The 55,521-nt window shown below is 69.1% G+C and carries 54 protein-coding genes (2 of these 54 running past the window's edge); 31 read left to right on the top strand and 23 right to left on the bottom strand.

Going from position 1 to position 55,521, the window contains the following annotated elements; all coding sequences use genetic code 11:
* The 4 genes from ASD65_RS08535 to ASD65_RS08520 form a co-directional block, all read right to left on the bottom strand.
* Positions 1 to 304, bottom strand: the 5' portion of a protein-coding gene (locus ASD65_RS08535; RefSeq protein ID WP_200948641.1) for a Dyp-type peroxidase. The gene continues 1,055 nt to the left of window position 1, outside the view; the window shows 304 of its 1,359 coding nt (coding positions 1–304); the start codon lies at positions 302 to 304; its stop codon lies off the left edge, out of view.
* 2 nt (positions 305 to 306) lie between these two features.
* Positions 307 to 1,443 carry a DUF4331 family protein gene (locus ASD65_RS08530; protein WP_056221148.1) on the bottom strand — a complete coding sequence of 379 codons (1,137 nt, stop codon included), beginning with the start codon at positions 1,441 to 1,443 and terminating at the stop codon, positions 307 to 309.
* A gap of 21 nt (positions 1,444 to 1,464) precedes the next feature.
* Positions 1,465 to 2,007, bottom strand: coding sequence for a hypothetical protein (locus ASD65_RS08525; protein ID WP_056221144.1), 543 nt, complete (start codon positions 2,005 to 2,007; stop codon positions 1,465 to 1,467).
* Between the two features lie 254 nt (positions 2,008 to 2,261).
* Positions 2,262 to 2,522, bottom strand: a complete 261-nt coding sequence (locus tag ASD65_RS08520; protein ID WP_056221141.1) for a hypothetical protein — start codon at positions 2,520 to 2,522, stop codon at positions 2,262 to 2,264.
* Between the two features lie 211 nt (positions 2,523 to 2,733).
* Here ASD65_RS08520 and ASD65_RS08515 point away from each other — a divergent pair, with 211 nt between their 5' ends.
* Entirely contained in the window at positions 2,734 to 4,983 is a 2,250-nt protein-coding gene (locus tag ASD65_RS08515) for a LuxR C-terminal-related transcriptional regulator (RefSeq protein WP_056221137.1), read from the top strand.
* On the opposite strand, the gene ASD65_RS08510 is transcribed toward ASD65_RS08515, so the two are convergent.
* The 6 genes from ASD65_RS08510 to ASD65_RS08485 all read right to left on the bottom strand — a co-directional run bounded on the left by ASD65_RS08510 (position 4,969) and on the right by ASD65_RS08485 (position 10,012).
* Complete coding sequence (locus ASD65_RS08510) at positions 4,969 to 5,580, bottom strand: potassium channel family protein (protein ID WP_200948640.1); 612 nt, start codon at positions 5,578 to 5,580, stop codon at positions 4,969 to 4,971. The two genes, ASD65_RS08515 and ASD65_RS08510, sit on opposite strands and share 15 nt — an antisense overlap.
* A complete protein-coding gene (locus ASD65_RS18985; protein ID WP_156378814.1) occupies positions 5,580 to 5,726 on the bottom strand; it encodes a hypothetical protein in 147 nt (48 codons plus the stop codon). The genes ASD65_RS08510 and ASD65_RS18985 overlap by 1 nt, the downstream gene beginning before the upstream one ends.
* 76 nt (positions 5,727 to 5,802) lie before the next feature.
* On the bottom strand, positions 5,803 to 7,152 hold the full coding sequence (locus tag ASD65_RS08500) for a M20/M25/M40 family metallo-hydrolase (protein WP_056221131.1): 1,350 nt from the start codon (positions 7,150 to 7,152) through the stop codon (positions 5,803 to 5,805).
* Positions 7,153 to 7,195: 43 nt separating this feature from the next.
* Positions 7,196 to 8,662, bottom strand: a complete 1,467-nt coding sequence (locus ASD65_RS08495) for an anaerobic C4-dicarboxylate transporter family protein (RefSeq protein WP_056221128.1) — start codon at positions 8,660 to 8,662, stop codon at positions 7,196 to 7,198.
* A gap of 62 nt (positions 8,663 to 8,724) precedes the next feature.
* The gene (locus tag ASD65_RS08490) at positions 8,725 to 9,129 is read right to left on the bottom strand and encodes a DUF7144 family membrane protein (RefSeq protein WP_056221125.1); all 405 of its coding nucleotides are present in this window, start codon (positions 9,127 to 9,129) and stop codon (positions 8,725 to 8,727) included.
* A 175-nt stretch (positions 9,130 to 9,304) separates the two neighbouring features.
* Positions 9,305 to 10,012 (bottom strand): spermidine synthase, encoded by a 708-nt coding sequence (locus tag ASD65_RS08485; RefSeq protein ID WP_235566632.1) that lies wholly within the window; start codon positions 10,010 to 10,012, stop codon positions 9,305 to 9,307.
* Between the two features lie 127 nt (positions 10,013 to 10,139).
* On the opposite strand from ASD65_RS08485, the gene ASD65_RS08480 reads away from it, so the two are divergent.
* From ASD65_RS08480 to ASD65_RS08460, 5 genes are all read left to right on the top strand, one after another.
* Positions 10,140 to 10,481: a PadR family transcriptional regulator gene (locus tag ASD65_RS08480; protein WP_056221122.1), complete on the top strand. Its 342-nt coding sequence runs from the start codon at positions 10,140 to 10,142 to the stop codon at positions 10,479 to 10,481.
* Between the two features lies 1 nt (position 10,482).
* On the top strand, positions 10,483 to 10,851 hold the full coding sequence (locus ASD65_RS08475) for a DUF1048 domain-containing protein (RefSeq protein WP_056221120.1): 369 nt from the start codon (positions 10,483 to 10,485) through the stop codon (positions 10,849 to 10,851).
* Positions 10,848 to 11,654: an ABC transporter ATP-binding protein gene (locus tag ASD65_RS08470; RefSeq protein ID WP_056221117.1), complete on the top strand. Its 807-nt coding sequence runs from the start codon at positions 10,848 to 10,850 to the stop codon at positions 11,652 to 11,654. The genes ASD65_RS08475 and ASD65_RS08470 overlap by 4 nt, the downstream gene beginning before the upstream one ends.
* Positions 11,651 to 12,415 carry an ABC transporter permease gene (locus tag ASD65_RS08465; protein ID WP_056221113.1) on the top strand — a complete coding sequence of 255 codons (765 nt, stop codon included), beginning with the start codon at positions 11,651 to 11,653 and terminating at the stop codon, positions 12,413 to 12,415. Before ASD65_RS08470 ends, ASD65_RS08465 begins: the two co-directional genes overlap by 4 nt.
* A gap of 118 nt (positions 12,416 to 12,533) precedes the next feature.
* Positions 12,534 to 12,899, top strand: a complete 366-nt coding sequence (locus ASD65_RS08460) for a VOC family protein (protein WP_056221108.1) — start codon at positions 12,534 to 12,536, stop codon at positions 12,897 to 12,899.
* Here the strand turns inward: ASD65_RS08460 and ASD65_RS08455 are convergent.
* A complete protein-coding gene (locus tag ASD65_RS08455) occupies positions 12,887 to 14,569 on the bottom strand; it encodes an FAD-dependent oxidoreductase (RefSeq protein WP_235566631.1) in 1,683 nt (560 codons plus the stop codon). The genes ASD65_RS08460 and ASD65_RS08455 overlap by 13 nt on opposite strands.
* An 88-nt stretch (positions 14,570 to 14,657) precedes the next feature.
* Between ASD65_RS08455 and ASD65_RS08450 the strand changes: the two genes are divergently transcribed.
* The 7 genes from ASD65_RS08450 to ASD65_RS08420 all read left to right on the top strand — a co-directional run bounded on the left by ASD65_RS08450 (position 14,658) and on the right by ASD65_RS08420 (position 22,952).
* The gene (locus ASD65_RS08450; RefSeq protein ID WP_056221103.1) at positions 14,658 to 16,175 is read left to right on the top strand and encodes an L-serine ammonia-lyase, iron-sulfur-dependent, subunit alpha; all 1,518 of its coding nucleotides are present in this window, start codon (positions 14,658 to 14,660) and stop codon (positions 16,173 to 16,175) included.
* Positions 16,176 to 16,331: 156 nt separating this feature from the next.
* The gene (locus ASD65_RS08445; RefSeq protein WP_056221098.1) at positions 16,332 to 17,666 is read left to right on the top strand and encodes an MFS transporter; all 1,335 of its coding nucleotides are present in this window, start codon (positions 16,332 to 16,334) and stop codon (positions 17,664 to 17,666) included.
* A complete protein-coding gene (locus tag ASD65_RS08440; protein ID WP_056221096.1) occupies positions 17,663 to 19,486 on the top strand; it encodes a glycoside hydrolase family 2 protein in 1,824 nt (607 codons plus the stop codon). Before ASD65_RS08445 ends, ASD65_RS08440 begins: the two co-directional genes overlap by 4 nt.
* Complete coding sequence (locus ASD65_RS08435; RefSeq protein ID WP_056221093.1) at positions 19,483 to 20,481, top strand: DUF2804 domain-containing protein; 999 nt, start codon at positions 19,483 to 19,485, stop codon at positions 20,479 to 20,481. Before ASD65_RS08440 ends, ASD65_RS08435 begins: the two co-directional genes overlap by 4 nt.
* 128 nt (positions 20,482 to 20,609) lie before the next feature.
* Positions 20,610 to 21,218 carry a TetR/AcrR family transcriptional regulator gene (locus tag ASD65_RS08430; RefSeq protein ID WP_056221090.1) on the top strand — a complete coding sequence of 203 codons (609 nt, stop codon included), beginning with the start codon at positions 20,610 to 20,612 and terminating at the stop codon, positions 21,216 to 21,218.
* 52 nt (positions 21,219 to 21,270) lie between these two features.
* Entirely contained in the window at positions 21,271 to 22,221 is a 951-nt protein-coding gene (locus ASD65_RS08425) for an ABC transporter ATP-binding protein (RefSeq protein WP_156378813.1), read from the top strand.
* On the top strand, positions 22,218 to 22,952 hold the full coding sequence (locus ASD65_RS08420) for an ABC transporter permease (protein ID WP_056221087.1): 735 nt from the start codon (positions 22,218 to 22,220) through the stop codon (positions 22,950 to 22,952). The genes ASD65_RS08425 and ASD65_RS08420 overlap by 4 nt, the downstream gene beginning before the upstream one ends.
* A gap of 27 nt (positions 22,953 to 22,979) precedes the next feature.
* Here ASD65_RS08420 and ASD65_RS08415 read toward each other — a convergent pair whose 3' ends face one another.
* On the bottom strand, positions 22,980 to 23,417 hold the full coding sequence (locus tag ASD65_RS08415; protein WP_056221084.1) for a MarR family winged helix-turn-helix transcriptional regulator: 438 nt from the start codon (positions 23,415 to 23,417) through the stop codon (positions 22,980 to 22,982).
* 44 nt (positions 23,418 to 23,461) lie between these two features.
* On the opposite strand from ASD65_RS08415, the gene ASD65_RS08410 reads away from it, so the two are divergent.
* Positions 23,462 to 25,303 carry a DUF2207 domain-containing protein gene (locus ASD65_RS08410; protein ID WP_056221080.1) on the top strand — a complete coding sequence of 614 codons (1,842 nt, stop codon included), beginning with the start codon at positions 23,462 to 23,464 and terminating at the stop codon, positions 25,301 to 25,303.
* Positions 25,304 to 25,472: 169 nt separating this feature from the next.
* Here the strand turns inward: ASD65_RS08410 and ASD65_RS08405 are convergent, their stop codons facing one another.
* Both ASD65_RS08405 and ASD65_RS08400 read right to left on the bottom strand, forming a co-directional pair.
* Positions 25,473 to 26,936 (bottom strand): HNH endonuclease signature motif containing protein, encoded by a 1,464-nt coding sequence (locus tag ASD65_RS08405; protein ID WP_056221078.1) that lies wholly within the window; start codon positions 26,934 to 26,936, stop codon positions 25,473 to 25,475.
* Positions 26,937 to 27,256: 320 nt separating this feature from the next.
* Positions 27,257 to 28,243 (bottom strand): quinone oxidoreductase family protein, encoded by a 987-nt coding sequence (locus tag ASD65_RS08400; RefSeq protein ID WP_056221075.1) that lies wholly within the window; start codon positions 28,241 to 28,243, stop codon positions 27,257 to 27,259.
* Between the two features lie 56 nt (positions 28,244 to 28,299).
* Here ASD65_RS08400 and ASD65_RS08395 point away from each other — a divergent pair, with 56 nt between their 5' ends.
* Positions 28,300 to 28,953, top strand: coding sequence for a TetR/AcrR family transcriptional regulator (locus ASD65_RS08395; RefSeq protein WP_056221072.1), 654 nt, complete (start codon positions 28,300 to 28,302; stop codon positions 28,951 to 28,953).
* A 140-nt stretch (positions 28,954 to 29,093) separates the two neighbouring features.
* Here the strand turns inward: ASD65_RS08395 and ASD65_RS08390 are convergent, their stop codons facing one another.
* A complete protein-coding gene (locus tag ASD65_RS08390; RefSeq protein WP_056224641.1) occupies positions 29,094 to 29,945 on the bottom strand; it encodes a TrmH family RNA methyltransferase in 852 nt (283 codons plus the stop codon).
* A gap of 145 nt (positions 29,946 to 30,090) precedes the next feature.
* Here ASD65_RS08390 and ASD65_RS08385 point away from each other — a divergent pair, with 145 nt between their 5' ends.
* Positions 30,091 to 31,245 (top strand): epoxide hydrolase family protein, encoded by a 1,155-nt coding sequence (locus ASD65_RS08385; protein ID WP_056221069.1) that lies wholly within the window; start codon positions 30,091 to 30,093, stop codon positions 31,243 to 31,245.
* Between the two features lie 94 nt (positions 31,246 to 31,339).
* Here ASD65_RS08385 and ASD65_RS08380 read toward each other — a convergent pair whose 3' ends face one another.
* The gene (locus ASD65_RS08380) at positions 31,340 to 31,888 is read right to left on the bottom strand and encodes a hypothetical protein (protein WP_056221066.1); all 549 of its coding nucleotides are present in this window, start codon (positions 31,886 to 31,888) and stop codon (positions 31,340 to 31,342) included.
* 158 nt (positions 31,889 to 32,046) lie between these two features.
* Here ASD65_RS08380 and ASD65_RS08375 point away from each other — a divergent pair, with 158 nt between their 5' ends.
* The 4 genes from ASD65_RS08375 to ASD65_RS08360 all read left to right on the top strand — a co-directional run bounded on the left by ASD65_RS08375 (position 32,047) and on the right by ASD65_RS08360 (position 34,873).
* Positions 32,047 to 33,264, top strand: a complete 1,218-nt coding sequence (locus tag ASD65_RS08375) for a sensor histidine kinase (protein ID WP_056221063.1) — start codon at positions 32,047 to 32,049, stop codon at positions 33,262 to 33,264.
* Entirely contained in the window at positions 33,261 to 33,863 is a 603-nt protein-coding gene (locus ASD65_RS08370) for a response regulator transcription factor (protein ID WP_056221060.1), read from the top strand. Before ASD65_RS08375 ends, ASD65_RS08370 begins: the two co-directional genes overlap by 4 nt.
* Before the next feature lie 41 nt (positions 33,864 to 33,904).
* Positions 33,905 to 34,264 (top strand): nuclear transport factor 2 family protein, encoded by a 360-nt coding sequence (locus tag ASD65_RS08365; protein ID WP_056221057.1) that lies wholly within the window; start codon positions 33,905 to 33,907, stop codon positions 34,262 to 34,264.
* A 93-nt stretch (positions 34,265 to 34,357) separates the two neighbouring features.
* On the top strand, positions 34,358 to 34,873 hold the full coding sequence (locus ASD65_RS08360; protein ID WP_056221054.1) for a hypothetical protein: 516 nt from the start codon (positions 34,358 to 34,360) through the stop codon (positions 34,871 to 34,873).
* A 17-nt stretch (positions 34,874 to 34,890) separates the two neighbouring features.
* On the opposite strand, the gene ASD65_RS08355 is transcribed toward ASD65_RS08360, so the two are convergent.
* Positions 34,891 to 35,574, bottom strand: coding sequence for a M23 family metallopeptidase (locus tag ASD65_RS08355; RefSeq protein WP_056221049.1), 684 nt, complete (start codon positions 35,572 to 35,574; stop codon positions 34,891 to 34,893).
* Positions 35,575 to 35,901: 327 nt separating this feature from the next.
* Here ASD65_RS08355 and ASD65_RS08350 point away from each other — a divergent pair, with 327 nt between their 5' ends.
* A complete protein-coding gene (locus ASD65_RS08350; RefSeq protein ID WP_056224639.1) occupies positions 35,902 to 37,140 on the top strand; it encodes a serine hydrolase domain-containing protein in 1,239 nt (412 codons plus the stop codon).
* 21 nt (positions 37,141 to 37,161) lie between these two features.
* Here ASD65_RS08350 and ASD65_RS08345 read toward each other — a convergent pair whose 3' ends face one another.
* On the bottom strand, positions 37,162 to 37,827 hold the full coding sequence (locus ASD65_RS08345) for a response regulator (protein WP_056221045.1): 666 nt from the start codon (positions 37,825 to 37,827) through the stop codon (positions 37,162 to 37,164).
* The gene (locus ASD65_RS08340) at positions 37,815 to 39,563 is read right to left on the bottom strand and encodes a sensor histidine kinase (RefSeq protein ID WP_056221041.1); all 1,749 of its coding nucleotides are present in this window, start codon (positions 39,561 to 39,563) and stop codon (positions 37,815 to 37,817) included. The genes ASD65_RS08345 and ASD65_RS08340 overlap by 13 nt, the downstream gene beginning before the upstream one ends.
* A gap of 187 nt (positions 39,564 to 39,750) precedes the next feature.
* Here ASD65_RS08340 and ASD65_RS08335 point away from each other — a divergent pair, with 187 nt between their 5' ends.
* From ASD65_RS08335 to ASD65_RS08305, 7 genes are all read left to right on the top strand, one after another.
* Positions 39,751 to 41,877, top strand: a complete 2,127-nt coding sequence (locus ASD65_RS08335) for an MMPL family transporter (protein WP_056221040.1) — start codon at positions 39,751 to 39,753, stop codon at positions 41,875 to 41,877.
* Positions 41,840 to 43,156: a sensor histidine kinase gene (locus tag ASD65_RS08330; protein WP_056221037.1), complete on the top strand. Its 1,317-nt coding sequence runs from the start codon at positions 41,840 to 41,842 to the stop codon at positions 43,154 to 43,156. Before ASD65_RS08335 ends, ASD65_RS08330 begins: the two co-directional genes overlap by 38 nt.
* A 1-nt stretch (position 43,157) precedes the next feature.
* Positions 43,158 to 43,778, top strand: coding sequence for a response regulator (locus ASD65_RS08325; RefSeq protein ID WP_056221033.1), 621 nt, complete (start codon positions 43,158 to 43,160; stop codon positions 43,776 to 43,778).
* 84 nt (positions 43,779 to 43,862) lie between these two features.
* Complete coding sequence (locus ASD65_RS08320) at positions 43,863 to 44,309, top strand: DUF2871 domain-containing protein (protein WP_056221031.1); 447 nt, start codon at positions 43,863 to 43,865, stop codon at positions 44,307 to 44,309.
* Positions 44,306 to 45,973, top strand: a complete 1,668-nt coding sequence (locus ASD65_RS08315) for a DHA2 family efflux MFS transporter permease subunit (RefSeq protein ID WP_056221027.1) — start codon at positions 44,306 to 44,308, stop codon at positions 45,971 to 45,973. Before ASD65_RS08320 ends, ASD65_RS08315 begins: the two co-directional genes overlap by 4 nt.
* 9 nt (positions 45,974 to 45,982) lie before the next feature.
* Entirely contained in the window at positions 45,983 to 48,076 is a 2,094-nt protein-coding gene (locus tag ASD65_RS08310; protein ID WP_056221025.1) for a S9 family peptidase, read from the top strand.
* A gap of 40 nt (positions 48,077 to 48,116) precedes the next feature.
* On the top strand, positions 48,117 to 51,401 hold the full coding sequence (locus ASD65_RS08305; RefSeq protein WP_082561627.1) for a DEAD/DEAH box helicase: 3,285 nt from the start codon (positions 48,117 to 48,119) through the stop codon (positions 51,399 to 51,401).
* Between the two features lie 6 nt (positions 51,402 to 51,407).
* Here ASD65_RS08305 and ASD65_RS08300 read toward each other — a convergent pair whose 3' ends face one another.
* Positions 51,408 to 51,830: a winged helix-turn-helix transcriptional regulator gene (locus tag ASD65_RS08300; RefSeq protein WP_056221021.1), complete on the bottom strand. Its 423-nt coding sequence runs from the start codon at positions 51,828 to 51,830 to the stop codon at positions 51,408 to 51,410.
* Positions 51,831 to 51,969: 139 nt separating this feature from the next.
* On the opposite strand from ASD65_RS08300, the gene ASD65_RS08295 reads away from it, so the two are divergent.
* The 3 genes from ASD65_RS08295 to ASD65_RS08285 all read left to right on the top strand — a co-directional run bounded on the left by ASD65_RS08295 (position 51,970) and on the right by ASD65_RS08285 (position 53,250).
* On the top strand, positions 51,970 to 52,335 hold the full coding sequence (locus ASD65_RS08295) for a DoxX family protein (RefSeq protein WP_056221018.1): 366 nt from the start codon (positions 51,970 to 51,972) through the stop codon (positions 52,333 to 52,335).
* Between the two features lie 127 nt (positions 52,336 to 52,462).
* Positions 52,463 to 52,807, top strand: a complete 345-nt coding sequence (locus ASD65_RS08290; RefSeq protein ID WP_056221016.1) for an ArsR/SmtB family transcription factor — start codon at positions 52,463 to 52,465, stop codon at positions 52,805 to 52,807.
* Positions 52,804 to 53,250: an SRPBCC family protein gene (locus ASD65_RS08285; protein WP_056221013.1), complete on the top strand. Its 447-nt coding sequence runs from the start codon at positions 52,804 to 52,806 to the stop codon at positions 53,248 to 53,250. Before ASD65_RS08290 ends, ASD65_RS08285 begins: the two co-directional genes overlap by 4 nt.
* A gap of 3 nt (positions 53,251 to 53,253) precedes the next feature.
* Here the strand turns inward: ASD65_RS08285 and ASD65_RS08280 are convergent, their stop codons facing one another.
* The 3 genes in view from ASD65_RS08280 to ASD65_RS08270 are tightly spaced (at most 4 nt apart) and all read right to left on the bottom strand, a layout consistent with a single transcriptional unit that may run on beyond the window.
* Entirely contained in the window at positions 53,254 to 54,405 is a 1,152-nt protein-coding gene (locus tag ASD65_RS08280) for a zinc-binding dehydrogenase (RefSeq protein WP_056221010.1), read from the bottom strand.
* A gap of 4 nt (positions 54,406 to 54,409) precedes the next feature.
* Entirely contained in the window at positions 54,410 to 55,213 is an 804-nt protein-coding gene (locus tag ASD65_RS08275; protein ID WP_082561626.1) for a phosphonatase-like hydrolase, read from the bottom strand.
* Positions 55,210 to 55,521, bottom strand: partial view of a TIGR03364 family FAD-dependent oxidoreductase gene (locus ASD65_RS08270; protein WP_056221007.1) — the end only. 846 nt of this gene lie beyond the right edge of the window; the window shows 312 of its 1,158 coding nt (coding positions 847–1,158); its start codon lies off the right edge, out of view; it ends in the stop codon at positions 55,210 to 55,212. Before ASD65_RS08270 ends, ASD65_RS08275 begins: the two co-directional genes overlap by 4 nt.

The following is a 55,521-nucleotide window of genomic DNA, read 5'->3' as shown; positions in this document are numbered from 1 at the left end:
TCCCCTCCCGGAACTCCGGCGAGAAGCTGTCGAGGGACTCCTGCGGAACACCGAGCGCGGCAAGTCCGGGGTAGGTGAAGGCGACGGTGATCCACGCACCGCGCGCCGGATCCGACGCCGGGTGCCCAGCATCGACCAGGGGGATCAGTCGACGAACGCCCTCGCGCCCCGCATGGCGATCATCGATACGGAGCAGCAGGTAGCTCCCGACATACGGTGAAGGCCGCTCGTGCAATGCGCCGCTCTGGATATCGTCGAGTTCGAGCACGACCTCTCCGTCGGCTTCACGGGTCTGCGGGTCCATGATCAGTGGTGATGCTCGGGGACCGTCGGCGGATCGGAATTCGGTTCCGCGAGATACGGGAAGACGCGGGTCGCGGGTCTGGTCGCGGCATCCACTCCGTCACGGATGACCGGACCGTTGCCGGCATTGATGAGCTGGGTGAAGATCGTGTCCATCACGTCGTCATTGAGCGCCCGCCCGCCGCACGTCTGGTGCTCCCCGCCGTGCAGGGTCGCCAGCTCGATCTCGAGGAACGACCCCGACTCCGCGTAGGGCTTCGTCGCATCGACGACGAGGTAATCGGCCAGCACGAGGTCGGTCAGCGGGTGGTCGCCCTTCGCGGTCGGTGCCCAATCGACTTTTCCGTCGATGCCGTCCCAGTACGCCAGGTTGGCGTTCAGGCGGGCCCGATACGCCCCGGGATAGGACTCGCCCAGATGGTAGGCATCCTCGGTGTTGTAGATGTCGCGGATCTCCAGGTCACGGTTCACCTGGTCATGCTCCTTCGGCGCGAGCATCATGTTCTTGACCTCGGGACGCCCGACGCGCTCGATCCGAACGTTGAACTTTCCGCGCGTCAGGGTCTCCGCGACCACTCCGACCAGGTCTGCGCCGCCGAGCAGCTCAGTGTCCACCTCGACCACGAGACTCAGGACGTTCTTGCCGTCGAGGTAGATCGCCCCCGGATCGGTGAAGGCGAGCGTGCCCGTGGCGATCGTCTTCAGCGCGGCGGGAGCATCCATCATGAACGGATCCCACCGCAGTCCTGCGAAGACGCGCACGCCGTGCATCTCCGCGCTGTGCTCATCTCCGACCCGGAACTGCACCGTCTCGCCCGTCGGTGTCGTGCAGAACCCGTCCTGCACGACACCCGGCCCCGTGCCATCGATGGTGGGCGGCGAGAAGACGCAGTCGAAGACGAATTCGGGCGTTCCCGCCGCGAACGGCGCGCCCTCGCCCGCTCCGGTCGGGGTGAGCGGGCGCAGCCGGAACCGATAGATGAGTCCCTCGGACAGCGTGTCGGAGGGCTGCGCGAACGGCAGCGTGTTCATGACCAGGACGAGACGGTCGGAGCGCTCCGGGCTCGGGAACGCATACACATCGGTGATGTCCGCGATCGGCTCGGCCAGCGCGCGCGGTCCAGAGATGTGATCGGACATCAGAACAGCCGCCGCACGCGATCAGTCCGCGGCTTCGTCGAGGAGCGGTCGAAGGGCGGGGTGCTGCAGCGCCTCGGCGGCGTCCGGATGATCGAGCACCTTCTCGAACGCGGCGTACACGCGCTGGGCCCTGCGGATCTCCTTCACCGTGCCGCCGTAGTTCCGGGCGTAGGCCGCCGCACTCTGCTGCGCGCCGAGGATGAACGCCCGCAGCGCTGCCATGTCGGGCAGGCCGGTGTAGCCCTCGGAATGACGGAAGATCACGTCGAACAGCTCGAGCGTCGGCCCGGAGGTGAAGAAGTCCTCCATATACGCATCCCAGGGGCCGTCGAAACTCGTGATGAACGCCAACTGCCGGTCATCGTCGAACAGGACGAAGCGCGCTTCGTGGATGGTCGCGATGGCCATCCCGTAGTCACCCGGCCGATACCCCGGCGTGTCCTGCAGAGCGCTCAATGCCTCGCGCAGAGAGGCGCTCTCGCCGGGCTTCACGCGGAAGAACAGGCTGAATTCGTTCGTCGGGCCGACGGCCACACCGGGTCGCGATTTCTCCGTGTTGTCCATAGAACTCTCCTGCTCGAAAAGGCGGTGTTCGTCGATCGGGATAGTGCATGTGTCCAGTCGTTTGCATGCTAGGTCCCGCGGTGACTCGTGGACAAGGGTTCGGGTACAGTCCGCATGGTCGGCTCAGTGGTAGACGGCCACGAGCAGGAACCCGATCGCGCCGCCGATCACGATGCCCACGAGCATGAGAACGGTCCAGAAGGCGACCGCTCGCCCTTCACCCATTCCGGCGGTGAGTGACCGCCTCGGCCGGCTCACCGGAAGCCACCCCGATCGTTCTCCTCGGGCGACGGGCAGGGAGCGTCGGACGGCGGGGTCAGCTGCACCACTGAGATCAGCTCGACGCCGAGGTCGCGGAGCATCGCCAGCGCTCCGTGCAGTTGGGCCTGATCGGGCATGCAGCCGACGAGCCGTGTGTGATGCTGCGACGCGGTGGCGGAGAATCCGTCGAAGGCGGCCAGAAACGTCGGGCTCATCGTGCCCTTCACGACGATTTCAAAGGTGCCGGCATTCATTGCAACCCCTTTTACGCTTCCGCGATCGCGCCTGCATAGGTATCCTCCGCATCCGCCGCCGCGCTGTCGTCACCAAGAAAGGATGAGCGCGCGTGTTACGGCGCGCCGACGAATGCTGGACGAGCGTGACACGTCCTGCCAGAATGTCGCCCAGACAGCCACATCGTCGTCCAGACCGCCAGAACGCCGTCCCGACAGGAGGTGCGCGACCATGTCCAATGGGCAATACGTCCCCGTGCACGCCGTCTCCAGGCCTCGACTTCTCCGCGAACTCGATCGTGCGCTGACCCGGCCGGTCACGCTCGTGGTCGCCCAGGCGGGATCGGGCAAGTCCGTGCTGTTGACGCAATGGGTCCGGACGCTGAGCATCCCGGCAGTGTGGTTGGACATCGCTCCCGCGGACAATGACGCGGAGTACTTCGCCCGGCACGTCATGCGCAAGTTCCGCGCCTCCACTCCGGCCGCGACCCGCCACAGCGGGGCCCTCGGCTTCACAGGCCCGGTTCTGGGTCCGCAGCTGCTCGACGGCTTCCTCGGCCTGCTCCGCGACACTGGGCCGTGCGTGGTCGTGGTCGATGATCTGCACCACATCCGGGACTTCACGATCCTCGACAGCTTGCAGGATCTGCTCAGACGGCTGCCGCGGGGTGCGCATGTCGTGTTGTCGAGCCGTCTGGATCCGCCGATGGCGTGGGGGCGCGACCGACTGGAGGACCGCGTCGACGAGCTGCGGACCCAGGATCTGGCACTGAATTACGAGGAGTCGGCCGCGCTGGTCGAGGCGGTGTCCGGAGTGACTCTCACGGAGGAGAGCGTGGCTGCGCTGGTGGACCGTGCCGAGGGATGGGCAGCGGGGATTCAACTGGCGGCGATGACGCTGCGCCACCATCCGGACCCCGCTGCGTTCGTTCGCCAGTTCAGCGGGTCGCACAGGCTCGTCGCGGACTATCTCAGTGACCAGGTGGTCAGCTCGTTCTCCGAGGAATCGCGCAATCTGCTGTTCGCGATGGCGGCGCTGGATCGCATGAGTAGCGATCTCGTAGCGCATGTGTGCAAAGCCCCCGGGGCGCGCACCGCACTGGCGGAGTTGGAGCAGGCCTCGATGTTCCTGGTGCCTTTGGACGGCAACCAGGAGTGGTTCCGGTTCCACCACCTGTTCCGCGACCTGCTGCGGTTCCAAGCACGCGCCCGCGACCCGCACGTCGAGGTGCGCGTCCTCCGGCGGGCGGCGAAGTGGCACCTGCGACGCGGCGACTGGGCGCCCGCGGTGCACTATCTGTTGCGGGCGGAGGAGTGGGATCGCGCCATCGAGATCATCCTCGCTCGCGGCGCGGAGGTGTTCGAACGTGGCGAGCTCGCCCAGGTGATCGCGGTGATCACCTCGATACCGCCGACGGTGCGGGACCCGAACCTCGATCTGTCGATCCTGCTGGGCATCGTGTCGGAGGTCATGGGGGATGCTGTTCGCGCCGAAGACGACCTGCGACGTGTCGCGGCGGCCAACGACGCGACCATCGGGCAGCGTGTCGCTGCGGAGGCCTTCCTCGCCGCTCTCGTCCAATGGCACTCGAACCCCGAGTCGTCTTTGGCTTGGGCCGAGCAGACACTCGCATCGTTGGATGCGAACGAGGATGTCGTGACTCCCGACATCCTGCGCCTGACGGATAAACACTCGCTGCGCACCGTCGCCACATTGTCGGGCGGTCGCGCACACTTCCTCGCCGGTGACTTCGATCGCGCACGCACCTGGCTGGAGGCCGCCCTCGCGACGCGCGGGGCGGCCTACTCGTTGTGGCGGATCGGCGCTCTCGGTTCGCTCGCGCTTCTCGAAGGGTGGGTGGGGCGCAGCGGCCGCGCCCGCGACCTGGCGGTGGAGGCGCTCGAGGTCGCTCGCGCGGTTTCGGCCGAGGATCACCCGTCGACGGCCGAGGCGCATCTCGCGTTGGCCCTGGCGGCGTTGGAGCACGGTGAGCAGGAGTCGGCCGCCGAGGCGATCGAGACGGGGTGGGGGCGCGCGGAGGCGAACGCGAGGGTCGGGCTGAGCTGGGTCTTCTACGCAGCCTCGCTGGCGCTGGTCCCACCGCTCACCGATCGCAGACCCCCATCGGGACGGCCGCCGCCGGTGGCGGCCGAACGGATATCCGCGCTGCAGCGACGAGGTGTGCACGGTCATGACTGGGTCAGCGTGCATGTCGAGGAGATGCCGGGGACGTCGGCGCAGACGTGCCGCGTGAACCCGTCTGCCCGCCTGGAGATCGCCTACGACCGGCTCACCGATCGCGAGCTGGAGATCCTCGCCTACCTGCCGACTCGAATGACCTCGTCCGAGCTGGCGGCGCGCTGGCATGTGTCCACCAACACGATCAAGACGCATATCGGCCACATCTACCAGAAGCTCGGAGTGTCCAGTCGGAGCAGTGCTGTCACTCGCGCCACCGAGCTCGGGCTACTTCGGTGGTGACGACCGTCCGGCGCCACGGCTGCGACGCGCGGCCCCGATGAACACGCGGATGCCGGCGCCCAACACGAGCAGGTTGAGGATCATCTGGATCGTCACCAGCATCCGCGTCTGCTGACTCAGCGCAGCGATGTCCCCGAATCCCACCGACGCGAACACCGCCACCGTGTAGTAGAGCGCGTCGAGCCGGGTGACGATCTCGCGCTCGAAGCTGCCGGGATCATCGGCCGCCATCAGGAAGTAGGCGGACGAGAACAGCAGCAGGTACAGCGGGACCGTCACGGCGAGCGCCTGGACGCCACGGATCTCCGGATGCCTCGACTTCGTGATCGCGCGGATCTCCAGTGCGCTGATCGCGAGAAGCAGCACGCCCGCGACGGCGAGCGAGATCGGGAGCGGCACCTTCTGCGCCTCGTCCAAGGGGCCCAGGAAGTAGAGGCCGACGAGAAGGATGATCGTCCCGATCGCGCGGATGATGCCCCACGTGACGCTGCGGCGCAGGGCATGCGGGGCGAGATCGGGGCCCGTCGTCTCGGGGCCGTTCGGCCCGGAGTCACCGTGGTCCGCCGCATCCTGCAGCGGTTGGTCGGCCGCGTCCACTAGCCCTGCTCGTCGAGAACCGGGGGAGCGGACCTGCGGATGCCGGGGCCGCGCACCCGCTTCCAGTTGACGTCGAGCAGCATCGCGGCGACGAGGATGACCAGGAGCGCGAACGCCGTCTTCGGCTCGTTCACGAGGGTGGTCATGGCGAACACCACGAAGGTGCCCGGCGTGGCGATGAGGGCGATCTTCCTGCGGAGCGCGTGCCCACGGGGGCGCTCATCACCCCTCGGCAACCATGTTCTCGATGAACGAGACCTGTGCGGCGATCATGCGTGCGATCTCGGCCGGGTCCACGGATTCGTCGGAGGCGTGGATGCGCGCCTTCGCCGTGTCCTCCGCGCCCCACAGGATGATCGCCGCATCGGGCGCGATCTTCTGCAGCGAGGCGACGAGCGGAATGGATGCGCCGCTGCCGATCGACTCGACCGTCCCGCCGTAGGCGGACTCGAGGGCGGATTTCGCGGCGACGATCGCGGGGTGCGCGGAATCGACGGCGAATGCGTGCCCGGTCTTGATCTTGGTGACCTCGACCTCGCAGTTCCACGGGCGCTGGGAGCGCAGGTGCGTCATGAGCGCGTCGAGCTGAGCATCGGCATCCGAACCCGGCACGATGCGCATCGAGAGCTTCGCGGTGACCTCCGGCAGCAGCACGTTGGAGGCTTCGGCGGTGTTCGGCAGATCCATGCCCAGCACCGTGACCGAGGGCTTGGCCCAGATCCGGTCCGAGAGGGATCCGGTGCCGAGATAGTCGACGCCGGGAAGGATGGCGGCGCCCTCGCGGTAGACCGACTCCTCCAGGTCCGCCCCCTCCCACGTGGAGCTGTCCACACCGGGGATGGTGGTGTCGCCGTTCTCGTCGTGCAGGGTGTCGAGGATCCGGATCATCGCGGTCATCGCGTCGGGCGCCGCGCCGCCGAAGAGGCCCGAGTGTACCGGGTACGCGAGGGTCCGCACGGTCAGGGTGCAGGCGACATCCCCGCGGAGCGCGGTGGTCAGCCCCGGGCGTCCGACGACCTGTCCGCCGATATCGGCGATGACGTAGGCATCGGCGTGGAACATCTCGGGATTCGCCTCGACGAACGCCTCGAGATGGGAGATCGTCTCCTCCTCGCCCTCGCTCAGCAGCTTGATGTGGCACGGGAAATCGGGGCCGAGGAGCTTGAGCGTGGCATAGTGCATCACCAGGCCCGACTTGTCATCCGCAGCGCCTCGCCCGTAGATCCGACCGTCGGCGCCCAGCGTGGGTTCGAACGGCTCGGTGGACCATCCCTGACTCTTCGGTGCGGGCTGCACGTCGTAGTGCGCGTAGAGCATGATCGTCGGCGAGCCCTCCGGGCCTGGGATGTCGGCGAAGACGCAGGGATAGCCGTCCGGCACGTCCACCAGCACGGCGTCGTCGGCGCCGGCGGCTTCGAAGAGCTCGACGACGGCTTCGCCCATCTTCCGGACGGGACCCGGATCGAATCCCGGGAAGGCGATGGACGGGATGCGCACGAGCGCGTTGAGGCGCTCGATCACTTCCGGCATGAGCTGGGCGACCGCCTCAGGGGTGGCAGCGGTGGGGGACATGGTTCTTCCTTCCAGGTCGCGCGGGTGCCGGGCGGGCGCCGATTCACGCAGGGACGACGAGCTGGAACAGCAGGCCGGCCAGCACGACGGACGCCCATGAGACGAGCATCGGGATCGTGAACGAGTGCCAGACGGGTATCTGGGTGAGCTTCGTCGAGCCGGTGAGGTCGGTCTCGACCGAGGCGATCTGCGAGCCGTTCGCGGGGAACAGCCAGACGCCGATCAATGACGGCCACATCGCGGTGATCACGCCCGGTGCGAGGCCCGAGGCCAGAGCGATCGGGATGAGCGTGTTGGTCGTCGCGGATTGACTCGTGGTCAGGCCAGCGACGATGAACAGGGCTACGGCCAGCCACAGCGGCTGCGCTTCGATCAGCTCGCCGAGCGGCTTGACGATTGTCTCCTCGTTGGCCGAGATGAAGGTGTCGGCCATCCACGCGATGCCGAACAGAGCGACCGCCGCGACATAGCCTGCGCGCAGCAACGGCTGTTCGACCACGAGGGACGGCTTGACGTGGCGGACCAGGATGATCACGAGTGCGGCGGTGAACATCACCATCTCGATGATCGTCGCCATGCTGATCGGCACCAGCTCGCCTTCGGCGTCCGGGAAGGCGGGGCGCAGGCCTGGGAAGAGTCCCAGGACCACGACCAGCAGCGTCCCGGCGATGAAGATCATCGCCGCCGTCTTTCCTCCGGGAGGTACCGCGTGCTCGATCATCACGGCCTTGTCGGCCTTGGCCGCGCTGCGGGCGGAGGCACGGGAGCTTTCGACGTTCCCGCCCGATCCATCCGCTGCGGCGGACGAGCCTGCGGCAGCGCCGGTGCCGTACTTCGCCTCGTACTCGACGGCGAGCACCGCCGGCACCTCGACCACGCCCGCACGGACGCGCTTGATGTACTCCGGGTCATCCAGCAGATCCTTGCCGATCCGCTGCTGCACCAACGAGGTGACCAGGCACGCGACGATGGCCGCCGGAATCGTGATGAGCAGGATCTGCGGAAGTCCGTACCCGGTGCCGTCCATGAGGACGAGGTAGGCGGCCATGGCGGCTGACACGGGACTCGCGGTGATGCCGAGACCGGAGGTCACCGTTGAGGCCGCCAACGATCGCTCCGGCCGCTGGCCATTGCGGTACGCCGTCTCGTTGATCACCGGGATGAGCGCGAAGAAGATGTTCGACGTGCCCGACAGGACGGTGAAGACGAAGGCGACCAGCGGTGCCACATACGTGAGTCGCTTCGGATTGCGCTGGATGATCTTCGAGGCGATCGAGACGAGATAGTCGATGCCGCCCGCGGCCTGCATCGCCGAGGACGCCGTGATCACGGCGATGATGATGAAGAAGGCGTCGATCGGTGGGGAGCCGGGCGGCAGCTGGAAGACGAACACCAGGATCGCGGTGCCCACCACGCCCCAGAGTCCGAGGCCGATGCCGCCTGTGCGAACGCCCATCACGATCGCACCGAGCACGACGCACGCCTGCAGGATGATGATCAGAATGTCCATCGCCACTCCCTCGATCGATCGTCGGGGTGCTCAGTGGAGGAGTCGGTCCGCCGGGCAGCGGCCTACGAAGCCGAGCGGAGCTCGTCGCCGTGCACGGTCAGTGCGTAGATGACGAGAACGTCGATGGCGATGACGATCAGTGCCCACCACGGCTGTGCGGGCACCAGCATCATCTGGCCGATCGCGCTCAGGATTGCCAGGATGACGGCCACGATCCTCGCCCACGTCTGGCCGGCGAACAGCGCGATCGCCGTCAGGATCAGCAAGGCGCCGATGATGAGGTTCCACCATCCCCAGCCGGTGACGTCGAACACGAACAGCCCGCCGTCCGTCACGGCGTAGTACGTATTGGGACCGATCAGGGCGGTCAGGCCCTGCAGCAGGCTGAACGCACCGCTGATCAGCAGCACGACGCCTGCGAACCTTCCCCACCCGACCCATCCGGTGGTGGTGCTTGTTGTGCTCATCGTCGAGCCCCTTTCTGGCGATCGGATCGCCGATGCGCGGAACGGCCCGAGACTCTGGCCCGATTCCAGACGCTATTGAGGGCTCACGTCACGCGCATCACCCGAAAATGGTGAGATGACGCGGCCCGGAGCGCCGCCATCGCACGGCCGCGGTCGTGCGGGTCGGAGACCGCCGTCAGCCGCGACTGCGAGCGACGTACACCGTGTTGGAGGACACCCCACCGGTGACCGGGTTCTCGAAGTCGACGATGTGAGCGACCGCGTCGTCGAACACGGCGGTCAGCTCGATCATGAACCTCTCATCGGGCGGGTCATCCGACCACAGCGCGAAGACGCCGCGCGGCGCGAGATGCCGATCGAGCGCCTGCAGACCGGCTGCGGTGTAGAGGTCGGCGTGCGTCGGGTCGAGTTGGTGGCGGGGAGAGTGATCCACATCGAGCAGGATTGCGGAGTAGCGGCCTCGGTCGGCGGCCGGTTCGGCACGCATCACCGCGAAGAAGTCGTCCTCGACGAGGGTGGTCCGCGCATCGCGGACGAGTTCCGTCGAGGCCGGCAGCAGCATCCGCTCGTGCCAGCCGATCACCGCGGCCAGCCTGTCGATCACCGTGACGGCGGCCACGCGTTCGTCGCGCAGGGCGGCGACGGCGGTGTAGCCGAGACCGAGTCCGCCGACCAGCACGGTCAACCCGTCGCCCTCCGCGGCGCCGAGGCCGAGATTCGCGAGTTCTTCCTCCGCCACCGTGAACAGGCTCGACATCAGGTACTCGTCGCCGAGCTTCACTTCGAAGATGTCGTGACCCACGGCCGGTTCGCGGCGGCGCCGCAACGTGAGGTCGCCCATCGGGGTGGGCTGCCAGTCGAGCTCTTCAAACCGAGCGATCACTGCGGCATCCCTCCGTCGTGGCCAACCCTACCAAGAAGAATCTCGGTACTCAGTGTTGCCAACTACTGGTACTTAGTGTTACCGTCTAGTGGTAGTCAGCAACACCGAGTAGTGAAGGAGGTCGATCGTGGGCAATCAGATGACAGAGATGCTCAAGGGGACCCTGGAGGGCATCGTCCTGCAGGTCCTGGCGAGGCGGCCGGCGTACGGATACGAGATCACGGCGCGGTTGCGCGATGAGGGATTCACCGACCTCGTCGAAGGAACCGTGTACGCGCTACTGGTGCGCATCGAGCAGCGCGGCTTCGTGGATGTCGAGAAGGTGCCGTCCGAGAAAGGGCCGCCCCGCAAGGTGTACTCGCTCAACGCACAGGGGCGGGAACAGCTCGAAGAATTCTGGAGGACGTGGAGCTTCCTCTCGGAACACATCGGAAAGCTCCACACCGAAAACGCAGAAGGAGAGAACTGACATGGCCGCCAAGTGGATCGAGGCCCTCACCGGCTCGCTGGAGCAGAAGAAGCAGTACAAGCAGGACAAGGCGCGTATCGACGCCCTGCCCGAGCCGTACGCGACCGCCGCCAAGGCGATGCACCGGTACCTCATGTACTCGGGAGATGTCACCGACGGTGACACCCTCATGACGATGTTCACCGACCTGGCCGACCTCTGGGAGCGCGCGGCCGTGGACGGCACGCCCGTGCGCGACATCGTGGGCGAGGACCCGGTGGAGTTCACCGAGACGTTCGCCAGTGCCTACCTGGGCAAGCGATGGATCGACAAGGAGCGCGATCGCCTCAACAAGGCGATCAACGGCGCAGAGGAGGAGGAGAGCAAATGACCGCCGAACCAGCCATCCGCGTGCGGGGCGTCGAGAAGTCCTTCAAGGACCTCCAGGTGCTGCGCGGCGTCGACTTCGACGTGACACGCGGCACCATCTTCGCGCTGCTCGGCTCGAACGGTGCGGGAAAGACCACCCTGGTGCGGATCCTGTCGACACTGCTGAAAGCGGATGCCGGCACCGCCTCGGTGCACGGCTTCGACGTCGCCGCTCAATCCGGCGATGTGCGCGAGTCGATCAGCCTGACCGGCCAGTTCGCCGCCGTCGACGAGGTGCTCACCGGTCGGGAGAACCTCGTGCTGATCGCCAAGCTGCGTCACCTGAAGAATCCGGGTGCGATCGCCGACGACCTGCTGGCGCGGTTCGCGCTCACCGAGGCGGGCGGTCGCAAGGCCGGAACGTACTCGGGGGGCATGCGTCGTCGCCTCGACATCTCGATGAGCCTGATCGGCGACCCGCCGATCATCTTCCTTGACGAGCCCACCACCGGCCTGGACCCCCAGGCGCGCATCGAGGTCTGGCAGACGGTCAAGCAGCTCGCCGGTCAGGGCACCACGATCCTGCTGACCACGCAGTACCTCGATGAGGCCGAGCAGCTCGCCGACCGCATCGCGATCCTGCACAAGGGCACCATCATCCAGAACGGCACCCTGTCCGAACTCAAGCAGCTCCTCCCGCCCGCCAAGGTCGAGTACATCGAGAAGCAGCCCTCCCTGGAGGACGTCTTCCTGACCCTCGTCGGCGACACCGGAGAGTCCGACAGCGCCGACGGCGCCGTCGCCACGGGAAAGGAACCCCGATGACCACTCACGTCCTCAGCGACACCCGTGTCCTCACCGGTCGCTCGCTGACTCACATCCTCCGCAGTCCCGACACGATCATCACCACGGCGGTCACCCCGATCGCGCTGATGCTGCTGTTCACCTACGTGCTGGGCGGTGCGATCAACACCGGATCCGACGAGTCGTACATCGACTACATGCTTCCGGGCATCCTGCTCATCACGATCGCGTCGGGCATCGCGTACACCGCGTACCGGCTGTTCCTGGACATGCAGGGCGGCATCTTCGAACGCTTCCAGTCGATGCCGATCGCGAGGTCCAGCGTGCTGTGGGCCCACGTGCTCACGTCGCTGGTGGCGAACATGGTCTCCGTCGCGATCGTGATCGGCGTCGCCCTCCTGATGGGCTTCCGCACCGGAGCATCCTTCGGAGTGTGGCTGGCGGTGGCCGGGATCCTGATCCTGTTCACCCTCGCATTGACCTGGCTCGCGGTGATCGCGGGGCTCTCCGCCAAAACGGTCGACGGCGCCAGCGCCTTCAGCTATCCGCTGATCTTCCTGCCATTCATCAGTTCGGCCTTCGTGCCGACCGACACGATGCCCGCTCCGGTGGCCTGGTTCGCCGAGAACCAGCCGGTGACCTCCATCGTGAACACGATCCGCGCGCTGTTCGCCGAGCAGCCGGTCGGCAACGACATCTGGATCGCCCTGGCGTGGCTCGTGGGGATCCTCGTCGTCGCCTACGCGTTCGCGATCGCGATCTACCGACGCAAGCTCAGCTGATCGCGCTCGCGGTCCCGGCAATCGACCGACGACGCCCGCCTCCTGATCCGGAGGTGGGCGTCGTCGTCGTGCACGCCGGCGGCTGGAAGAGATCATCGGGCGGGGCCACACTGGTCGCATGAGACTCGTACAGATCGCGCAGCACGCCGACGACCTCGATCGTGCGGCGACGTTCTACTCCGCGCTGCTCGGCGTGGAACCCGCCGCGAGATTCGACCCGCCCGGACTGCTCTTCTTCGACCTCGACGGGGTCCGTCTGCTGCTGGATCGCGGCGCACCGACGTCGCTGGTCTACCTCGGAGTCGAGAACGTGCACGCCGTGATCGAGCGCCTCGACGGCCTCGCCGAGGTCATCTCGCCGCCGCACGTGATCTTCCGGCACGAGGACGACACGCTCGGCCCGGCCGGGCACGAAGAATGGCAGGCGTTCGTCCGCGACTCCGAGGGCAACACCGTCGGGCTCATCGCGTTTCAACGACCCTGAGCCCGGCCCTCCCGCAGCGCCAGGTACTGGTGCACGAACGCGATGGCCATGCCGCCCTCGCCCACTCCGGCCGCCACCCGCTTCACCGACCCCGATCGCACGTCGCCGATCGCGAAGATGCCGGGAGCGCTCGTCTCCAGGGCGAACGGGCGACGCTCGAGCGGCCAGGTGGCCGCGGCATCCGCTCCCGTGAAGATGAAGCCGTGCGGGTCCCGCGCCACAGCGGGCGGGAGCCACCCGGTGACCGCGTCGGCACCGATCATGACGAAGATGACCGCGAACGCGCGACGGGTGGTCGTTCCGGACGACTTCTCGAGAACGTCGGCGCCTTCGAGGTCGGTGTCGCCGTGCAGCCCCACCACTTCGCTGAACGGCTCGACCCGGATCTGCGCGTTGGCGGCGATCTGGTCGATGAGGTAGCGCGACATGCTCGCTCCGAGCGATTCGCCGCGCACCAGCATCGTCACGGAACGAGCGTGCCGGGAGAAGAAGACTGCCGCCTGCCCGGCCGAATTCCCGGCCCCGATGATGCAGATGTCCTGTCCCTGCGCGATCGCGGAGTCGCTGCGGGCAGCCCCGTAATACACCCCCTTGCCGAGATAGCGATCCACGGAGGGCACCGGCAGCGTGCGCCACTCGACGCCGGTGGCGACGATCGCGACCGGCGCCGTCAGCGCGGCGCCCCCGGCCAGCACGATCTCGTGGCGGACCGGGTCGATCGCCTCGACCGTCCTCGTCACGACGATCTCCGCGCCGAGGCGCTTCGCCTGGGTGAGGGCGCGGCTCGCCAGGTCGTCTCCGGAGATGCCGTACGGAAACCCGGTGTAGTTCTCGATCCGTGTCGAGGTGCCGGCCTGCCCGCCCGGAGTCTGACTCTCGATCACGACGACGCGGAGCCCCTCCGCGGCCGCGTTGACGGCGGCGGTCAGTCCCGCAGGCCCGGCCCCCAGAACGACGACGTCGTACTCGTCGGTGGACGGTTCCACGTCCAACCCCACAGCCTCGGCGACATCGCGCAGGCTCGGTGCGACGCGGCGTGAGCCGTCGCGCAGCTCGAGGATCGGGGCAGCGTCGGGCGCGGACCCCGGCGCGGGATCGTCGCGCTCGAACGGGACGTGATTGCGCGTGAGGAAGTTGGCGATCTCGCGGACGTTCGGGTCGATGCGCGGTCCGATCACGCGCGCCTCGATCTGCGGCTGCTCGGCGGCCATCTCCTGCAGCGAATCCAGGTAGCGGCGGGCGAGGCCCCCCACGAACGCCGGCACCGACGGCGCCATCGCCGCGAGGGAGTAGTAGACCGGGACCTCCAGCCGGAGGATCCGCGCCGCACCTTTGGCGCGTCCGCTGGCCGGGAAGTTGGTGCTCAGCGTCATCGGCACCTCGCCGAACAGCTGCCCCGGTTTGCGGGTGCCGATCACCCGCTCCTCGCCGTTGACGACCTTCGTCAGCTCGGCAAGTCCTTCGACCACGACGAACAGGGCGCGCTCGTCGCCCTCGTGCGCGAAGTACTCGCCGGGCAGCAGGCGGATATCTTCCACCGCACGTGCCAGGTAATCCAGCGTCGCGTCCGGCAGCGCGCGGAACACCGGGATCTCGCGCAACTCCTGGACGGTGATCACGCGGGTCGCCGCCTCGCGATAGGCGCGGACGACAGCTGGCGGTTCGGGCACCGGGGCATGCGCTGAACGTAGTGGCCGCAGCGCACTCCGTCAACGAATCACAGCCCCGTTGCGGCATCCGGACAACTAGCCTGGATGCGTGAGCGCATACATCTCCGCGTTCGAGTTGTTCTCCATCGGCGTGGGACCCTCGAGCTCGCACACGGTCGGCCCGATGCGGGCCGCCCGTGATTTCGCCGCACGCTTGCGCGCCGGCGGAGACCTCGAGCGCCTCGCCCGCGTCGACGGCACCCTCTACGGATCGCTCGGCGCGACCGGCATCGGCCACGGCACGCCCGACGCCGTCGTCGTCGGCCTCGGTGGGGCGGAGCCGGAGACGGTCGACCCCGCCGCCGTCCGCGGCGCGTGGACCGGCTGGCCGGAGGGTCGCGCGCTCTTCGTCGACGGCACGACGCCGGTGCCGTTCGCCAAGTCCGACATCGCCTTCGAATCCCGCACGCGGCTGCCAGGGCATCCGAACGCCATGACCCTGCGGGCGTACGCCACGACGGATCCGGATGCCTTGCCTTTCGCCACTGAGACGTACTACTCGATCGGCGGTGGCTTCATCCGCCGCGACGGCGAACCGCCACGGGTGGCGAGCCACGACTTCCCGCTCGCCTTCGATGACGCGCAATCGCTGCTCGCGCTGTGCGACGAGCGCGGCATCACGATCGCCGAAGCCGCGCGGATCAACGAGGAGACGCTGCGCCCCGACGCGGAGGTCGCGGCCGGACTCGACCGGATCTGGGATGCGATGGCCGCGTGCGTGGAGGCGGGCCTGCACCACGACGGCGTGCTGCCGGGCATGCTCAAGGTCAAGCGCCGCGCCTCGGCGATCCGGGTCCAGCTGCAGGAGTCCGAGGCGCACGGTCACCGCGAGCTGCCGGGGGAGTGGCTGGGGGCGTTCGCGCTCGCCGTCAACGAGGAGAACGCCGCCGGCGGTCGCGTGGTCACCGCGCCGACCAATGGTGCCGCCGGGATCCTCCCCGCCGTCGCGATGTACTGGTGGCGCTTCCTCGCCGGCTCCGGGCTCGGTGCGGGCAACGCCGTCACGCCGCACGGCGAACTCGTCGGCAGCGCGCTTCTCGGCTTCGGTGCCACCGCGTCCGCGCGGCAGCTCGGCCCGATCCTCACCGATGAGCTCGAGGAGGAGGCGGTGGCCGAGGCGAACCGTCGCCGCGGCATCCGTCGCTTCCTGCTGACGGCCACCGCGCTGGGCTCGCTGTTCAAGGCGAACGCCTCGATCTCGGGGGCGGAGGGCGGGTGCCAGGCGGAGGTCGGCTCGGCGTGCGCGATGGCCGCGGGCGGCCTGACCGCCGTCATGGGCGGCACGAACCGGCAGATCGAGAACGCCGCCGAGATCGCGATGGAGCACCACCTCGGTCTCACGTGCGATCCGGTCGGCGGCCTCGTGCAGATCCCGTGCATCGAGCGCAACGCCATCGCGGCATCGACCGCGGTGACCGCTGCCCGGCTCGCGCTGCGCGGCGACGGCTCGCACTACGTCTCGCTCGACGCCGTCGTCGAGACCATGCGGCAGACCGGCATCGACATGTCGCACAAGTACAAGGAGACGAGCGAGGGCGGTCTCGCCGTCAACGTCATCGAGTGCTGATCGGCACTCGTCGCGCTTCGTCGTCGCCTGAATATCCTTGGTCGCGACCCGGAATTGCCACGTGGCAATTCAAGCGATCTGAGGATAGGATCGCAGGCGTCGTCCCGATGACGGGCGACCTCCCGAACCCCCGATGACGTCTCAGCAAGGAAGCCGATGCACGCTCGCCCCCGCTCCACGCAGGAGCTCACCGACCGCGTGAAGGCACCCCTCGCCGCGCGCACCTGGACCACGATCGTGGTCATCGGCCTGGTCGGCCAGCTCGCCTGGACCGTCGAGAACATGTACCTCAACGTGTTCGTCTACAACACGATCACCGACGACCCGAACGTCATTGCGACGCTGGTGGCGGCATCCGCCGTCGCCGCCACCTTGGCGACGATGCTCATCGGCGCCGCCTCAGACCGTGCGCGCACGCGTCGCCCGTTCATCGCGATCGGGTACGTGCTGTGGGGTGCGACGACGGCGGTGTTCGGATTCATCCAGCCGGATGCTGCCGCCGGCGTCCCCCCGACCGCGCAGGCTGTCGGATTCGCCGTCGTCGCGATCGTGGTGCTCGACTGCATCATGTCGTTCTTCGGCTCGGGTGCCAACGATGCGGCGTTCAACGCGTGGGTCACCGAGTCGACCGTGCCCGCCAACCGCGGCCGGGTGGACGGCGTGCTCGCGATCATGCCGTTGATGGGCATGCTCATCGTGTTCGGCGCGCTCGACGGTCTCACCCAGCAGGGGGAGTGGAAGCTGTTCTTCGGCATCGTCGGCGCGGTCACCGCGGTCGTCGGCGTGCTCGCCTGGTTCCTGGTGCGCGATGCCCCGACGATCCAGCCGACGCCCGACGGGTACGTGGCCTCCGTGCTGTACGGCCTGCGTCCCTCGACGATCGCCCATCAGCCGCGGCTCTACATCACGCTCGCGGCATACGCGATCATCGGCACCAGCACCCAGGTGTTCATCCCGTACCTGATCATCTACATCCAGCGGTATCTGCGCATCGACGGATACGCGATCGTGCTCGGCAGCACCCTCATCCTCGCCGCGATCATCAGTGTGCTCGGCGGTCGCGTCATCGACCGGATCGGCAAGCAGCGTGCCATCCTCCCCGCCACGGCGCTCATGGTCCTGGGGCTGGTGGCGATGTTCTTCGCGCGCGGGATGCTGCCGGTGATCATCGCCGGCACCGTGATGATGGGTGGGTTCATGCTGTCGATCGCGGCGGTCTCGGCGAGCGTGCGCGATGCGACGCCGATCGACCGCGTGGGCATGGTGCAGGGTCTGCGGATGATCGCGGCGGTGCTCATCCCGATGGTGATCGGGCCGTTCATCGGCGCAGCCGTGATCGTGGGGGCCAACGAGACCTACGAGGACCTCGGCGTCATCAAGCAGGTCCCGACCCCGTGGATCTTCCTCGCCGCAGCGGTCGTCGCCCTGCTCGTCGTGATCCCCGTGATGGCCCTCCGCGCGACCGAGAAGCGGGAGCGTGCCGGCGCATGACACTGCTGACTCCGTGGGGGGAATCCCTCGATCGCGAGGCGCCGCTCCCCGAGTACCCGCGCCCGCAGCTGGTGCGCGAGGGATGGCAGAACCTCAACGGACCGTGGCGCTACGCCGTGACGCCGTTCGCGGCATCCGATCCCGTGGCGGTCGCCGACCCCCTGAAGGCGCCCTCGGAGTGGTCCGGCGAGATCGTCGTGCCCTTCTCGCCCGAGACCGTGCTGTCCGGCACGGGATGGACGGACGCCGGGCGCAGGCTGCACGCCGACGAGACGCTCTGGTATCGGCGGTCCTTCCGGCTCGCTCCGGTGCCCGCGACCCATCGCGTGCTGCTCCACTTCGGCGCCGTCGACCAGAGTGCGGTCGTCGCAGTGGACGGGGTGCGCGTCGGCGGCCACACGGGCGGCTACACGCCGTTCACGCTCGACATCACCGACGCGCTGGCCGCCGATGACACACACGAACTGACCGTCGCCGTGCGGGATGTGACGGATGCCTCGTGGCTGAGTCGCGGCAAGCAGTCCAGCAAGCGCGGGGGCATCTGGTACACGCCGCAATCCGGCATCTGGCAGACCGTGTGGCTCGAGGTCGTGCCGCGCGTCGCCGTGGATCGCCTCGTGCTCGTGCCCGATCTCGACGGCGTCGAGGTGACCGTCGTCAGCGAGCACGCCGCGCCGGGGACGGTCGCCGCCGTGCGGATCTCCGGTGCCGGCGAGGTCGCGGCATCCGTCTCCGTGGCCGTCGGCGAGGCGGCGCGGATCGCGATTCCGGGCGCGCGACGGTGGTCACCGGAGGATCCCTTCCTCTACGACATCGAGGTGACGCTCGGCGAGGACCGGGTCCGCAGCTACACCGGCCTCCGCACCGTCGGGATGGCGCCGGACGCACACGGCGTGCCTCGCCTGACGCTGAACGGCGAGCCGTACCTCCACGTCGGGCTGCTCGACCAGGGCTACTGGCCGGACGGGGGCTACACCGCACCGAGCGACGCGGCGCTCGAGTACGACGTGCGCCTCGCCAAGGACCTCGGCTACAACATGCTGCGCAAGCACATCAAGATCGAGCCGTTGCGCTGGTACCACCACTGCGATCGGCTCGGGATCCTCGTCTGGCAGGACGTCGTCAACGGCGGCGGGGTGTACAACCCGCTCGTGGTGAGCGCGCCCGCGATCGCCTCTCCCGTGCTCGACGACCGCAAGCATCGCCGGTTCGGTCGCGCGGACGCGGCGGGACGCGGCGCCTATCGCGTGGAGCTCGTCGAGACGATCGAGCATCTCCGCTCGGTACCCAGCGTCGTGCTGTGGGTGCCGTTCAACGAGGGCTGGGGGCAGTTCGACGCCGCGGCCATCGCCGCCGAGGTGCGCACGCTCGATCCCACCCGACCCATCGACCACGCCAGCGGCTGGCACGATCAGGGCGCGGGCGACCTGCACAGCCTGCACGTCTACTTCCGCGCATTCCGCGTGAAGAACGCCTGGTCCTCCGACCCGCGCGCGCTCGCGTTGACCGAATACGGCGGCTACAGCCTCGTCGTTCCGGGGCACGAATGGGGCGAGCGGGTGTTCGGGTACAAGAAGTTCACGTCTGCGGGCGACCTCGAGACGGCCTTCGTGCGCCTGCACGACCGCGAGATCGCGCCCGCGGTCGCCCGAGGCCTCGCGGCGATCGTCTACACGCAGCTCAGCGACGTGGAGGATGAGGTGAACGGACTCGTCACGTACGACCGTCGTGTCGTGAAGATCCCCGCCGCGTCCGTGCGCGCCGTCAATGAGAAGCTCGTTGCGGCCGCCACCGCAGCTTCGGAAGGAAGCCTCACATGATCGAGCGCGAGCTCACTGCCGCCGCATCCCTCACCCTCCCGAACGGTCGCCTGAACCGCGATGCGGTCGGATGGATGCGGCAGCCGCTGCTGGACACGTCCGGCATCGACGGTCGCCATGTCTGGGGTCGCAACAAGCGCTGGGAGTACTGGAACGTCATCACCCCGACGCACATCCTCGCCCTGACCGTCTCGTCGATCGACTATGCGGCCGTGCACGAGGTGTGGATCTTCGACCGGGCGACCGAGCAGGTGCGCCATCGCTCGATCAGTGCCGTCGGCGGCAAGGCGACGCTGCCCGGGTCGCTCGAGGGCGGACCCTCGCGGGCGCGGGCCAAGGGGCTGTCGATCGACATCGACGAGGTCGACGGCGGGACCCGGCTGCGGGCCGCGATCGACGGCGCCTCGTTCGATGTCGTGGCAGATCTGCCCGCCGGGCACGAGCGATTGGGCGTCGTGGTGCCGTGGAACGATCGGCTGTTCCAATACACGGTCAAGGACGTGGCTCGGCCTGCGTCGGGTCGCGTCGCGATCGACGGCACCGTGTTCGAGGTGCCTGCGGGGGAGTCCTGGGCGGTGCTGGACCACGGTCGTGGCCGCTGGCCGTACGACATCTCCTGGAACTGGGGAGCGGGCTCCGGCGTGTTCGATGGGCGGACCATCGGTATCCAGGTCGGTGCGCGGTGGACGACCGGCACGGGCTCGACCGAGAACTCGTTCTACGTGGACGGGACGATCCACAAGATCAGCGAGGAGCTGCACTGGGACTACGACCTCGCCGAATGGCGCCGGCCGTGGCGCCTCACGGGCGGTGGCCTCGACGCCACCTTCACGCCGTTCTACAACAAGCAGTCCGCGACGAACCTCCTCGTCGTCGCATCGCGCACCGACCAGTGCTTCGGTCGCTGGTCGGGAACCTTCACGGATGCCGCGGGAACCCGCATCCCGTTCGCGGACATCGTCGGCTTCGCGGAGGACGTGCACAACCGCTGGTGATCCGTCCGCCGTGCTCGGGCTGCGGGCGTGTTGCAGCGGACGTGCGTGACCGCTGAAGCCTGCCGCGGCGAACCTGCGTGACCGCTGGAGCGTGCCGCAGTGCCAGGACTCCGGCATAGGCTGAGCGCATGCCCCAGTACGCGGTGCCCGCTCGCAAGCGCCCTCGTGGTCGCCCACGCGGCGGCGAGTCGGACACGCGGGAACGGATCATCGCGGCGGCGATCGAGGAGTTCAGCGAGCACGGGTACGACGCCGCGACGATGCGGGGGATCGCAGCGCGGGCCGGAGTGGACGCGGCGCTGCTGCACCACTACTTCGGGACCAAGGCCGACCTGTTCGGCGAGACGGTCGATGCGCCGATGCGTCCCGACATCGACATCCCGGCGATCCTGACGGGGCCGCGCGACGAGCTGGGCGAGCGGATCGTCCGCTATGTCCTGGAGGTGTGGGAGCAGCCCGAGCAGCGCAAGCGCGGGGTGCTGCTGCTGCGGGCGGGGCTCGGCAATCGGCTCACGACGCCCCTGCTGGCCGGATTCCTGTCCCGCGAGCTGCTGGGGCGCATCGCGGCGAGTCTGGAGGGACCGGATGTGGAGCTTCGGGCATCGCTCGTGGCGACCCAGGTCGCGGGGCTGCTGATCGGTCGATACATCCTGCAGCTGCCGGCGCTCGTGGGCGCTTCGGTCGATGAGCTGGTCGTGCGGGTGGGGGCGACCGTGCAGAACTACCTCCTCGGCTGACCGACTCCGGCACCCCTTGACCGCGCGATGACGCGGGCACATAATTCATCACATGATGAATAGGGATGCCGCAGCGCACCCGGTGGTCTCGGTGCGGGGCCTGCACGTACGCCGCGGAAAGGTGCCGGTGTTCGACGGACTCGACGTCGAGATCCCGCGCGGACAGATCACCGGTCTGCTCGGGCCATCCGGCTGCGGCAAGACGACGCTGATGCGCTCGATCGTCGGGGTGCAGAAGGTCCAGTCGGGCACCGTGACGGTGCTCGGGCACCCCGCCGGTACGGCACCGCTGCGGCATCGCGTCGCGTACGACACCCAGGCGGCGTCCGTCTACGGCGACATCACGATCGAGCAGAACCTGCGCTACTTCGCACGGTTGATCGGCGCGCCGCGTGGCGACGTCGACCGCGTGATCGCGCAGGTCGGACTCACCGGACAGGCCTCGCAGACGGCGGACTCGCTGAGTGGCGGCCAGGAGAACCGGGTGTCGCTCGCCGTCGCGATGCTGGGTTCGCCGGAGCTCCTCGTCCTGGACGAGCCGACCGTCGGGCTGGACCCGGTGCTGCGCGCCGAGCTGTGGCGCGTCTTCCGGGATCTTGCCGACGCCGGCGCGACACTCATCGTCAGCAGCCACGTGATGGACGAGGCCCTGAGGTGCGACCGGCTCATCCTCATGCGCGCGGGCCGCATCATCTCCGACACGACCCCCGACGGTCTCCTCGCCGACACAGGCGTGGACGATCCGGATGCCGCGTTCCTCGCGCTCGTCGAGCGTGACGAGCGGGCGCACCACGCTGTGCCGTCGTCGCGACGTGAAGCGCGGGCGGCGGCCGAGGCGGGGTCGGAGCCTGAGGCTGCTGGCCCTGCGGCGTCGGAGTCTGCGGCCCCCGGGCCGGAGCCTGGGCCGTCGAACGAACCTCGGGCCGAGGCATCCGGCGACCCTGGGGACCCCGGCGACTCGACCGAGGATCCGTCGTCGCGCGGAGAGGGGCCGCGCTCATGACCTTCACGCGCACGTTCGCGACCGCCGGCCGGGTGCTGCGCCAGCTCAGCCACGACCACCGCTCGGTGGCGCTCATGCTGGTCGCGCCGAGCCTGCTGGTGGGCCTGTTCGCCTGGCTGTTCGTGGATCAGGACCAGGTGTTCCAGAGCTTCGGGCCCGCGATCCTCGCGCTGTTCCCATTCATCGTGATGTTCCTCATCACGAGCATCACTACTCTCCGGGAGCGCCGGTCGGGCACGCTCGAGCGGCTGATGACGACGCCGCTCGGCAAAGGCGACTTCATCGGCGGATACGCGCTCGCGTTCGGCAGCGCGGCGGTCCTGCAGGCGATCATCACCGTCGCCTTCGCGGTGTGGGTGTGCGGGCTCGATGTCGAGGGGCCGATCTGGCAGCTCGGCCTCGTCGCCGTCATCGATGCTCTGCTCGGCACATCGCTGGGGCTGCTGGCCAGTGCGTTCGCGCGCACCGAGTTCCAGGCGGTCCAGTTCATGCCGCTCATCGTCTTCCCGCAGATCATCCTCGGCGGGGTGTTCATGCCCCGCGACGAGATGCCCGACGTGCTCTACGCCATCTCGAACTGGCTGCCGCTGAGCTATGCCATCGACGCGGTGAACGCGGTGACCGACGGCGATGAGGGGTGGGACGTCATGGGCCCCCTGCTGATCGTCATCGCGTTCGCGGTGGGCGCGATCATCCTCGCTGCCCTGACCCTCCGCCGTCGTACCCCGTAGCGAGGGTGGGTTCCGGGCCGCGCGGCCTCAGCAGTCGCGGGGCTTGCGGAGCTTCGCGGTGAGGTCGCGCAGCTGCGCGAGTTCGTCGTCGGTGAGCTGCGACATCCGCTCGGCGATCGTGCGGCCGTGCGCCGTCGCGACCTTGCGGAACGCGTTCGCGCCTTCTTCGGTGGCGTGCACGAGCGAACCTCGGCCGTCGTCGGGGTCGGCGCCCTTGACGATGAGTCCGCGCGTGACCATCCGGTCGACCAGGCGCGAGACGCTCGGCTGGCTGATCAGCATGTTGGCCGTGACCTCGCGAAGGCGAACGGTCATCTCGGGCGCGCGCACCACGGTGAGCAGCACGTCGTATTCGCCCTGGGCGAGGTCGGCGCCGTCGAAGTCGGCGCTGATCTCGTCGAAGACTTCGTGCTGCGCACGGAACAGGCTCTCCCACGCATCGACGGCGAGGCGGCGATCAGTCATGGGTCAAGAGTATGCCGCAGGAAGAGGACCGTAGGCTAAGGGACATGCTTCGGATGCTGCGACGAACAGTCCTTTCGATCGCGTCGGTGGCGGCATCCCTCGCGCTCTTCGTCGGAGCGCCGGCCGCTGCCTTCGCGGCCGCGGACGGTGATGCCGCAACCTCCATGGTCGGCTCGGTGCAGGCCTCTCCCAACCTGCAGGACTTCTCATTCGAGAGCATGGACGCCGACTACACGCTCGGCCGTGCCGCCGACGGGACGAGCACGTTGCGGGTCGTCGAGACCTTCGTGGTGCTGTTCCCGGAGTATGACCAGAACCGCGGGATGCAGCGGCGCATCCCGGACAGCTACAACGGCCAGCCGCTGTTCCCCGACTTCGTTTCGGTGACGGACGAGAACGGCAACCCGCGTCCGGACGAGGTGGAGTCCGACAGCGGGGACTTCATCATGACGTCGCGCGCCGATGACTTCGTGCGCGGGCGGCAGACGTACGTGTTCACGTACACGCTGGAGAACGTGACGTGGTCGTTCGCGGACACGGATGCCGACGAGTTCTACTGGGATGTCAACGGCACCGCTTGGCCGCAGACGTTCGGCCGCGTGAGCGCGCGCCTGCATCTGCCGGCAGACCTCGCCGACGCGATGACGGGCGGGCTGTCCTGCTACGTCGGATCGCAGGGGGCGACACAGACGTGCGAGATCGGGCAGGATGCTGCGGCCGACGGCGGTGCAACGGTCGATGCGTCTGCGGCACCGGTCGGGCCGTACCAGACCGTGACGATGGCGGTCGGGTTCGCTAAGGGCACCTTCGCGCAGTTCGACTCGTCATTCCTGGCTTCGCCGATGGGCTGGTTGCAGGGCGTGGCCGGCCTCGGCGCGCTCGCGGCCGTCGTATGGGCGGCCGTGACGCGGTCGCGAAAGCTGAAGGATGAACCCGGTCGCCCGACGATCATCGCCGAGTACACCCCGCCGCCCGGCGTCGATGCGCTGGAGAGCGCAGTGCTGCTCGGCCGTACGACCAAGGCGATCCCGGCCGAGGTGCTCGAGCAGGCGGTGGTCGGCAGCATCCGCATCGTCGAAGGCGCCAAGCGCGCCTTCGGGGGAGTGAAGCTGCAGGCCGAGCTCCTCGACCCGTCGCGGGCCGATCGCGACGGTCGGATGCTCCTGGAAGGGCTCTTCCCCGGCCTCGTCCCCGGCGACATCTTCGAGTTCGGTCGGTCGGACACCCGCTTCTCGTCCGCCGCGCAGAAGATCCTCAAGGCGGCCAGCACCGAGCTGGTGTCGCGCGGATTCCAGCGTCCCGTGAACGGCGCTGCGCGGCTCCTGCCGGTGCTCCTCGCGCTCGCCGCCGGTGTGCTGGTCTTCGTTCTCGGCATCATCGCGATGGGCGCTGGGGTTTCTCCGGCAGTGCCCGTGCTGCTCATGGTCGCGGTGGTTCCGGTGGTCCTCCTGGCCGCCGGGCTGGTCTCCCGCAAACCGCTCACGGCGTCCGGCGCGGAGGTGCGCGACCACCTCCTCGGGTTGAAGGAGTTCATCGAGTGGGCTGAGGCCGACCGGATCCGGATGCTGCAGTCTCCAGAGGGCGCGGAGCGCGTGCACGTCGACGCATCCGACCCGCGCCAGGTGCTCAAGCTCTACGAAGCCCTGCTGCCGTATGCCGTGGTCTTCGGCCAGGAGAAGGAGTGGGCCAAGCACCTCGTCGTGCTCTACGAGGGCAACACGCCGTACTGGTACTACGGCACCAGCGGGTTCGACGCGGCCTCGTTCTCGGCGGGGATCGGCTCGCTGTCGGCCAGCGCATCATCGTCCTCCTCGACGTCGGGCGGCTCAAGTGGCGGTGGGTCCGCCGGCGGTGGTGGCGGCGGAGGAGGCGGCGGCGGGGTCTGACGGCTCGCGCGCGCTGACCCTGCCGGTTGGCGTTGGCGTTGGCGTTGGTGTTGGTTTTGGCCGGCTGGGTGGAGCCCCGCTCGCTCATGCCGGCCTCTACGCACCGCCACGCATGGGGCTCGACCTCCGCGCACGCCTCACGGCGCCTGCCCCGCTCACCCTTCCCACGTCACCCCGTTGATCGGCGTCTTCGGAGGCGTTCCCGTTCGCGGCCGAGTGAGCCGCGGACCGGGCGCCACATCCCGTACGGATCGATGTAGTGCGGCGCCTTGGTCTCGGGAACTCCGTCGACCATGCGCACGCGCCATCCGTTCGTTTCCAGTGTTCGGTGGTGGTACCAGCAGAGGGTCACGCCGTTGTCGGTGTGCGTCGGCCCGTGGCGGGAGTGCTCGGTGACGTGGTGGATCTCGCACCAGGAGGCGGGCACGCCGCAGCCGGCGATGACACAGCCGCCGTCGCGCGCGGTGATCGCACGACGCTGCGCCGCGGAGAAGACCCGCTGCGGGCCACCGAGCTCGAGGATCCGCCCGTCGTCGCCGAAGACCAGCCGCTGGATACCTCCGCAGCATGCGATGTGTCGCGCCACGAACGAGGGCAGGGTCGTCTCAGTGCCATCGATGTACGCGACGCCGTTCTCCTCCTCCAAGTCGCTCGCAGCGATCGTGACGAGCAGCGTCGGCGGCGCACCGCCGACGCTGGGGGAGTCGGCGGCGCGTGCGGCGACGCCGAGCATGCTCGCCAAGACGTCGTGCTGCTTCTGCGCGCGCGACCGCTGATCGTGTGGAACGACGCATCCCGGGTCGTCCCGGATCTCGAAATGCGGCCCGCGCGCGGCGCCTACGCCGAGGGGATCTGGCGTGCGGTCATCGACGCGCGGCGAGAGGTGGGCATCGAACAGGCGTGAGAGTTGTTCGGCGACGTCGGGCAGCAGCGCGCCGTGAATCGGGATGAGGCCGTCTCGGGTGCGACCGAGCGTCAGCGCGCGACGTCGCATGGCGCGTTCGTAGTCAGGGAGGGTGCCGTCGGGGTCGAGGACGAGCGCCCAGACCTTCGCCTGCATCCGCGTTTCGTCGGGGGTGCACGGCGGTGCCATGCCTTCGCCCGTGCCGGCGGCGGCCTCGACGAGCTCGGTCTCGGCGGCAGCGAGTGCGTGCGGATGACAGCGCGCGGCGAGCGGGCCGAGGGCGCCGGCGATCGCGGCGACGGTGTCGAGTCCGATCCGCCCCTCGGTGAAGGCGGCGCGGATCGCCGGGAACGGTGCCGGGAGGGTGTCGCCGGTCAGCCCCGTCGAGGTCGAGATGATGCCGGCGGCACGGATGCGGTCTCGGGCGGTGGACGTCGTGACCCCTGCGAGGCGAGCGATGAGTTCGGCACTGGAGGCGCACCCCAGCTGGGCGCTCAGTCGCGCTTCCCCGCGTTCGGACCGCGAGCGGTCGTCGAGTTCCGCGGCGACGGCGACGCGAAGAGCATCCGCCCGCCGACCGAGCGACTCGGAGATGCGGGTGAGGGCGATTGCCGCCGCATCCGTCATCGCGCGCGGAGCATCGGCAGCCAGGGTCGGAGTCAGCAGCGCGCCGAGCTCGGCATCGAGCCGCGAGAGCTGCTCGATGAGGGCGTCGGGTGCGATCTGCATACGACAATTCTGCCGAGGGGCTCCGACATTCTGCCCAACAAAACCCAGGTCAGATAGTAATACCTGTGGATAAGCGCAACCTGCGAGCGCGTGGGGAGGAATCAACGACCCGGGCGACGGATCGCCAGCGCCGGAGACAGAGTAAGGGCCGGTCGGAGAGGCTTCCGACCGGCCCTTGTCCCTGCACCAAGAGTGTCCTGCAATCACATGTCAGCAGCTGTCACAGCAAAACAACTGCCTTCGAGAACCATATAACGGAAAGGTAACGGAGGGAAGAGTCTGCCGTTATCTTTTTGTGATTTCCTGCGACAAAGCAGCGATCACCGCTCGTCGCCGCCGATCTCGACGACCAGTTTTCCGCGCACGTGGCCCCGCTCCAGTGTCGCGAGGGCATCCGCGAACTGCGCGAACGAGTAGACCTGCTCGATCTCGGGGCGGATCGTTCCGTCCGAGAGCCAGCGCGCGAGCGTGTCGAGATCCGCAGCTCGGACTGCGGCGAACATCCCCTTCGTGGTGACACGGTGAACAGCACCGGCGACTGTGCGGGACAGGAGCTTCGTCGCGGGCCCCAGCAGCCGTTCCCGCGAGAGCGACCCGACCGTGACGACCCGTGCGCCGGGCGCGAGCAGCGGCCGCAGCTGTGGCACCGACTGCGTGCCGACCGTGTCGATGACGACGTCGTACGGACCGGCGGATGCCGGGACTTCGCGACTGCGGTCGTGTACTCGATCTGCTCCCAGGCAGAGCAGGAAGTCCGCCCGCTCTGCGGACGCGACGGCGTCGACGCGGCCCGCACCGAGCGCTCGCGCGATCTGCACAGCGAAGTGCCCGACGCCGCCGGAAGCGCCCCAGACGAGCACCCGCTCGCCCTCGGCCATCGCTGCCGCGTCGCGAAGCGCCTGCAATGCGGTCAAGCCGGCCATCGGAGTGGCGGCGGCGTCGAGGGCCGAGACGGAGTCGTCGATGCGTGCCAGGCCCCGCACGTCCGTGACAGCCTGCTCGGCGAGAGCGCCGAAGCCGATCGAGCCGAACACTCGATCGCCGATCGCGAGCCGACTGACGCCCTCTCCCACGCGGGTCACAGTGCCGGCGACGTCCGCGCCGACGACGCGCGGGGAGCGTACCCGCCAGCCTTCGGATGCTCGCATGATCCACGGTTCGCCGCGATACATGTGCCAGTCGAACGGGTTCAGTCCGGCGGCGGCCACCTCGATGACGACCTCGCCCGGCGCAGGCGTGGGACCGGCGACGTCACGCAGCTCCAGCCCGGTGAGGTCGGTGTATCGGTCGAAGACGACTGCGCGCATGAGGACTCCAGGTTTACGACGTAAGTTTCGACGCTCAGACTATACTTACGATGTAAGTGAAGCAAGGGAGTGATCACATCGCCAGAAACCGGCTGAGCCGCGAACTGATCGTCGACGCGGCGATCGAGGTCGCCGACCGTGAGGGGCTGGGCGCCATGTCGATGCGCCGTCTCGCCGCCGCGATGGAGGTAGAGGCGATGTCGCTGTACAACCACGTCGCCGACAAGAACGACCTGCAGACGGCCATGGTCGGCCGCATCTGGGACTCCGTCGATCTCGCCCTGGACGAGGCCGCCTGGCGACCCGCCCTGCACCGGCTGTGCGGCTCCGCGTCCCGGGCGCTTCGCGCACATCCCTGGTTCTTCGCTCTATCACTCCCGGGCAACGGGGGCACCGCTCGCCTGGCGGTCATCGAAGCCACGCTCACTCACTTGCACACCGGCGGGCTCGCGCCCGACGTCTCCTTCCACGCGCTGCACGCGATCGACGGGTACGTGTACGGCTACTCGTGGCAGGCGAGCGAGTTCGCGGCGCCCGATGTCATGCCGGATGCGGACGAGATCGCGCGGATGCTGGAGTCCCGACCGTTCCTCCAGGCACATGCCGCGCAGCACTTCGCCATGGACTCCGAGGCATCGCAGCCGGACGGCTTCGCCTTCGGGTTGGACGCGCTTCTGGATGGGTTCGCGCTCACAGGAGCCGACCGGTAGAAGACACGGGGGACCTCTCTTCGGGTTCTGATCGACGCGCCCACGGTGCGACGCACCGCCGGCTCAGCGGTCACGAGCATCGCCCGCAGGACCATCCCGAATTCGAAGCCGTCGTGCGGGACTTCCTCGCCGGCTGACCGCTACTTTCCCGCAGCCCGCTGGCGCACGGCTTCGTACAGGATCACGGCCGTCGCGTTCGCGGCGTTGAGCGAAGACGCGTGCCCGACCATCGGGATGCGGGTGAGCACATCGCAGGCCTCGCGCCAGGCCGCGGACATTCCGGAGTGCTCGTTGCCGGTGACGATCAGCGTCGGGCGAGTGAAGTCCACATCCCACACGTCGTGCGTGCCGTGCTCATCGGTTCCGACGATCTGGATGTCGATGCCGCTCGCGCGCGTCTCCGCCACCCAGTCGAGCACCGCCTGCACGCCGGGCAGTCGCACAGTCGGCGTCATGATCGTCGAGCCGGTGGAGGCGCGCAGCGCCTTCGGGTCGTAGGGGTCGGCGGCGTGTCCGGTGACGAGCACGCCCTGACCGCCGAGCGCGTCGACCGAGCGCACGATCGAGCCGACGTTGCCGGGGGAGGTCGGCCGGTCGAGGGCGACGAACAGCGCATCGGTGGGGAGAGGCAGGCGCGACAGGTCGTCTGCGGGGATGGCGACCACCAGCAGCAGCTCGGGGGTCTCCTCATCCTTCTCGCCGAGCTCACGCATCAGCTCGGGGGTGAGGACGTACTGCGCCGCCCCGGCCCTCTCCAGGGTGGTGATCGTCTCGGAGGCCCAGCGCGAACGGCTCTCCGCCTTCGACATCAGCACGGCCCGCACGGTCAGCGACGAGTTCAGGACGAGCGTGATCGGACGCACACCCTGCACGATCATTTCGCCGGCACGGTTGCGCTTCGTGCGGTTGCTGATGAGGGTCTGCCAGTACTGGAACGTGGCGCTCCTCGTCGACACCGTCTGCAGGCGGTGGGGTCGGCTTTCCGGGGGCATCTCGGGTTCCTGCATCTCTCGTCGAACGGGCGCGCCGGTGCAGGTGCGCCACAGGCGAGCGTACCGAGCCGGGGGCGGAAACGGATGCGGGACGCGGATTTCATTGCGGACCGAAACTGTCCGCAAGCGTGGATAGCGTCGCTCCATGGACACCACGAGCACCGAGATACTGCCGTTCCGCATCGATGTCGCCGAGGCCGACCTGGACGATTTGAACCTCCGTCTGGCGCGCACCCGCTGGCCGGATGAGCTGCCCGGCGTCGGGTGGAGCTACGGCGTGCCGACCACCTACCTGCGGGGTCTGGCCGAGTACTGGCGCGACTCCTACGACTGGCGGGCGAGCGAAACGCAGCTCAACCGCTTCCCGCAGTTCACGACCACGATCGACGGGCAGAACATCCACTTCCTGCACGTGCGCTCACCCGAGCCCAACGCGCTGCCGCTGCTGATGACCCACGGATGGCCGGGCTCCGTCGTCGAGTTCCTGAGAGTCATCGGACCCCTCACCGATCCGCGCGCGCACGGAGGCGACCCCGCGGATGCGTTCGACGTGATCGTGCCGTCGATGCCGGGATTCGGGTTCTCCGGGCCGACCCACGAGCGCGGATGGGACATGGCGCGGATCGCGCGGGCGTGGGTGCAGCTGATGGCCCGGCTCGGCTATGAGCGCTACGGCGCGCACGGCACCGACACCGGTGCGGTGATCTCGCCCATGGTCGGCTGCATCGATGCGGAGCATGTCGTCGGCGTGCACGTCAACGGCAGCCTCGGTTTCCCGTCGGGAGACCCGGCCGAACTCGAAGGACTGACCGATGCGGAGCAGGCTCGGCTCGCCGGCATGCGGCGCCAGATGCAGGATGGCGTGGGCTACGCGATGATCCAGTCCACCCGTCCGCAGACCCTCGGCTTCGGGCTGGCCGACTCGCCTGCCGGGCAGCTCGCCTGGATCGTGGAGAAGTTCAAGGAGTGGACCGATCCCGCGGCGGAGCTCCCCGAGGATGCGGTCGACATCGACCAGCTGCTCACGAACGTCAGCGTGTACTGGCTCACGAACACGGCGACTTCGGCGGCTCGGCTGTATCGCGAGGGGCAGGTGAGCTGGGGGCAGGCGGCGGAGCGATCCGAGGTCCCATCGGGCGTCGCCGTCTTCCCCGGCGACGTCGGAATCCGTCGCATCGCCGAGCGCGACAACAACGTCGTGCACTGGTCCGAGTTCGACCGCGGCGGCCACTTCCCTGCGATGGAAGCTCCGGATCTGCTCGTCGGCGACCTGCGCACGTTCTTCCGCGGCATCCGCTGACACAACCGGGCATCCGCGCGACACCGGGCATCCGCACGTCGCCGTGCGGATGCCCGCGGTGTGACGTGTCGGCGCTCGACCGACACGGTCGGGGTCAGCGGACGGCGTAGACGACGCCGCTGACGATGACGGCGACCGCCGTGGTCCAGCCGATGATCGCGATCGCCTGCCAGATCAGGATGCGGACCTTGCCGATCCCCGCGGCGGCGAGCATCGTCGCGGTGATCTGCGTGGGGAGCAGCAGGGGGCCGAGCAGGCTGACTCCCGGCACGCCGTAGCGCTCGAACGCGCGCTGGAACTTCGCCGTGCGGGGGGATGCCGCGGCGAGCTCTGCCGCGGCATCCGTCGCGGAGGACTCCAGACCCGAGCCTCCGCCGGCCATGGCGACCGTACGTGCACGGGACCGTGCCACGACGGCCTGACGTGCACCGGAGCTGAGGAGCACGAGCACCGCGACGCACGCGAAGTTGCCGACGATCGCCGCGATCGCCGCGACAACCGGGTTGATGCCGCCGATGATTCCGATCGTGACCGCGCCCTCGCCCTCGATGAACGGAATCGCACCGGCAGCGGCGACGATGAGCGGCTGGAAGAGGTCCGGCACCTGCGCCACGAGGTCCTGGAAGTTGTCGATGAGGCTCATGTCTGTGTTCCTGTCGGTAGCGCCGGATCGGAGTTCGTCCGGGGATGCTTCGATTCCAGCGGCTCGCAGGACATCGAGGAAGTGTTCATGTGTCACCTGTTGCCGGGTGCTTCGCACGCCGCATCCGTGACTAATGTCACGCGCCTAGGGTTGATCCGGTGACCACTCAGATCGCACCCATTTCTGACGCCGACGCGACCGCGAATGCCCGCGTCGCGGTGCGCCTCACGCGGGGGATCTCCGCGACCTGGTGGTACACCGCGGGCGGCATCCTCTTCCTCGCGACGATTCTCGTGCTGCTCTGGGCGCTGGTGCTCGCAGAGGTGGGGGAGGGCGTGGCGTCCGTCCTCATCGTGGGTGGGGGCGGGCTGGTGTGGGTGGCAGCCATGGCGCCGCTGCTGTGGGACTACCGGAACCGACCGGATGCTGCGCCCCTCGCGCGATGGCGGCGTGCTCTCGTGCCGCTCCTCGTCGCCGCGACGTACGGGGTCGTCGCCGGCTCCCTCGCCGGTGTGTGGCTGCTGGCGGTGCTGCCCGTCGTCGAGATGCTGATCCTGCTCAACTGGGCGCCCGGTGTCCGCGGTCGATTGGTACTGGCCGCCACCGTCCTGCTCGGCGCGTTGTGGTTCATCGACGGAAGATTCAGTCTCCCGGCGGCTGCTGAGTCGAGCTGGTGGCTCATCGGCTTCTACTCGACCTTCCTTCCGGTGATGTCTGTCTTGTCGCTGTGGTGGTGGGACGTCCTCGTCACCCTCGACCAGGCCCGGGCCGCGGAGGCACGGCTCGGCGCGACCCAGGAGCGGCTGCGCGTCGCGACAGACGTGCACGACCTGCAGGGGCACCACTTGCAGGTCATCGCCCTGCAGCTCGAGCTGGCCGAACGGCTCCTCGCACAGGACCCGGCGGCGGCGCTGGACCACCTCCAGATCGCCCGCCGGTGCGTCGATGACGCGCGCCAGGGGACGCGCGACCTCGCGACCCGCTTCCGCTCGGTGCCCTTGAGCGACGAGCTCGCGAACGCCGTCGATCTCCTGCGCGCCGCAGGCACTGCTGCCGAAGCGGTCGTGGCCGAGGACGCCGACCTGGCGCCCGCATCCGTTCTCGGACCGGTCATCCGCGAGACGACCACGAATATCCTCAAGCACGGTGGTGGCCGGTGGGCCCGCCTGTCGTTGACCCGCGAGGGCGCGTCATGGCGACTTGAGATCGCGAACGACCCCGGTGCCGAGGTGTCGCCCGGCGAGGCGGGCGGCTCCGGGCTCGAGGGCATCGGACGCCGTGTCGGCGAGACGGGCGGAACAGTGGATGTCCGGGCGGAGAAGCAGGCGTTCACGGTCACCGTCACGGTGCCCGCCGCATCGGAGGTCGTGCGATGATCCGCGTCCTGATCGCCGACGACGAGGCGATGATCCGATCCGCGCTCGCCGCCCTCCTGCGGCTCGAGCCCGACATCGAGGTCGTCGCCGAGTGCTCCGACGGGGCCCAGGCCGTCGCTGAAGCCACGCGTCTGACGCCGGATGTCTGCCTCCTCGACCTCGAGATGCCCGGCCTGGATGGCGTGGAGGTCACCGAGAAGCTGAAGCGCACCGTCAACACCCGCTGCATCGTGGTCACGCGGCACGCGCGCCCGGGCGTGCTGCGGCGTGCGCTCGCCTCGGGTGTCGCGGGGTTCCTCCCCAAGTCGCGCGGAGCCGACGAGGTCGCCGAGGTGATCCGTCGCGTCGCCGCGGGCGGCCGGTACGTCGACCCGGAGATCGCCGCCGATGCGCTGAGCGACGAGCGATGCCCGCTGACCGACCGCGAGCTGGACGTGCTGCGCGCGGGGCGTCGCGGCGAGACGACGGGTCAGATCGCCCGGGCGCTGTCGCTCGCGCCCGGCACGGTCCGCAATCATGTCTCCGCGGTCCTCGCCAAGCTCGCGGTGCGCACGCGGCAGCAGGCAGTCCTGACAGCCGAAGAGCGCGGCTGGATCTGAACGTCCGGGTCGCGGCATCTCCACGCCAGTATCGTGGGGCCGTGACCACCGACCGAGTCCTCAGAAACCGTCTCGTCGCCGCGGAGCTGCGCCTGCTCGATCCCCGCGTGCGAACCGATCGCGATGCGGTCGCGCAGCTCCTCGCCCCGGACTTCGTCGAGATCGGGCAGAGCGGCCGGATCTGGACCCGCGCCGAGACCCTCGAAGCGCTGGAGGCGGAGACCGGCTTCGGCGAGGTCGAGATGTCCGAGGCGACGGCTCGTGAGCTGTCGCCGGGGCTGTACCTGTTGACGTACCGCCTGCGGGTCGGTGTACGACAGTCTCGACGCTCGTCCCTGTGGCGAGTCACCGCGGGCGGCCCTCTCCTCGAATTCCACCAGGGAACCGTTGCCCCGGCGTGAACAGGACAGACTCCTGCGGCGCGACCCCTTCCGAAATGCCAGAGTAGACATGACACAGTTCGCGGTCCCGCCGCAGGAAGTCGAGGAGTCGTCGTGAACACACCGGGCACCCGACAGTGGTCCGAATCAGATATCCGGCGTCGATTCATTTCGCCGGAACTGGTCGAGGGGATCGTGCTCGTCAGCGTCGTGATCGCGGTCGCCAACAAGGGTGAAGGCATCCGCGACGTGTTCGTCGTCACGATCCTCAGCGTGCTCGTGTTCTGGGCGACGGATGTGTTCGCTCACACGGTCGCCGTGCAGCGTCGACGCGCGGACGAGGATCGCGTTCAGCTCCGGGTCTCGCTGCGGCACGCGCTGTACGAGTCGCGTGGGTTTCTGTTCGCGGGGATCCTGCCGGCCGTGTTCCTTCTGCTCGGACTCTTCGGGGCGCACGAAGGGGAGGTCGCCTACTGGACGGCGCTGTGGGCCCAAGTGGCGCTGCTCGGCGTGATCGGGTGGATCGCCTTCGGCGGCCGCGGCATCCCCTGGTACTGGCGTGTGTGCGGCACGCTCGCGACCGCGGCCCTCGGAATGCTCGCGATCGCTCTGAAGATCTTCGTGCACTGACCCGCACGCAGACCGATTCAGTCGACCTCGATGATCTCCCGCTCGCCCGGCATGCCCTCGGCGATGACCGCGCCCGACCCCGCCCGGCGGTAGCCGCGGAACGCGATCGGCAGGCCGCGCGCCACCAGGGGATCGGGGGAGTCCGCAGCCTGCAGGTGCACGTGCGGCTCGGTGCTGTTGCCCGAGTTGCCGCAATCGCCGAGCCGGTCGCCGACCGACACGGCGTCGCCGACCCGCACCTTCACGCTCCCTCGCTTCAGATGCGCGAGAGTGACGAACGGCCCGCGCTCGCCGAGCGCCAACATCACATGGTTGCCGGCGAGGGCCGTGGCTCCCGAGCGGATGCGCCGGCCCTGGCTGAGGGCGTAGGGGATGAGCGCGGGCTGCGAACGGCGGGCGACGTGGTCCTCTTCGCCGTCGTGCGCGGCGATGACCCTGGCTGCGGAGGGAGCCAGGATCGGCAGGCCGAATCCGATGAACAGCTCCGGTGGTTCCACCGACAGCCGGCTGCGCCACGACCGTGGCGCGGATCGGCCGGTGGCATCGACCGCGACGAAGTCGACGGCGTAGGTCACGCCGAACAGATGCGTGCCGTGGCTGGGCACCCGCCGCGCTGGGCTGTTCTGGGTCAGCCAGCGCCCACGGAACGGGAGATCGAGCACGAGCGGCATCGCACCGGCATCGGACCACGGCTCCGGCATCCGGCGTCACGCCCTTCCGCGAACGGTGAAGGGCCGGTCGGAGAGGCTTCCGACCGGCCCTTGTCCCTGCACCAAGAGAGGATTCACATGTCGGCAGCTGCCACAGCAAACAGCTACCGCTGCTGACTCTATAACGGCGAGGTAACGGTGGCAAGAGGTGTCGTTACCTTTCTGTGACTCGCGCCGCGGCAGGGGCTGCCGCCATGGGCTCTGAGGTCCTGTTCGGTCGCCGGCACAGGACCTGGATCCATGGTGCAGGGGCGCGTGGCTCGCCAGACTGGGAGCCGTTTCCCGCGCCTGCGGGCGAAGGAGGATGCCGTGAACAGCATGGGGACCACTGACCGGACGATTCCACGGCGGACGCTGCTGAGGCAGCGCGGAGCAGCCGCGGTCATCATCACCGCAGCGCTCGCGCTCGCGGCATGCTCGGGCGGCGCGACGGCGGGAGAGAGCGCCACGCCCACCGCGTCCGAGGACGGCCAGGCCCTGAACGTCAACGCGGACGAGCTCACGGCCGCGTTCGAGGAGGACGCCGCCTCGATGTTCGTGCCCGGTGCGGTCATGCTCATCCAGTCGCCCGATGGCGATGTGGTGTCCGCCTACGGCGTCACCGAGTGGGGCGGTTCGACTCCGGTTTCCGTCGAGGATCACGTGCGGATCGGCTCGAACACCAAGACGTGGACCGGAACCGTCATCCTGCAGCTCGTCGATGAAGGGGCGATCGCACTCGATGATCCGGTGTCGGATTATCGTCCGGATGTGCCCAACGGCGAGAACATCACGATCGAACAGCTGCTGAACATGCGCAGCGGCCTCTACAACTACACGACGACCCTCGAATTGAACACCGCGCTGGATGAGGATACCCAGCGCGTCTGGCAGCCGGAGGAACTGGTCGCGATGGGCCTCGCAGAGCCGCCCTACTTCGCGCCGGGTGAAGGCTACACGTACTCGAACACCAACACGGTGCTGCTCGGGCTCATCGCGGAGCAGCTGGACGGCAAGCCCCTGGCCGAGATCTACCAGGAGCGCCTGTTCGAGCCGCTCGGTCTCTCGGAGACGTCGTACCCAGAGGTGACCGACACCTCACTGCCCGAGCCGTACTCGCACGGATACATGTTCTCGACGAACGTCGACACGATGGTCGAACCCTCGCTCTCCGAGGAGGATCTTGCCGCGGTGGCCGACGGCACGCTGCTGCCGACCGATCACACCAACGACAACCCGTCGTGGACGTCGGCGGCCGGCATGGGCATCTCCACCGCAGAGGACCTGGCCACCTGGGTCAAAGCGATGGGGACCGGCGGGCTGCTGAGCGACGAACTGCAGGCGGGCCGTATCGCGAGCGTGGACGCGAGCGAGGACGCGTACGGCTGGGGCCTGGCCGGGATGAACCAGTTCTACGGCCACATCGGCTCGCTCCCCGGCTACAACTCGTTCATGGGCTACGACCCCGCCACCGATGTGACGGTCGTCGTATGGACGAACCTCGCGCCCGCCGCAGACGGCGGAGCGCCGGCGGCGTTGCTCGCCAAGACGCTGATCGACACGATGTACGGCCCCTGATACGAGTGATCGGCGGTGCCCTCACTGCGTGGGGGGCACCGCCGATTGCAGGTAGCGGATCACCGCGATCACCCTTCGGTGATCATCGGCATCGATCGTCAGACCGAGCGCGTCGTAGATGTTCGACGTGTGCTGCACGACGGCCTTCTCGCTCACCACGAGCTGGGCAGCGATCGCGGCGTTGCTGCGGCCCTCGGCCATCAGCCCGAGCACCTCCAGCTGGCGCGGAGTCAGACGACCCAGCGCTGCCGTGCCACGGCTCGCGCGCGCGACGATCATCGACACCACCTCGGGATCCAAGGCCGTACCGCCGGCGGCGACGCGACGGAGGTCCGCCGTGAAGGTGCGAACATCCGAGATCCGCTGCTTGAGGAGATAGCCGAAACCGCCGCCGTCGCCGTTCAACAGCTCGGCGGCGTATCTGCGCTGCACGTGCTGCGACACGACCACGACGCCGATGTCGGGGCGGGAATGACGGATGCGGAGCGCCGCCACGAGACCTTCGTCGGTGTAGCTCGGAGGCATCCGGATGTCGGTCACGACCAGGTCGGGGAGGTGGCGGAACACCTCTCGCTCGAGCTGCGTCGCGTCGCTCACGCTGGCGAGGACCTCGAAGCCGTCGCTGGCGAGCACGTGCGCGATCCCCTCGCGCAAAAGAACCTCATCCTCACCGATCACAACGCGCATGGCAGCTCCACTTTCACCAAGGTCCCCTGGGCGCTGGTGGAACGGACCGAGATCCGGCCGCTCAGCGCGTCGACGCGGTCGGAGAGCCCGCGCAGGCCGGAACCGGCGCCGACTCGTGCACCCCCGACGCCGTCGTCCTCCACCTCGAGCACCAGCTGTCCCTCGCGTTGATCGATCGTCACTCTGACCATCGAAGCCCGCGCATGCTTGACCGTGTTGGCGAGCGCCTCGGCGATGATGAAGTACGCAGTGTGGGCGATCGAGGTCGTGATCGCCGTCTCGTCGACTTCGGCATGGAGAGTCGCGGGCACCGCGAGACGGTCCACCAGATCCTCCGCTGCCGCCACGAGACCCTGCTCGAGCAGCTCAGCAGGCAGCACGTCGTGCACGAGGCGACGCAGATCAGCGGCTGCCCGGTCGATGCCGTGCCGCAGCTTCTCGGCCGCGGCCCCGGTGACCGCCGGTGTCGAAGGCGCGTTGGCCATCGTCTGCGCTTCGATCGCAAGGAGCACGAGCTGCATCTGCAGCCCGTCGTGCAGGTCGCGCGCGATCCGCGAACGCTCCCGATCCGCGGCATCGACGATGCGGAGGCGCGAGAGCATGAGCGCCTCGTTGCTCGTGAGCAGCTGGACGGTGAGGCGCTCGCGGTCGAGGGCGATGGCGAGCACCTCGGCGGCACGACGGACCGGCGACGGCTCGGCGATCATCAGCGCGTCATAGTCGATCGCCCCGACGAGTTCGTCATCGACGCGCACCTGGAGCCATCCGCGGTCGGTGTTCGACGAGTCGTCGGGCACCGGGATGCCGTGTTCGTCCACGAAGCGATCGTGTGCGGGATCCCAGTACACGACTCGAAGCGTGCTATCGCCGAGCGTCGTCGCCAGTGCCTGTGCGACTGCCGGGCGGCTCGCGCCCCGAATCGCGAGCCACTCGCTCAGGGACTCCAGCGGGGTGGTGCGGGTGAAGCCGCCGAGCAGGACGCCGAGGAGGAACGCGATGGGAAGCCCCGCCAACAGCGCTACCTGAAGCGATTGGATCAGGACCTCGTCCACTCCCAACGGAAACAGGATGTTCGGGACCAGTGGCAGCCCGAGCACCGCGAGGATGCCGTATGTGAACAGGGGCAGCAGGATGCGCCGATGCACGGCATCTGCTGACAGCAGCCGTCCGAACAGCACGATCGCTGTGAGGACCATCACCATGAGGCCGAGCAGGCTCTGCAGCAGCCCCAGATTGACGCTCCCGTGCGAGATCTCCCCGACGAGATCGAACCCGATGCACAAGACGTAGCCCAGGACGACGGTGACGATCGAGAGCCGTCCGCGCAACCGACCGGAGGGGAAGGCGAGCAGCAGATGCACCGCGACCGCCAGGATGCTGGTTCCGAACACCAATTGCACCGTGAGAAGGACGGGGAAGCCGAGGTATCCGACGCTCCCCAGCAGAACGGAGAGAGCGCCGATCAGGAGCAGGCCCCCGATGCCGTTCGTCGGCCGACGCCACCACGCGAGGATTCCCGCCGCTGTCCAGATCCAGAACAGTGCGGTGAACTCCAGCACCTCCCACAGCTGGGCATTCGGACCTTGCCCGACCCCGACCCCGATCTCGATGAGCCCGATCACGCCCGCGAAGGCGGCGATGAAGATCAGCGGGAACTCGCGCGAACCCGTCCGGCCACCCTGCAGACGCCGGGGCGTCGGATGGGTGAGAGGTGAGACGGAGGGCTGCGAGGCCACGAGGGGTCACTCTCGGTCGAGGGGCGGAAGCGATTGCTCCACACTGGCGGACCGAGGCATCCGGATCAAGCGACCTGGGTCGCGTCCCCGAGCATCGGGAACGCCCGGTCCCCTCCATCGAAAGGTGGAGGCATCGGTCCACCACCTGCGCGATCCGCAAAGCGTGGGCAGCGGGTGGACTCGAAGCATGCCCGAACCCCGCCCTCGCACGACCCTGGCCGAACGACTCACTTCGCGAAAGGGGGCGTGGATCTCACTGGCGATCGGCCTCTTCGCGATCGTCATGCTGATGGGTGCCTTCAGCGGAGCGAAAGCCCCCGCCGGCAACGACGCGGCACCCCCGACATCCGAGTCCGCCGCGGTGACGGAGCTGCTCTCGCAGTTCCCCGATGGCGACAAGCAATCGGTGCTGGTCGTCGCGAGCCGCGATGACGGCGACCCGCTCAGCGAGTCCGACCTGGCCGCACTCGACGCGATGGTGCCGGCGCTGAACGAGGAGACCGGCCACACGGCGTCGCCCGTGATCACGAGCGACGACGGTCGCGCCGCCGTCGTGCAGACCCCGATCACGATCGGCGACGACAACAAGGCCACGGCCGAGGAGGTCAAGGCGCTGCGCGGTGTCGTGGCGGACAACTCGATCGACGGCGTGACCGTGCTGGTCACGGGCGGACCGGCGTTCGGCGCGGACATCACCTCCGCGTTCGAGGGCGCTGATTTCACCCTGCTCATCGTCACCATCGGGATCGTCGCGCTGCTGCTGATCCTCACCTATCGTTCGCCGATCCTGTGGATCATCCCGCTGACCGTCGTCGCCTTCGCCGACCAGCTCGCGAGCAAGACGACCTCGGCGGTCGGCACCGCGCTGGGCCTCCAGTTCGACACCGGCATCGTCAGCGTCCTCGTGTTCGGCGCAGGGGCCAACTACGCCCTGCTGCTCATCTCGCGCTACCGCGAGGAGCTGTTCGTCAATGACAGCCACCGCGTCGCGCTGGCCACCGCATGGCGCAAGACGGCCCCGGCGATCCTCGCGTCCAACGTGACGGTCGTGCTGTCGCTGCTCACGCTCGTGTTCGCCGTCATCCCCGGCACGCGAGGTCTCGGCATCTCCTCCGCCATCGGACTGCTCATCGCCCTGGCCGCCGTGCTCCTGGTGTTGCCTCCGCTGCTGGCCGTCTGCGGCCGCCGCATCTTCTGGCCGTTCGTCCCGCGCCCGGGGCAGCCGCACACACAGGGTCGCACCTGGCGTGCGATCGCGACGCGCGTGGTGCGTCGCCCGGTCGTGGCGCTCGTGGCCGGCGGTGCGGTGCTCGCGATCATGGCGACCGGCCTGTTCGGCGCCTCGATCGGCCTCAGCCAGACCGAGAAGTTCCGCGTTGCATCCGAGTCGGCCGCCGGCCTCGAGGTGCTCTCCGAGCACTTCCCCGCGGGTGAGGCGCAGCCGCTGACCGTCATCACGAACACGGACGAGACGGATGCCGTCGTCGCAGCCGCCAAGGACGTGGACGGGGTCATCCGGGTCACCGTCGTGAGCGAGAGCTCGGACGGCGACCTCACCCGAGTGCTGGTCACCGGAGAGCCGGCACCCGGCACCCCGGAGAGCCTCGACCTCGTCCGCGAGCTGCGCACCGCCGTGCACGACGTCGTCGGCGCCGATGCGCTCGTCGGCGGAGCCGTGGCGACCGACCTCGACGCCCGCGACGGCAACATGCGCGACCTGCTGCTGATCGCGCCACTCATCCTCGCGGTCAGCTTCATCGTGCTGCTCATCCTGCTGCGCTCGCTCGTCGCGCCGATCCTCCTGATGCTCGTGAACCTCGCGAGCGCCGCCGCCGCCATCGGCGCCGGAGCATGGTTGAGCCGTGTCGTGTTCGGCCAGGACGCCCTCGACCTGCAGGTTCCGCTGCTGTCGTTCCTGTTCCTGGTCGCCCTCGGCATCGACTACACGATCTTCCTCGTGCACCGGGCCAAGGCCGAGGCCGCCGTGTGGGGCACCAAGCGGGGCATGGTGGAGGCGGTCGCCGGCACCGGCGGTGTCATCACGAGCGCCGGCATCGTGCTGGCCGCGGTCTTCGCGGCACTGGGCGTGCTACCGCTGGTGACACTGGGCCAGATCGGCCTCATCGTCGGGCTCGGCGTGATCGTCGACACCTTCGTGGTGCGCACCGTCATCGTGCCGGCGATCTTCAGCCTGGTGGGAGAGAAGATCTGGTGGCCGGGCGGGCTCGCGACGCGGTCGCGCGACATCGCCCCGGAGAGCGAGGGAGAATCGGACCATGTCGACTCCACCGAACCCGCCGGCGTCGCCGGGTAGGGACGTGTCCGAGCCGGCGGTGCGGGCCGATGGGCCTGCACCGTCGCGCCGGGGCGTGGGCGCGATGCTCCGTTCGATGCGGGTGGGGCAGATCGTCATCGCCGCGGTGCTGGTGGTCGTGGGCGGGGCGCGGGCGATCGCCGACGGCACGCCGCCGATCGCGGCGGTCGCGGTATCCCTCGTCTTCGCCGGCTGGTACTTCGGTGGAATCCTGCTCGCCGAGCGCACCGAGGACCGCCGCGCCGGTGCGATCTGGCTGCTCGGGCTCGGGCTGATCTGGGTAGGCGCCGTCGCGGTCTCGGTCGAGTTCGTCTGGCTGTCGTTCTCGCTGTGGCTGCTGGGCGGGCTGATCCTGCGGCTGCGGTGGGCCATCGTCTACTCGGTCGCGGTGTTCGTCGTGGTCGCCGTGGCACCCGTGCTGCACAACGGCACCACGACGTACGCGAACCTCATCGGCCCGCTCATCGGCGGACTGTTCGCGTTCGGGGTCTCGCGCGGCTACCTCGAGATCGAGAAGGAGTCGCAGGAGCGGCAGCGGCTCGTGGACTCCCTCATGCTCGCGCACGCCGAGATGGCCGATCTGCAGCAGGAGCTCGCCCGCACGCAGCGGGAATCCGGCGCGATCGAGGAGCGCACCAGGCTCTCCCGCGACATCCACGACACGATCGCGCAGGGGTTCTCCTCGATCGGCCTGCTCGCCCGTGCCGCCGGGGATCGCGGCGACGCGGCCGACGCGCCGCGGGTCTTCGGGCAGATCGAGGCGCTCGCCCGCGACAATCTCGCGGATGTGCGGCGCATCGTCGCAGCGCTGGCGCCGGCCGAGCTGGACGAGGGCGCGCTGGCGGGAGCCTTGGGACGGATGCTGGAACGGCTCGAGGCCGAATCGGGCATCGCCACCGAACTGCACGTCGATGCCGGGTTCCCGGCGCTGCCGACCGCCGTCGAGGTGGCCCTGCTGCGCACCGCCCAGTCCGCGCTCGCCAACGTGCGGCAGCACTCCGGCGCGAGTCGGGTCGTGGTCAACCTCGTCGATGCAGAGGATTCGGTGCGGCTGGACATCGTCGACGACGGCCGCGGGTTCGACGCGGACGACTGGGACCGCGCCGGTCGCGGTGCCGCCGTCAGCGGGTACGGGCTGCACTCGATGGGCGCCCGCCTGCGCGAGCTCGGCGGCGGGCTCGAAGTCGAGAGCGCACCGGGCGACGGCACCGCGCTGTCGGCGCATGCCCCCTTCGCACCGGTCGCCGAACCGTCGCCCCGACCGCACGGGGAGCACTGACGTGCCGGTCACCGTGCTGCTGGTCGACGACCACCCGATCGTGCGCGCCGGGCTGCGCGCCCTGTTCGAGCACCGGTCCGACGTCGAGATCGTGGGGGAGGCCGCCTCCGGCGAGGAAGCGCTGGTGCTGTCGGCGCACCTGCATCCCGACGTGGTGCTGTGCGATCTGCGGCTCGGCGCGGGCATGGACGGCGTGCAGACGACCGCCGAGCTGCGGGCGCAGCATCCCGCTCCCGCCGTCATCATCCTCACCACCTTCGATCGGGATGCCGAGATCCTGAGCGCGATCGAAGCCGGCGCTGCCGGGTACCTGCTGAAGGACGTTTCTCCGGAGACGATCCTGCATTCCATCAAGGAGGCCGCCGCAGGACGGATCGTGCTCGCCCCGGAGATGGCGCAACGCGTCGTGGCCGGGATGCGACAGCCGCGCGTGCGCCTCACCGAGCGCGAACTGGACGTGCTGCGCCTGCTCGGCGACGGCGCGTCCAACCGCGAGATCGCCCGCACACTGTTCGTGACCGAGGCCACCGTGAAGACGCATCTGGTGAATCTCTTCGCCAAGTTGGGCGTCGAAAGCAGGGCGAAAGCGGTAGCGTCGGCACGAGAAAGCGGGCTCATCTGACGGTGGAGCGATGTTCTCCACCTTTCGGCTGATCCGCTGTGAATGCTTCGCGTTCAGGCTGGATGCAGATCGAAAGGACTTCTCATGAAGAAGCTGTTCTATGCCTCGTTCGCCTACATGATCGTGGGTGTCCTCTCCGGGCTGTACTACCGCGAGTTCACCAAGATGAACGACTTCCCCGAGGGGCAGTTCACCCAGCTCGGACTCGCCCACACGCACCTGCTGACGCTCGGCTTCATCGTGCTGCTGATCGTGCTGGCCCTGGAGAAGGTCTTCACGCTGTCGCGCAGCCCGCTGTTCACCTGGTTCTTCTGGGTCTACAACGTCGGTGTCGTGATCACTTCGGCGATGCTCATCTGGCACGGGTCGCTGACCGTGCTCGGTCAAGAATCGAGCGCCATGATCTCCGGCATCGCCGGCATGGGCCACATCATCCTGACCATCGGAATGGTGCTGCTGTTCCTGTGCCTGCGTAAGGCGATCGTCGAGGATGCCGCGGCCAAGAAGGTCGTCACGGAGGCACGGGCATGACCTCGTCCCCGGTCCCGGTCGAGGAAGCGCCCCCCAGCCGCCGTGCGTGGCTCGGCCTGGCCGTACTCTCGGCCGGGCTGGGGATGATCGTGCTGGACGGCACGATCGTGGGCGTGGCTCTGCCCGCCATCATCGAGGACCTCAAGCTCGACCTCACCGACGCGCAGTGGGTCAACAGTCTGTACGCGGTCCTGCTGGCTGCGCTGCTGCTGTCCACCGGACATCTGGCCGACCGGTGGGGGCGAAAGCTGCTCTTCCTCGCCGGCATCGTGGTGTTCGTCGGCGGCAGCATCTATGCCGCGACCGCGGACGCCTCCGGACCGCTGATCGCCGCGCGCGCGGTGCAGGCGGTCGGTGCGGCGCTCATCATGCCGGCAACGCTGTCGACGGTGAACGCGACCTTCCGCGGCAAGTACCGCGCCGCGGCGTTCGGCGTTTGGGGCGCCGTGATCTCCGGTGCGGCCGCCGTCGGCCCCCTGGCCGGTGGCGCGCTCACCCAGTACCTCTCGTGGGAGTGGATCTTCCTCGTCAACATTCCGCTCGGGATCATCGTCTTCGTCGCCGCCCTCTTCACCGTTCCCGAGACCCGCGGAAGCAAGGGGCTGCCGGGCGTGGACGTCGACGGCGCCCTCCTGAGCGGCATCGGCTTCGGGGCACTGGTCTTCGCCGTGATCGAGGGCCCCGACCTCGGCTGGTGGAAGCCGAAGGTCGACTTCCACATCTTCGGGTGGGTCTGGCCGGCCACGGCCCCGATCTCGATCGTGCCGATCGCATTCGCCGTCGCCGCCGTCGCCCTTGTGCTGTTCGTCGTCTGGGAGCGGCACCGCGAACGCGTGCGGCGTTCGGCACTGCTGGATCTCCACCTGTTCGAGCTGCCCACCTTCTCGTGGGGCAACCTCACCGCGGCGATGGTCGCGGTGGGCGAGTTCGCGATCATCTTCGTCCTGCCCCTGTACCTCATCAACGCGCTGGGGCTGGATGTCATGGGTGCGGGTCTGGTGCTGGCGGCGATGGCGATCGGCGCCTTCCTGTCCGGCGCGGCGGCTCGCCACGTGGCGGCACGGTTCGGGTCACCGGGAACCGTGCTGATCGGCCTCGGGCTCGAGCTGCTCGGACTGCTGATCGTCGCCTTCGTGACCACCGGATCGACCCCCGGATGGCTCATCGCGCTGCCGCTCATCGTCTACGGCCTCGGCCTCGGACTGGCGTCGGCCCAGCTGACCGGCACCGTGCTGCGCGACGTCCCGGTCGAGGTCTCGGGTCAGGGATCTGCCACGCAGAGCACCGTGCGGCAGGTCGGGTCGGCGTTGGGTACTGCGTTCGCCGGTGCCGCACTGTCGGTCTCGCTCGCCCTGACGCTGCCCGCCGCCCTCGAGAAGGCGGGCGTCACGGGGTCCGAGGCGGACTCGCTCGCCGACGCGACCCGGCAGAGCGCCGGTTCGACGATCACGCAGCTGCGGGTCGAAGGCACGTCGAGTCAGCTGGGCTCGCAGACCGACGCCGTGGTGCAGGCCTTGGCCGACGGGTTCGCCGACGGCACCCGCTGGGCCATGTTCGTCGCCGCCGGATTCCTCCTGCTCGGCTTCGTCGGAGCCGTCAAACTGCGCAAGAGCAGCGAGCTTCCGGTGCCGGTCATCCGTGAGGCGGAGCAGAACGAGCATTAGCGTGGAGGCATGGCCTCTTCTGCGTTCGATTCCCTCGACGACTACATCGCGCTTCCGCGTGTCGAAGCGCTTGCACTCTCTCCGGACGGCGCGCACGTCGTGCTCACGGTCGCGACGCTCGCCAAGGACGCCACGTCGTACGAGCGGTCGCTGTGGGCCGTCGCGGCCGACGGGTCGGGGACACCGCGCCGACTGACCCGATCGACGAAGGGGGAGTCGGGGGCGGCGTTCACCGCGAACGGCGACCTGCTGTTCCTCTCGTCGCGCCCCGACACCGACGGCGATGACGCCGATACGCAGCTCTGGGTGCTGCCGGCCGCGGGCGGTGACGCCCGGCCCGTGACCCGACTGGCCGGGGGAGTGAGTGCGATCGCCGCAACGGCCGAAGGCGCGGACCGCGTGGTCCTGTCGGCGGAGCTGCTGCCTAGCACCCGCACGCTCGAGGAGGACGCGAAGCTGCGGGCCCGTCGCAAGGACAAGAAGGTGTCGGCGATCCTGCACGAGACCTACCCGGTGCGATTCTGGGATCACGACCTCGGGCCGTCCGAACCCCACCTGCTGGCGCTGGACCTCACCGCCGCCGAGGCTGCGGCGGCCGTCCGCCCCGCGTCGGCGGCAGAGGCCGCCGCGGCGGACGACGAGTCCACAGAGGACTCCACCGACTACCCGGCGACGCTCCCGCGCCCGCGGGACCTGACCCCGCAGCCGGGCCGTTCCGCCACGACGCAGGGTGTCGCTCTGACGCCGGACGGCGGCATCCTGATCGCTGCGATGCGGGTGAGCGTGCAGCGCGACAGCCGCTACGTGCTGGTCGCGATCGACACCGCCACTGCTGTGCACACGGTGCTCTGCGACGAGCCGGACGTCGACTTCGAGATGCCCGCGATCAGCCACGACGGCACGCTCGTCGCCTACGTGCGGACGCAGAAGAGCACGCCCACCGGCCCGACCGAGCAGGAGCTGTGGGTCGCCGCGATCGACGGCTCCGCGCCGCGCCGCGTCGCGGCTGCCTGGGATCGGTGGCCGTCGAGCCTCGCCTTCGATGCGGGGGATGCCGCGCTCATCGTCACCGCAGACTCCGACGGGCGGGGGCCTGTCTTCCGCGTGCCACTGGATGGCGGTGCGGTCGCGCAGGTCACGCACGACGACCACACCTACAGCCACGTCGCCGTCGACACCTGCACCGGCGACCTCCTCGCCTTGCGCTCGTCGTGGGTCGCGCCGTCCCACCCCGTGCGCATCGCGCGTGACGGCACCGTGACGGTCCTGCCGACCCCGGCACCGCTCCCGACCGCTCCCGGATCGATCACTGAAGTCGAGACGACCGCCGCCGACGGCGCGCGCGTGCGCGGCTGGCTGCTGCTGCCGGAGGGGGCATCGGATGCCGCGCCCGCCCCGCTGCTGCTGTGGATCCACGGCGGCCCGCTGAACAGCTGGAACTCGTGGAGCTGGCGCTGGGCGCCGCTGCTCGCCGTCGCCCGGGGGTACGCCGTGCTGCTGCCGGATCCGGCGCTGTCCACCGGCTACGGCTTGGAATTCATCGCGCGCGGCTGGAACAGCTGGGGTGGCAAGCCGTACACCGACCTGATGTCGATCACCGATGCGGTCGTCGAGCGCGGCGACATCGACGAGACCCGCACCGCGGCGATGGGCGGCTCGTTCGGCGGCTACATGGCCAACTGGGTCGCCGGGCACACGGACCGGTTCCGTGCGATCGTCACGCACGCGAGCCTGTGGGCGCTCGACCAGTTCGCCGGCACCACCGACAGCTCCGCGTACTGGCAGCGCATCTTCACGCCGCAGGGCATGATCGAGAACTCCCCGCACCGCTTCGTCGAAGACATCCGCACGCCCCTGCTGGTCATCCACGGCGACAAGGACTACCGCGTGCCGATCGGCGAGAGCCTGCGCCTGTGGTCGGAGCTCGCCGAGCACCACGCGGAGCCGGACGGATCCACGATCCACCGGTTCCTGTATTTCCCCGACGAGAACCACTGGGTCCTCAAGCCCCAGCACGCGGTGGTCTGGTACCAGACCGTCTTCGCTTTCCTGGCGCAGCACATCGGCGATGCGGAGTGGAAGCGACCCGAGCTGCTGGGCTGAGCCGGACGCCGGGGTGCTCCGGGCGTGACACGATAGAAGGATGCCCGACGCCAGCCTGCCCTCCGTCGAGGAGCTGACGATCGCGCGTCTGGTCGGGCCGCTCGCGCACAGCCGAGGTCGGGCCTACGCGGAGGGCGACCGGGTCGAGAACCTGGACTGGAACCCGGCCGAGCAGGTGCTCACCGGCACCGTGCGCGGCTCGGCAGACGCTCCCTACCGGGTGACCGTCGCGCTCGTCGGTGCCCACACCGCCCGGGTGATGGTGCGCGCGGCCACCTGCACGTGCCCCGTCGCCATCAACTGCAAGCACGTCGCCGCCCTGCTCTACGCCGCAAAGGAGCGGCGTCGCAAGGCCGAGGCCGCCGAGGCGGTGGCCGATGCGACCCAGACCGAGAACGGCTGGCGTGGCCTGGTGGCGGCACTCGATCGCGTGCCGACGGCCGACCAGCGCCCGACGCGCTCGCTCGCCCTGCAGTTCGAGCTGCGCCACCGTGCCGGCCGGCGCGACGGCCGCGGCACCGGCGCACGAGACGAGACGGCGCGGGATGCGGCATCCGTCGATCGCCTCGCCGTGCGCCCCGTCACGACCGGCTCGCGCGGCTGGATCAAGGGCGACCTGACGTGGCAGAACATCGGATACCAGGGCACGGCGGCGGGTTACGACCCCGCGCAGGCGCGCTGGTTCGCTCAGCTCAACACGCTCAAGGGCGCGTCGCTCGGCGGGTACGTCGAATACGGATCCGACTGGATCACCCTCGACCACTTCGAGTCCGGCCTGCTCTGGGCGCTCCTGGCGGAGGCGGACTCCCTCGGCATCCCGCTCGTCAGCACGACCACGCCCCACGTCACCATCGTCGGCACGGCCGAGATCGGGTTCGACTCGCGGATGACCAAGGACGGTCTGGTGCTGACGCCGAGTGTGTTCCTCGACGGCCAGCCGAGGGATGCCGCGACGGCCGGCCTGATCGGCGCGCACGGCGTCTACGCGCACGACCTGGACGCCGGGTCGCTCGTGCTCGCACGTCTCGTGGCACCCCCGACGCGCGCCCAGCGCGGGCTCGTCGAACGGCCGCTCCCCGTGCGGGTCACGGAGGACGAGGTGCCGGAGTTCCTCGACGAGCACTTCGCCACCCTCGCCCGGTCGGTGCGCGTGGTCAGTGTCGACGAGAGCTTCACTCCGCCGCCGGTGCCTCCGGCGACGCTCGTGCTCACCGCGCGCTTCGACGCGGGCCACGTGCTGCGCCTCGACTGGCAGTGGGATCTGTCCGCCCACCGCCACCTCCCGCTGGACGTGCCGGATGCCGCGTTCCTGAACCCCGTCACCGACCGGCTGCCTGCGCTCGCCGCCGCCGAGATCCTGGCCGCCGATCCTGCCGGTGCTCCGGGTCTGACCTCGCGTCGGGCCCTGCGACCCACTGCCGCCCTCCGCGGGCTGGAAGCCGCTGAGTTCACGGCCCGGCTGCTCCCGCTGCTGCAGGGACTGGACCATGTGCGCGTCGAGGTCCTGGGCGAGAAGCCGGACTACCGCGAAGTCGTGGAGACGCCGGTGCTGACCGTCTCGGCTGTGGAGTCCGAGTCCAACGACTGGTTCGACCTCGGCGTCATGGTGACGGTGGAAGGCCGCGCCGTGCCGTTCGGCCCGCTGTTCCGGGCGCTGTCCCGCGGCGCGAAGAAGCTGCTGCTGCCCGATCACAGCTACCTCTCCCTCGATCAGGCGGTCTTCGCCCCGCTGCGCGAGCTGATCGAGGAGGCCGGCACCCTCGAGGAGTGGGAGACGGGCCTGCGCATCAGCCGCTACCAGACCGCGCTCTGGGCCGAGTTCGAGGACCTCGCCGACCAGAGCGAGGCGGCCGTCGCGTGGCGCGAGACAGTCGATGGCCTGCGCGACATCGACACGGTCACCCCGCCGCCGGTGCCGCAGGGGTTCGCCGGGGAGCTGCGACCGTACCAGCTCGAGGGGTTCCGCTGGCTGGCGTTCCTGTACGCGCACCGGCTCGGCGGCATCCTGGCCGACGACATGGGCCTCGGCAAGACCGCTCAGACCCTCGCCCTCATCGCCCACACGGCCGAACAGAGCGAGGAAGGGGCGCCATTCCTCGTCGTGGCTCCGACCTCGGTCATGTCGAACTGGGCGCGCGAGGCCGAGCGCTTCACCCCCGGACTGAAGGTCGCCGAGGTGACCGCGACGCGCGGCGCGGGCCGCACGATCGATGACGTGCCGGCCGGGACGAACATCGTCCTGACGACGTACGCGATCCTGCGTCTGGACGCCGAGGCGTTCGCCGACCGTGAGTGGGCAGGCCTCGTGCTCGACGAGGCGCAGTTCGCCAAGAACCCGGCATCCAAGGTGCACGAGGCCGCTCTCGGCATCCGCGCGCCCTTCCGCCTCGCCGTCACCGGCACGCCGATCGAGAACAACCTCTCCGAGCTGTGGGCGCTGCTGCACATCGTCGCGCCCGGCATGTTCCCCTCGGCGCGCGAGTTCGCCGAGCAGTACCGCCGCCCCATCGAGGTCAACCATGATGAGGAGCGGCTCGCCCGGCTGCGGCGGCGCGTGCGACCCTTCATGCTGCGGCGCACGAAGGAGGCGGTCGCCCCCGAGCTGCCGCCCAAGCAGGAGCAGGTGCTGGAGATCCCGCTGGATCCCCGCCACCGCCGGATCTACGACCAGCATCTGCAGCGCGAGCGGCAGAAGATCCTCGGGCTGGTCGACGACCTCGATCGCAACCGCTTCATCGTGTTCCGCTCGCTGACCCTGCTGCGGATGCTGAGCCTCGATGCGGGGCTGATCGATCCGGTGGGTTACGCCGATGTGCCGTCCTCGAAGCTCGACGCGCTGCTGGACCAGCTCGACGACATCGTGGGCGAGGGCCACCAGGCGCTGGTGTTCAGCCAGTTCACATCGTTCCTGCAGCGCGCCGCCGATCGGCTCGACGCACACGGCATCCCGTACGCCTATCTGGACGGGTCGACACGGCAGCGCCAGAAGGTCATCGACGGATTCCGCCGCGGCGACGGCAAGGTGTTCCTGATCAGCCTCAAGGCCGGCGGGTTCGGGCTCAACCTCACCGAGGCGGACTACGTCTTCCTGCTGGACCCGTGGTGGAACCCGGCGAGCGAGGCGCAGGCGGTCGACCGTGCGCACCGCATCGGCCAGACCAAGCACGTCAACGTCTACCGGATGGTCGCGGCGGGCACCATCGAGGAGAAGGTCATGGCGCTCAAGGCCAAGAAGGCCGAGCTGGTCTCCGCGGTCATGGACGACGAGGCCTTCTTCAGCGAGGCGCTGTCGGCCGACGACATCCGCGGGCTGCTGGAGACCTAGCCGCGCTCAGGCGGAATGCGCATCGTCGAAGGCGGCGCGCGACGACTCGATCGAGCGGCGGTTCGCGATCGCCCATTGCGCGAGTGCCACCGACGGCGCGATGAGGGTGCGTCCGGTGTCGGTCAATTCGTACTCCACGCGCGGTGGCACCTCGGCGTGGACGGTGCGGGTCAGCAGGCCGTCGCGCTCGAGATGGCGCAGCGTCAGGGTCAGCATGCGCTGCGAGACGCCCGGGATGTGGCGCTGCAGCTCGGTGAAGCGCAGCCGCCCCTTGTCGAGCGTCACGATCACGAGCAGCGTCCACTTGTCGCCGATCCGACTGAGCAGGTCGCGGATGGTGCGGCCCTGACTCTCGGCCGCCGCGCAGGTGTTCTCGTACTCGCTGAGGGCGCCCTGGCCCTCGGATTCGACCACCGAACTGAGGGACATCCCGTTCCTTAATGCGCCGCGCCGTGTGGCGCGTGTGCGTCGGGCACATGGCTGTGCCTTTTGTCTCGACTTCAAGGATGACTCATGATGTGGTCAGGCACAAGAAGTAACCAGCCCCACCGACAAGAACGGAACCCCTATGCTGATCGCCCTCTGGATCCTCAACGGATTGCTCGCCCTCGCCTTCGTCGCTGCCGGCATCGGCAAGGTCACCCGACCGCGCGAGGCGTTGATCGCCCAGGGCATGGGCTACGTCGAGGACTTCTCCACGCCGAGCGTCAAGGCCATCGGTGCGATCGAGATCGTCGGTGCCGTCGGCCTCATCCTGCCGCTCGCGACCGGCATCGCGCCGATCCTGACCCCGCTCGCAGCTGTAGGTCTCACGATCACGATGATCGGCGCCGTCGTCGTCCACGTCCGTCGCAAGGAGAAGGCGACCGTCTCGATCGTCCTCGGTCTGCTCTCGCTGGTGAGCGCCGTGCTGGGATTCATCGTCGTCGTCTGAACGACGCCGTGCAGTGGAGGGATGCCCCGGGTCGGGGCATCCCTCCACTCGTTCTCTTGACAACCTCGCTGTTCCGCGTATATTCAACTTATTGGTTCAGAACTTATCGGTTGAATAGGAGATGCGGATGTCGAGCGATCAGCTCAGCCGGACCTTCGCGGCCCTCGCCGACCCGACCCGCCGTGCGATGCTCGCCCGGCTGGCGGAGGGCGAGGCGACCGTCGGTCAGCTCGCGGAGCCGTTCGAGATGAGTTTCGCCGCCGTCTCCAAGCACCTTCGGGTGCTGCAGGAGGCCGGGCTGGTGAGCCGCGGTCGGGACGCGCAGTATCGCCCCGCGCAGCTCGACGCCCGCCCGCTGGCCGCCGCATCCGGCTGGATCAACGACTACGCGCGATTCTGGAGCGACAGCTTCGACGCGCTCGGCACCTACCTCGCTGAGATTCAGCGATCCGACCAGGGAGAGAAGTCATGACCGAATCGATCACCGTCACCCGCACGTTCGCCGCGCCGCGCGAACTCGTCTGGGACGCTTTCGCCAAGCCCGAGCACTTCGCGGTCTGGTTCGGCACCTCGCACGTCGACGTGCCGCAGGAGACCCTGACCTGGAACCCCGCGGTCGGCGCCGGCTGGAGCGCCGTGATGCTCCTGCCCGACGGCACGACCAAGAGCTGGGTGGGCGAGTTCGTCGAGGTCGATGCCCCGTCGCGCCTCGTGTTCACCCTCACCGATGTGCCGGAAGAGCCGCAGAACGCAGCGCCGGCCACCGTCGTGCTGACAGAGGTCGCCGGTGGCACCGAGGTCACGCTCACGCAGGAGGCGCCTGGTTTCACCGCCGAGCAGCAAGCCGGGCTGGTCGCGGGCTACAACGCCTTCCTGGACACCCTGGCGACCGACGTGCTCGGGCTCACGGTCTGAGACTCACCCTGCGACGCCGACCCGCACATGGGCACCGGACGCCGCGACCTTGATCGCGGCATCCAGGTCGTCCAGCGGCAGGACCACGCCGACGAGCTGCTCGAAGGGGAAGTCCCCGGAGGTGCGCTGCAGGAAGTCCACCGCCTCGATCAGGTGCTCCGCGCGGTAGTTGTGGATGCCGCGGATCGTCAGCTGCCGCCGCACGATGCTCTCGGCGCTCAACGGCACGTCGTTGCCGGGGAACACACTGCCGACCAGCACCACGACGCCGCCCACTGCCGCGGCGGTGAGCGCGAGTCCGACGGCCGACCCTGCGCCCGAGGCTTCGATGACGGCGCTCGGTCCGTCCACGCGCTGGGCGGGGGAGAGCGCCGCTGCCACGGCGGTCGCAGTGGGCTCGACCGCACGCGCCGCGCCGAACCGCAGGGCGAGCGCCCGCCGGGTGGGGTCGGGGTCGGCGAGGATCACGCGAGCGCCGGCATCCGAGGCCAGCGCGCACAGCGTCAGGCCGATCAGACCGCCGCCGGTCACGAGCAGGTTCGCGCCGCCGAGGGGGACGGTCGCGGCGACCGCCTCGAGGGCGGCGACGGCGGTGGCGGTGCCGCAGCCCGCCGGGGCCAGGACGGCGGCCGGTACGCCCTCGGCGACGGGCACGATGGCCGTGCCGGCGCGCAGGTGCACGTGCGTCGCGAAGCCGCCGTTCAGCTCCCATCCCCGTGCCATCCGCTCGTGGCCGTACTTGACGAGCACGCGGCACTTCTGCGGCAGGCCCGTGCGGCACCGGTCGCACCCTCCGCAGCTGACCGTGACAGACCACACCACCCGATCGCCGACGGCGAGGGGGGTACCGTCGGCGCGGCGGGCGTCATCACCGGTCACGACGACGCGTCCGACCTGCTCGTGCCCGAGCACGAGCGGAGCCGGCGCCGCCCGATGCCCGAGCGCGGTGTGCACGTCCGATCCGCAGACCGTCGCCAGTTCGACCTCCACGAGCGCCTCGCCGTGACCGAGCACGAGGCCGGGCACCGCGACCCGTTCGTGCGGCGCGCCCGGCTTCTCCCACACCATCGCCGTCGGCGTCGGCGAGATCGCGATGTCGTGGCCACCGGCACGCACGATGGTGTGCTTCTTCACGACGCTGTGGAGAACCGACACGGCGTCAGTCGCGCAGGCCGAGGAGGGCGGGCAGGTCGGCGATGCTCTCGATCACGGCGTGCGCCCCGGCATCCTCGAGCTCTTCGCGCGTGTGCGCACCGGTGAGCACGCCCACCACGAACCCGGCGCCGGCGTTCAGACCGCTTTCGATATCGCTGCGGGTGTCGCCGACCACAGCGAGAGCGGCGACGCTGGACGCCTCCGAACGGATGAGCGCGGTCAGGGCCATGTCGGGTGCGGGGCGTCCGCGTCCGACGTCGGCGGGCGAGAGGGCGGCGTCGACGAGGTTCTCCCAGCCGAGCGCGGTGAGGATGGCGTCGCGCGTCGCGGGAGCGAACCCGGTGGTGAGCACGACGGATGCCCCGGCATCCCGCAGCTCGATCAGCACATCCCGCGCGCCCTCGATCTCCTCGACGCCGCGCTCGACGATCAGCTCGCCGTAGGCGCGCTCGAACTCCTCGTTCGCGCGCTGCGCGTCGGTCTCGTCGCCCTCAGTGAGGGAGCGGAACACCTCGATCTTGGACTGGCCCATCGTCGCGATGACGAAGTCCAGCGCCTCGTCGAGGTCTTCGTCGGCGATGATGCCGGTGCGCTCCACGGCACGCTGGAAGGCGGCGACGACGAGTCCTTCGTCGGCGACGGTGGTGCCGGCCATGTCGAGCACGACGACCTCGATACCCGCCTCGTCGTCCTCGTCATCGTCCAGATCGTCCAGATCGTCGTCGAGGTCATCGCCCTCGAACACGTCGACGTCGAGTTCGAGCTCGTCGGTGGGGGCGAAGTCGCCGGATGCGGTGGGAGTGGTCATGAGCGTGCCTCTCTGGCGGTGGATGGAGTGGTGGTCAGTGCGTCGCGGATGGCGTGCTCGGCGAGCCCGAGTCCGGTGGTCATGCCGATCCCGGTGGTGGCGGCCAGCGCCAGCACACCCGGCTCCGGCTCCTCGCGCAGGAAGGGCTCGGATGCGCTGGCGTAGATGCCCTGCCAGCGCTCGATGACGGTCGGGTGTGGCACGCCGAACAGTGCGGCCGTCTCTTCGACGAGCACTTCGAACGCCTGCTCCGACTGGAACGGAGGCAGCGTGCGGTCGCGATAGTGCGTGTCGCCGACGATGAGCGA

Source organism: Microbacterium sp. Root61 (assembly GCF_001427525.1).
Taxonomy (GTDB): Bacteria; Actinomycetota; Actinomycetes; order Actinomycetales; family Microbacteriaceae; genus Microbacterium.
This window is presented reverse-complemented; position numbering and strand designations above follow the sequence as displayed.

What these genes read in the sequence shown, in the direction of transcription:
- ASD65_RS08470 (WP_056221117.1), top strand. Translation starts at nt 10,848, where the DNA reads ATGACCGCCGAACCAGCCATCCGCGTGCGGGGCGTCGAGAAGTCCTTC.
- ASD65_RS08385 (WP_056221069.1), top strand. Translation starts at nt 30,091, where the DNA reads ATGGACACCACGAGCACCGAGATACTGCCGTTCCGCATCGATGTCGCC.
- ASD65_RS08295 (WP_056221018.1), top strand. Translation starts at nt 51,970, where the DNA reads ATGCTGATCGCCCTCTGGATCCTCAACGGATTGCTCGCCCTCGCCTTC.
- ASD65_RS08355 (WP_056221049.1), bottom strand. Translation starts at nt 35,574, where the DNA reads ATGCCGGAGCCGTGGTCCGATGCCGGTGCGATGCCGCTCGTGCTCGAT.
- ASD65_RS08320 (WP_056221031.1), top strand. Translation starts at nt 43,863, where the DNA reads ATGAAGAAGCTGTTCTATGCCTCGTTCGCCTACATGATCGTGGGTGTC.
- ASD65_RS08425 (WP_156378813.1), top strand. Translation starts at nt 21,271, where the DNA reads ATGATGAATAGGGATGCCGCAGCGCACCCGGTGGTCTCGGTGCGGGGC.
- ASD65_RS08525 (WP_056221144.1), bottom strand. Translation starts at nt 2,007, where the DNA reads ATGGACAACACGGAGAAATCGCGACCCGGTGTGGCCGTCGGCCCGACG.
- ASD65_RS08390 (WP_056224641.1), bottom strand. Translation starts at nt 29,945, where the DNA reads ATGCCCCCGGAAAGCCGACCCCACCGCCTGCAGACGGTGTCGACGAGG.
- ASD65_RS08495 (WP_056221128.1), bottom strand. Translation starts at nt 8,662, where the DNA reads ATGGACATTCTGATCATCATCCTGCAGGCGTGCGTCGTGCTCGGTGCG.
- ASD65_RS08410 (WP_056221080.1), top strand. Translation starts at nt 23,462, where the DNA reads ATGCTTCGGATGCTGCGACGAACAGTCCTTTCGATCGCGTCGGTGGCG.
- ASD65_RS08305 (WP_082561627.1), top strand. Translation starts at nt 48,117, where the DNA reads ATGCCCGACGCCAGCCTGCCCTCCGTCGAGGAGCTGACGATCGCGCGT.
- ASD65_RS08465 (WP_056221113.1), top strand. Translation starts at nt 11,651, where the DNA reads ATGACCACTCACGTCCTCAGCGACACCCGTGTCCTCACCGGTCGCTCG.
- ASD65_RS08380 (WP_056221066.1), bottom strand. Translation starts at nt 31,888, where the DNA reads ATGAGCCTCATCGACAACTTCCAGGACCTCGTGGCGCAGGTGCCGGAC.
- ASD65_RS08290 (WP_056221016.1), top strand. Translation starts at nt 52,463, where the DNA reads ATGTCGAGCGATCAGCTCAGCCGGACCTTCGCGGCCCTCGCCGACCCG.
- ASD65_RS08405 (WP_056221078.1), bottom strand. Translation starts at nt 26,936, where the DNA reads ATGCAGATCGCACCCGACGCCCTCATCGAGCAGCTCTCGCGGCTCGAT.
- ASD65_RS08490 (WP_056221125.1), bottom strand. Translation starts at nt 9,129, where the DNA reads ATGAGCACAACAAGCACCACCACCGGATGGGTCGGGTGGGGAAGGTTC.
- ASD65_RS08345 (WP_056221045.1), bottom strand. Translation starts at nt 37,827, where the DNA reads ATGCGCGTTGTGATCGGTGAGGATGAGGTTCTTTTGCGCGAGGGGATC.
- ASD65_RS08440 (WP_056221096.1), top strand. Translation starts at nt 17,663, where the DNA reads ATGACACTGCTGACTCCGTGGGGGGAATCCCTCGATCGCGAGGCGCCG.
- ASD65_RS08530 (WP_056221148.1), bottom strand. Translation starts at nt 1,443, where the DNA reads ATGTCCGATCACATCTCTGGACCGCGCGCGCTGGCCGAGCCGATCGCG.
- ASD65_RS08475 (WP_056221120.1), top strand. Translation starts at nt 10,483, where the DNA reads ATGGCCGCCAAGTGGATCGAGGCCCTCACCGGCTCGCTGGAGCAGAAG.
- ASD65_RS08515 (WP_056221137.1), top strand. Translation starts at nt 2,734, where the DNA reads ATGTCCAATGGGCAATACGTCCCCGTGCACGCCGTCTCCAGGCCTCGA.
- ASD65_RS08330 (WP_056221037.1), top strand. Translation starts at nt 41,840, where the DNA reads ATGTCGACTCCACCGAACCCGCCGGCGTCGCCGGGTAGGGACGTGTCC.
- ASD65_RS08285 (WP_056221013.1), top strand. Translation starts at nt 52,804, where the DNA reads ATGACCGAATCGATCACCGTCACCCGCACGTTCGCCGCGCCGCGCGAA.
- ASD65_RS08350 (WP_056224639.1), top strand. Translation starts at nt 35,902, where the DNA reads ATGGGGACCACTGACCGGACGATTCCACGGCGGACGCTGCTGAGGCAG.
- ASD65_RS08275 (WP_082561626.1), bottom strand. Translation starts at nt 55,213, where the DNA reads ATGACCACTCCCACCGCATCCGGCGACTTCGCCCCCACCGACGAGCTC.
- ASD65_RS08460 (WP_056221108.1), top strand. Translation starts at nt 12,534, where the DNA reads ATGAGACTCGTACAGATCGCGCAGCACGCCGACGACCTCGATCGTGCG.
- ASD65_RS18985 (WP_156378814.1), bottom strand. Translation starts at nt 5,726, where the DNA reads ATGACCACCCTCGTGAACGAGCCGAAGACGGCGTTCGCGCTCCTGGTC.
- ASD65_RS08300 (WP_056221021.1), bottom strand. Translation starts at nt 51,830, where the DNA reads ATGTCCCTCAGTTCGGTGGTCGAATCCGAGGGCCAGGGCGCCCTCAGC.
- ASD65_RS08445 (WP_056221098.1), top strand. Translation starts at nt 16,332, where the DNA reads ATGCACGCTCGCCCCCGCTCCACGCAGGAGCTCACCGACCGCGTGAAG.
- ASD65_RS08420 (WP_056221087.1), top strand. Translation starts at nt 22,218, where the DNA reads ATGACCTTCACGCGCACGTTCGCGACCGCCGGCCGGGTGCTGCGCCAG.
- ASD65_RS08315 (WP_056221027.1), top strand. Translation starts at nt 44,306, where the DNA reads ATGACCTCGTCCCCGGTCCCGGTCGAGGAAGCGCCCCCCAGCCGCCGT.
- ASD65_RS08400 (WP_056221075.1), bottom strand. Translation starts at nt 28,243, where the DNA reads ATGCGCGCAGTCGTCTTCGACCGATACACCGACCTCACCGGGCTGGAG.
- ASD65_RS08435 (WP_056221093.1), top strand. Translation starts at nt 19,483, where the DNA reads ATGATCGAGCGCGAGCTCACTGCCGCCGCATCCCTCACCCTCCCGAAC.
- ASD65_RS08310 (WP_056221025.1), top strand. Translation starts at nt 45,983, where the DNA reads ATGGCCTCTTCTGCGTTCGATTCCCTCGACGACTACATCGCGCTTCCG.
- ASD65_RS08370 (WP_056221060.1), top strand. Translation starts at nt 33,261, where the DNA reads ATGATCCGCGTCCTGATCGCCGACGACGAGGCGATGATCCGATCCGCG.
- ASD65_RS08335 (WP_056221040.1), top strand. Translation starts at nt 39,751, where the DNA reads ATGCCCGAACCCCGCCCTCGCACGACCCTGGCCGAACGACTCACTTCG.
- ASD65_RS08520 (WP_056221141.1), bottom strand. Translation starts at nt 2,522, where the DNA reads ATGAATGCCGGCACCTTTGAAATCGTCGTGAAGGGCACGATGAGCCCG.
- ASD65_RS08430 (WP_056221090.1), top strand. Translation starts at nt 20,610, where the DNA reads ATGCCCCAGTACGCGGTGCCCGCTCGCAAGCGCCCTCGTGGTCGCCCA.
- ASD65_RS08500 (WP_056221131.1), bottom strand. Translation starts at nt 7,152, where the DNA reads ATGTCCCCCACCGCTGCCACCCCTGAGGCGGTCGCCCAGCTCATGCCG.
- ASD65_RS08415 (WP_056221084.1), bottom strand. Translation starts at nt 23,417, where the DNA reads ATGACTGATCGCCGCCTCGCCGTCGATGCGTGGGAGAGCCTGTTCCGT.